This is a genomic window from Rhizobium sp. SL42 (assembly GCF_021729845.1).
GTDB lineage: Bacteria > Pseudomonadota > Alphaproteobacteria > Rhizobiales > Rhizobiaceae > Allorhizobium.
This window is the reverse complement of record NZ_CP063397.1, coordinates 1737740-1795410: the sequence shown is the minus strand read 5'-3', so window position 1 is coordinate 1795410 and position 57671 is coordinate 1737740. Positions and strand designations below refer to the sequence as shown.

48 protein-coding genes, 1 tRNA gene and 2 pseudogenes (1 of these 51 cut by a window edge) are annotated in these 57671 nt (G+C 61.9%); 26 read left to right on the top strand and 25 right to left on the bottom strand.

What is annotated here, in order from left to right; translation table 11 throughout:
- Nucleotides 1–6: 6 nt before the first annotated feature.
- Nucleotides 7–735, bottom strand: a complete 729-nt coding sequence (locus tag IM739_RS08340; protein ID WP_237370708.1) for a DUF899 domain-containing protein — start codon at nt 733–735, stop codon at nt 7–9.
- Between the two features lie 49 nt (nt 736–784).
- Here IM739_RS08340 and IM739_RS08335 point away from each other — a divergent pair, with 49 nt between their 5' ends.
- The gene (locus tag IM739_RS08335; RefSeq protein WP_237370707.1) at nt 785–1231 is read left to right on the top strand and encodes a MarR family winged helix-turn-helix transcriptional regulator; all 447 of its coding nucleotides are present in this window, start codon (nt 785–787) and stop codon (nt 1229–1231) included.
- A 123-nt stretch (nt 1232–1354) separates the two neighbouring features.
- Nucleotides 1355–1654 (top strand): hypothetical protein, encoded by a 300-nt coding sequence (locus IM739_RS08330; protein WP_237370706.1) that lies wholly within the window; start codon nt 1355–1357, stop codon nt 1652–1654.
- A gap of 63 nt (nt 1655–1717) precedes the next feature.
- On the opposite strand, the gene IM739_RS08325 is transcribed toward IM739_RS08330, so the two are convergent.
- From IM739_RS08325 to IM739_RS08315, 3 genes are all read right to left on the bottom strand, one after another.
- The gene (locus tag IM739_RS08325) at nt 1718–2473 is read right to left on the bottom strand and encodes an RES family NAD+ phosphorylase (RefSeq protein WP_237370705.1); all 756 of its coding nucleotides are present in this window, start codon (nt 2471–2473) and stop codon (nt 1718–1720) included.
- Nucleotides 2433–2819: an MbcA/ParS/Xre antitoxin family protein gene (locus IM739_RS08320; RefSeq protein ID WP_007599611.1), complete on the bottom strand. Its 387-nt coding sequence runs from the start codon at nt 2817–2819 to the stop codon at nt 2433–2435. The genes IM739_RS08325 and IM739_RS08320 overlap by 41 nt, the downstream gene beginning before the upstream one ends.
- A 213-nt stretch (nt 2820–3032) precedes the next feature.
- Entirely contained in the window at nt 3033–3455 is a 423-nt protein-coding gene (locus IM739_RS08315; protein WP_007599613.1) for an organic hydroperoxide resistance protein, read from the bottom strand.
- Nucleotides 3456–3600: 145 nt separating this feature from the next.
- Between IM739_RS08315 and IM739_RS08310 the strand changes: the two genes are divergently transcribed.
- Nucleotides 3601–4050, top strand: coding sequence for a MarR family winged helix-turn-helix transcriptional regulator (locus IM739_RS08310; protein WP_237370704.1), 450 nt, complete (start codon nt 3601–3603; stop codon nt 4048–4050).
- Between the two features lie 159 nt (nt 4051–4209).
- On the opposite strand, the gene IM739_RS08305 is transcribed toward IM739_RS08310, so the two are convergent.
- The 3 genes from IM739_RS08305 to IM739_RS08295 all read right to left on the bottom strand — a co-directional run bounded on the left by IM739_RS08305 (nt 4210) and on the right by IM739_RS08295 (nt 7815).
- Nucleotides 4210–4929, bottom strand: a complete 720-nt coding sequence (locus IM739_RS08305) for a L,D-transpeptidase (RefSeq protein ID WP_237370703.1) — start codon at nt 4927–4929, stop codon at nt 4210–4212.
- A gap of 162 nt (nt 4930–5091) precedes the next feature.
- The gene (locus IM739_RS08300; RefSeq protein ID WP_237370702.1) at nt 5092–5919 is read right to left on the bottom strand and encodes a L,D-transpeptidase; all 828 of its coding nucleotides are present in this window, start codon (nt 5917–5919) and stop codon (nt 5092–5094) included.
- A gap of 267 nt (nt 5920–6186) precedes the next feature.
- Nucleotides 6187–7815 carry an MDR family MFS transporter gene (locus IM739_RS08295; protein WP_237370701.1) on the bottom strand — a complete coding sequence of 543 codons (1629 nt, stop codon included), beginning with the start codon at nt 7813–7815 and terminating at the stop codon, nt 6187–6189.
- 115 nt (nt 7816–7930) lie between these two features.
- Here IM739_RS08295 and IM739_RS08290 point away from each other — a divergent pair, with 115 nt between their 5' ends.
- Nucleotides 7931–8476 (top strand): MarR family winged helix-turn-helix transcriptional regulator, encoded by a 546-nt coding sequence (locus tag IM739_RS08290; RefSeq protein ID WP_442981107.1) that lies wholly within the window; start codon nt 7931–7933, stop codon nt 8474–8476.
- Nucleotides 8477–8647: 171 nt separating this feature from the next.
- Here IM739_RS08290 and IM739_RS08285 read toward each other — a convergent pair whose 3' ends face one another.
- Nucleotides 8648–8851: a hypothetical protein gene (locus tag IM739_RS08285; protein WP_237370699.1), complete on the bottom strand. Its 204-nt coding sequence runs from the start codon at nt 8849–8851 to the stop codon at nt 8648–8650.
- 322 nt (nt 8852–9173) lie between these two features.
- On the opposite strand from IM739_RS08285, the gene IM739_RS08280 reads away from it, so the two are divergent.
- The 3 genes from IM739_RS08280 (at nt 9174) to IM739_RS08270 (ending at nt 13473) form a co-directional block, all read left to right on the top strand.
- Nucleotides 9174–10550 carry a TIGR03808 family TAT-translocated repetitive protein gene (locus IM739_RS08280; RefSeq protein WP_237370698.1) on the top strand — a complete coding sequence of 459 codons (1377 nt, stop codon included), beginning with the start codon at nt 9174–9176 and terminating at the stop codon, nt 10548–10550.
- Nucleotides 10551–10759: 209 nt separating this feature from the next.
- Complete coding sequence (locus IM739_RS08275; protein WP_442981126.1) at nt 10760–12586, top strand: bifunctional diguanylate cyclase/phosphodiesterase; 1827 nt, start codon at nt 10760–10762, stop codon at nt 12584–12586.
- Nucleotides 12587–12813: 227 nt separating this feature from the next.
- Complete coding sequence (locus IM739_RS08270) at nt 12814–13473, top strand: glutathione S-transferase family protein (RefSeq protein WP_237370696.1); 660 nt, start codon at nt 12814–12816, stop codon at nt 13471–13473.
- 137 nt (nt 13474–13610) lie between these two features.
- Here IM739_RS08270 and IM739_RS08265 read toward each other — a convergent pair whose 3' ends face one another.
- Entirely contained in the window at nt 13611–13967 is a 357-nt protein-coding gene (locus IM739_RS08265; protein ID WP_237370695.1) for a DUF4406 domain-containing protein, read from the bottom strand.
- A gap of 119 nt (nt 13968–14086) precedes the next feature.
- On the opposite strand from IM739_RS08265, the gene IM739_RS08260 reads away from it, so the two are divergent.
- Nucleotides 14087–14842: a DeoR/GlpR family DNA-binding transcription regulator gene (locus tag IM739_RS08260; RefSeq protein WP_237370694.1), complete on the top strand. Its 756-nt coding sequence runs from the start codon at nt 14087–14089 to the stop codon at nt 14840–14842.
- Nucleotides 14843–15057: 215 nt separating this feature from the next.
- Here the strand turns inward: IM739_RS08260 and IM739_RS08255 are convergent, their stop codons facing one another.
- Nucleotides 15058–16065, bottom strand: a complete 1008-nt coding sequence (locus IM739_RS08255; RefSeq protein WP_237370693.1) for an asparaginase — start codon at nt 16063–16065, stop codon at nt 15058–15060.
- Nucleotides 16066–16137: 72 nt separating this feature from the next.
- On the opposite strand from IM739_RS08255, the pseudogene IM739_RS08250 reads away from it, so the two are divergent.
- Nucleotides 16138–16874: pseudogene (locus tag IM739_RS08250) on the top strand (DUF3750 domain-containing protein).
- Nucleotides 16875–17258: 384 nt separating this feature from the next.
- On the opposite strand, the gene IM739_RS08245 reads toward IM739_RS08250, so the two are convergent.
- Nucleotides 17259–18260, bottom strand: coding sequence for an NAD(P)H-quinone oxidoreductase (locus IM739_RS08245; RefSeq protein ID WP_237370692.1), 1002 nt, complete (start codon nt 18258–18260; stop codon nt 17259–17261).
- 408 nt (nt 18261–18668) lie between these two features.
- On the opposite strand from IM739_RS08245, the gene IM739_RS24040 reads away from it, so the two are divergent.
- The gene (locus IM739_RS24040) at nt 18669–20381 is read left to right on the top strand and encodes a flagellin N-terminal helical domain-containing protein (protein WP_272911336.1); all 1713 of its coding nucleotides are present in this window, start codon (nt 18669–18671) and stop codon (nt 20379–20381) included.
- Nucleotides 20382–20417: 36 nt separating this feature from the next.
- Here the strand turns inward: IM739_RS24040 and IM739_RS08230 are convergent, their stop codons facing one another.
- The gene (locus IM739_RS08230) at nt 20418–22220 is read right to left on the bottom strand and encodes a bifunctional diguanylate cyclase/phosphodiesterase (protein ID WP_237370691.1); all 1803 of its coding nucleotides are present in this window, start codon (nt 22218–22220) and stop codon (nt 20418–20420) included.
- Nucleotides 22221–22609: 389 nt separating this feature from the next.
- Between IM739_RS08230 and betI the strand changes: the two genes are divergently transcribed.
- The 4 genes and pseudogenes from betI to IM739_RS08210 all read left to right on the top strand — a co-directional run bounded on the left by betI (nt 22610) and on the right by IM739_RS08210 (nt 28108).
- Nucleotides 22610–23242: a transcriptional regulator BetI gene (gene betI / locus IM739_RS08225; protein ID WP_237370690.1), complete on the top strand. Its 633-nt coding sequence runs from the start codon at nt 22610–22612 to the stop codon at nt 23240–23242.
- A 112-nt stretch (nt 23243–23354) separates the two neighbouring features.
- On the top strand, nt 23355–24833 hold the full coding sequence (betB, locus tag IM739_RS08220) for a betaine-aldehyde dehydrogenase (RefSeq protein ID WP_237370689.1): 1479 nt from the start codon (nt 23355–23357) through the stop codon (nt 24831–24833).
- A gap of 75 nt (nt 24834–24908) precedes the next feature.
- On the top strand, nt 24909–26561 hold the full coding sequence (gene betA / locus IM739_RS08215; RefSeq protein WP_237370688.1) for a choline dehydrogenase: 1653 nt from the start codon (nt 24909–24911) through the stop codon (nt 26559–26561).
- Between the two features lie 176 nt (nt 26562–26737).
- Nucleotides 26738–28108 (top strand): annotated as a pseudogene (locus tag IM739_RS08210) (chloride channel protein).
- Between the two features lie 4 nt (nt 28109–28112).
- On the opposite strand, the gene IM739_RS08205 reads toward IM739_RS08210, so the two are convergent.
- From IM739_RS08205 to IM739_RS08195, 3 genes are all read right to left on the bottom strand, one after another.
- Nucleotides 28113–29456, bottom strand: a complete 1344-nt coding sequence (locus IM739_RS08205; RefSeq protein ID WP_237370687.1) for a virulence factor family protein — start codon at nt 29454–29456, stop codon at nt 28113–28115.
- A gap of 44 nt (nt 29457–29500) precedes the next feature.
- A complete protein-coding gene (locus IM739_RS08200) occupies nt 29501–30817 on the bottom strand; it encodes a phosphatidylglycerol lysyltransferase domain-containing protein (protein WP_237370686.1) in 1317 nt (438 codons plus the stop codon).
- 299 nt (nt 30818–31116) lie between these two features.
- A complete protein-coding gene (locus IM739_RS08195; protein ID WP_237370685.1) occupies nt 31117–32259 on the bottom strand; it encodes an alpha/beta hydrolase in 1143 nt (380 codons plus the stop codon).
- Between the two features lie 377 nt (nt 32260–32636).
- Here IM739_RS08195 and IM739_RS08190 point away from each other — a divergent pair, with 377 nt between their 5' ends.
- The 3 genes from IM739_RS08190 (at nt 32637) to IM739_RS08180 (ending at nt 35588) form a co-directional block, all read left to right on the top strand.
- Nucleotides 32637–33671 carry a TRAP transporter substrate-binding protein gene (locus IM739_RS08190; protein ID WP_237370684.1) on the top strand — a complete coding sequence of 345 codons (1035 nt, stop codon included), beginning with the start codon at nt 32637–32639 and terminating at the stop codon, nt 33669–33671.
- A gap of 67 nt (nt 33672–33738) precedes the next feature.
- A complete protein-coding gene (locus IM739_RS08185) occupies nt 33739–34278 on the top strand; it encodes a TRAP transporter small permease (protein WP_237370683.1) in 540 nt (179 codons plus the stop codon).
- Entirely contained in the window at nt 34278–35588 is a 1311-nt protein-coding gene (locus tag IM739_RS08180; RefSeq protein ID WP_237370682.1) for a TRAP transporter large permease, read from the top strand. The genes IM739_RS08185 and IM739_RS08180 overlap by 1 nt, the downstream gene beginning before the upstream one ends.
- A gap of 69 nt (nt 35589–35657) precedes the next feature.
- Here IM739_RS08180 and IM739_RS08175 read toward each other — a convergent pair whose 3' ends face one another.
- The 6 genes from IM739_RS08175 to IM739_RS08150 form a co-directional block, all read right to left on the bottom strand.
- Nucleotides 35658–36029 carry a hypothetical protein gene (locus tag IM739_RS08175; RefSeq protein WP_237370681.1) on the bottom strand — a complete coding sequence of 124 codons (372 nt, stop codon included), beginning with the start codon at nt 36027–36029 and terminating at the stop codon, nt 35658–35660.
- 93 nt (nt 36030–36122) lie between these two features.
- On the bottom strand, nt 36123–37166 hold the full coding sequence (locus IM739_RS08170) for a sulfate/molybdate ABC transporter ATP-binding protein (RefSeq protein WP_237370680.1): 1044 nt from the start codon (nt 37164–37166) through the stop codon (nt 36123–36125).
- A gap of 13 nt (nt 37167–37179) precedes the next feature.
- On the bottom strand, nt 37180–38049 hold the full coding sequence (cysW, locus tag IM739_RS08165) for a sulfate ABC transporter permease subunit CysW (protein WP_442981106.1): 870 nt from the start codon (nt 38047–38049) through the stop codon (nt 37180–37182).
- Nucleotides 38039–38890 carry a sulfate ABC transporter permease subunit CysT gene (gene cysT, locus IM739_RS08160; protein ID WP_237370678.1) on the bottom strand — a complete coding sequence of 284 codons (852 nt, stop codon included), beginning with the start codon at nt 38888–38890 and terminating at the stop codon, nt 38039–38041. Before cysT ends, cysW begins: the two co-directional genes overlap by 11 nt.
- 95 nt (nt 38891–38985) lie before the next feature.
- Complete coding sequence (locus IM739_RS08155; RefSeq protein WP_237370677.1) at nt 38986–40011, bottom strand: sulfate ABC transporter substrate-binding protein; 1026 nt, start codon at nt 40009–40011, stop codon at nt 38986–38988.
- 251 nt (nt 40012–40262) lie between these two features.
- Nucleotides 40263–40694 (bottom strand): RrF2 family transcriptional regulator, encoded by a 432-nt coding sequence (locus tag IM739_RS08150; protein WP_237370676.1) that lies wholly within the window; start codon nt 40692–40694, stop codon nt 40263–40265.
- Nucleotides 40695–41011: 317 nt separating this feature from the next.
- Between IM739_RS08150 and IM739_RS08145 the strand changes: the two genes are divergently transcribed.
- From IM739_RS08145 to cysN, 3 genes are all read left to right on the top strand, one after another.
- Nucleotides 41012–41758 carry a phosphoadenylyl-sulfate reductase gene (locus IM739_RS08145; protein WP_237370675.1) on the top strand — a complete coding sequence of 249 codons (747 nt, stop codon included), beginning with the start codon at nt 41012–41014 and terminating at the stop codon, nt 41756–41758.
- Nucleotides 41759–41966: 208 nt separating this feature from the next.
- Nucleotides 41967–42923, top strand: a complete 957-nt coding sequence (gene cysD, locus IM739_RS08140; RefSeq protein ID WP_237370674.1) for a sulfate adenylyltransferase subunit CysD — start codon at nt 41967–41969, stop codon at nt 42921–42923.
- Between the two features lies 1 nt (nt 42924).
- Entirely contained in the window at nt 42925–44403 is a 1479-nt protein-coding gene (gene cysN / locus IM739_RS08135) for a sulfate adenylyltransferase subunit CysN (RefSeq protein WP_237370673.1), read from the top strand.
- A 132-nt stretch (nt 44404–44535) separates the two neighbouring features.
- Here the strand turns inward: cysN and IM739_RS08130 are convergent, their stop codons facing one another.
- The 3 genes from IM739_RS08130 to IM739_RS08120 all read right to left on the bottom strand — a co-directional run bounded on the left by IM739_RS08130 (nt 44536) and on the right by IM739_RS08120 (nt 47649).
- Nucleotides 44536–45585: a LacI family DNA-binding transcriptional regulator gene (locus tag IM739_RS08130; protein ID WP_237370672.1), complete on the bottom strand. Its 1050-nt coding sequence runs from the start codon at nt 45583–45585 to the stop codon at nt 44536–44538.
- Between the two features lie 366 nt (nt 45586–45951).
- A complete protein-coding gene (locus tag IM739_RS08125; protein WP_237370671.1) occupies nt 45952–47013 on the bottom strand; it encodes an acyltransferase family protein in 1062 nt (353 codons plus the stop codon).
- A gap of 132 nt (nt 47014–47145) precedes the next feature.
- Nucleotides 47146–47649, bottom strand: a complete 504-nt coding sequence (locus IM739_RS08120) for an Lrp/AsnC family transcriptional regulator (protein WP_237370670.1) — start codon at nt 47647–47649, stop codon at nt 47146–47148.
- Between the two features lie 325 nt (nt 47650–47974).
- Between IM739_RS08120 and putA the strand changes: the two genes are divergently transcribed.
- Nucleotides 47975–51673 (top strand): trifunctional transcriptional regulator/proline dehydrogenase/L-glutamate gamma-semialdehyde dehydrogenase, encoded by a 3699-nt coding sequence (putA, locus tag IM739_RS08115; RefSeq protein WP_237370669.1) that lies wholly within the window; start codon nt 47975–47977, stop codon nt 51671–51673.
- A 261-nt stretch (nt 51674–51934) separates the two neighbouring features.
- Here putA and IM739_RS08110 read toward each other — a convergent pair.
- Nucleotides 51935–52011, bottom strand: a tRNA-Pro gene (locus IM739_RS08110).
- Between the two features lie 423 nt (nt 52012–52434).
- Here IM739_RS08110 and IM739_RS08105 point away from each other — a divergent pair.
- The 5 genes from IM739_RS08105 to IM739_RS08085 all read left to right on the top strand — a co-directional run.
- Nucleotides 52435–52848 (top strand): hypothetical protein, encoded by a 414-nt coding sequence (locus IM739_RS08105; protein ID WP_237370668.1) that lies wholly within the window; start codon nt 52435–52437, stop codon nt 52846–52848.
- Nucleotides 52849–54169: 1321 nt separating this feature from the next.
- Complete coding sequence (locus IM739_RS08100) at nt 54170–55489, top strand: nucleotide sugar dehydrogenase (RefSeq protein WP_237370667.1); 1320 nt, start codon at nt 54170–54172, stop codon at nt 55487–55489.
- A gap of 2 nt (nt 55490–55491) precedes the next feature.
- Nucleotides 55492–56553 (top strand): Gfo/Idh/MocA family protein, encoded by a 1062-nt coding sequence (locus IM739_RS08095; RefSeq protein ID WP_237370666.1) that lies wholly within the window; start codon nt 55492–55494, stop codon nt 56551–56553.
- Nucleotide 56554: 1 nt separating this feature from the next.
- A complete protein-coding gene (locus IM739_RS08090; protein ID WP_237370665.1) occupies nt 56555–57115 on the top strand; it encodes an acyltransferase in 561 nt (186 codons plus the stop codon).
- On the top strand, nt 57112–57671 hold the 5' portion of the coding sequence (locus tag IM739_RS08085; RefSeq protein ID WP_237370664.1) for a DegT/DnrJ/EryC1/StrS family aminotransferase. It continues 550 nt past the right edge of the window; 560 of the gene's 1110 nt are visible here — the first part of the coding sequence; its start codon is at nt 57112–57114; its stop codon lies beyond the right edge, outside the window. The genes IM739_RS08090 and IM739_RS08085 overlap by 4 nt, the downstream gene beginning before the upstream one ends.

Sequence of the window (57671 nt, the reverse complement as noted above, 5' to 3'; positions counted from 1 at the left end):
CGAGCGTCAGTGGCAGCAGGACGCGGTCGCCGGCTTCTGTTCGTATTCGTCCTTGCGCTTGACGAAACTCAGCGTCGAGGTCTCGTTACGGCCGAGCGGAGCTGCATCGAGCATCATCAGCGCGCCGAGCCCTTCTTCGCCACCCCGGGCATATTGCGAATAGGTGTGGAAGATCTCGCCCTTTTCATTGCGATAGAAGCTCGACAGGCCGGGCAGTTCATCATGGGCATCTTCGCGCGGTGTTTCGCGGAAATTGTAGAAGACGCTGCCGGATTCCAGCTGTTCGGGCGTGAATGAGACGTGGAAGTCGAAATTGAAATCGCTGCCAAAGGACGAGACCCAGGGAAACTGCCAGTTCATCCGGCGCTTGTAGGCCTCGATCTTGTCGAGCGGCGCACGCGAGACACAGACGAATGTGACGTCGTGATTGTTGAGATGCGGCAACATGCCATCGATGTGATCGGCAAAGAACGAGCAGCCGGGGCAGCCGGCATCCCAGTCAGGACCGAACATGAAATGATAGATTTCAAGCTGGCTGCGTCCGTCGAACAGGTCGGCAAGGCTTCTTGGGCCGGCCGGCGTGTCGAAGGCATAGTCCTTGTCGACCCTGACCCAGGGCAGCGCGAGACGCTCGGCATTCACCTTGTCGCGCAGGCGGGTCATCTGCTTTTCACTCGCCAGCAGCGCCTTGCGGGCGTCCAGCCACTCCTCACGCGATACGACAGAATGTTCCATTTCCTCGTCCTCCTCTTGACTTTTACGTTGATATCAACATAAATAGCATATGTCAAATCCCACGCCGATTCCCTATTCGACCACCGTCCATATCCGCGACTCGTGCCTGTGCCTGCATGCGCAACGCGCTGCGCGCGCGCTGGCCCGCCGCTTCGACACGGCGCTGAAGGCCCTTGGCCTGACCAACCAGCAATTTTCCCTGATGATGGCGTTGAACCGGCCGGAACCGCCGCCGATGGGGCCCGTCGCCAGACTGCTGGCCATGGACCGCACGACGCTGACGGCCGCATTGAAGCCGCTCGAGCGGCGTGGCTGGATCGCGGTGGAACCCGACCCGAAGGACAAACGCGGGCGGCGCCTGAGGCTGACGCCGGACGGCACCGCCGTGCTTTCCGCCGCCGTGCCGATCTGGCGTGCGGTGCATGCCGAGATCGAGGCGGAACTGACCGTGGATTCAGATGTGCTGCGCCAGGGCATGCTGGAGGTCAGCGTCTAGGCGGTACTGTTTAAGAAGCCTAGATGGTAGCGGCCCGCAACCTTCCTCGATTCAGAGGCAGGAAGATCGACAGGAGAATCACGCCGATGTATATCGGCCGGATCATTGTCGTGAGAAATATTGATGAACGTATTGGGGACAGTATTTATCGCCGCACTCTCCAGCATAGTCACAGTGCTTGCATTTGAAGCGGCTCAAACGAGGCGCGAAAACATGGTCTCCAGCAGCTGGATGCCAGCAGGAACTCTGCTACTCGTTTCACGCTCGACTTCTTGCCCGACCGGTTGGAATAGTCGAGCATCGGTCTTGGCAAATCTCGACTACGAAACCAGCGACGACTTTTCCCTTCAGGATTTTGACTACGTGGTTAGCACAGAGAACCCACAGATTGTTCGCTTGCGAACCTGCCAGAAAGCCGACTGAGATGCAGCTGTCGGATTTACTCGCGGTGCCTGTGTAGATCGGATCCTTAGCAGGCGGTGGATCTTAGCGCTGATTTCCATCTCGGTCATCGATCAGATCTGACAGTGAAAACCCGAACCTGCGGGCCGGCATGTCGCAAACTGCGGAAACCGTGGTTGCAGAGATGCGAATTCGCCACCGCTGGCGCTCGACCGGTTCGCGCGAGGCAAAGACCTTGGGTGACAGAAGGGCGATACTGCGACCAGTGGCCTTTACTGATGGTGAGCGATAGAGCGGCGACGGATAGACGATCACTTCGACGCCAGCCTCACGAGCGTCATCAGCTAAGGACTGGCAGGCAGCATCAGTCGCAACCTCGCCCTCTTGGAACCTCTCGGCGCCAAGATCTATCGCTCGCATGGTCGAGACCGGAACGGCGAAAGCGATGAAATCGCCGGGCATCGTGGACAAGGCCGTGGCCGGAGCCTCGGCGAAGAGCTTGATACGCTGGATCACCATGTCGGCGAGCGCCGCCTCGACGGTTTCGGCACCGTAGAAGACGCCGAGCGTGCGCCCTGCCCTGCGGAATCGTGAACCGCCGGGATCGGGGGCACCGTAGCGGAATGGCGCCGACAGCAGCGGGTCGAGCCCGGCACATTCGCGCGGCAGGGCCGGTTTCGTCTCTTCCAGCAGGCGTTCGAGCAAAGCCTGCTCCTCGATCGTGTCGACCAGCTTCATCACCGATGCCTGATGCTGGGTCTCGGCCATGCGCCAGATGGTGCCGCTGAACGGCTGCGGTTCAAACGAGAGCACGACGAGCATCGAGATAGGCAAGCACATCGACAAGGCCCGCGACCGTGGACATACGTTCAGCCGGAATGCCGCCCAGCACGCTGTTGCCGTTCTTCAGCCAGGCGCGGGCGACCAGCTCGTCGCCGCCGGTGACGGCATCGAGTGCGCGGAACAGGCGGATGAGAAGAAGCCCGAGCTCGAAGGGTTTTGTGCCACGTTCGAGGCGGAATTCGAGCCGTTTCATCCGTGACAGCGAGGCTTCGGAAAGACCAAGGATGACGGAAAGCTGGCGGGCGGACAGGCCAAGTCGCTCGGCGGCGGCGATGACCGCCCTGGTCACCGTCACGGCTTCCAACATGCCGTCTTCCGGCGCGTCACTGGTCTCGAACAGCATGGGACATCCTTTCCTTGGGAAAGGGTATAGGCGCTTTCTTTCTGGCGGCAAGAGGGTAGCCCGAAAAGCAAAAGGCCGGCTGAGGCCGGCCTTCTGGCATTGAAGTAAGACATTGGTAACAGCCAATGGATCGACGGCGATGAACCGGCCGGAGGTAGCCGGTTCATCGGCCAGCCTGCACGCCCCTGGCGGCAGAGGCGGCAAAGGCCCGTGTCAGCGGACGGAGACCGGCACTTCGGTCGAGGTGCGCATGGCGTGGCTGTAGGGGCAGACGATGTGGGCGGCAGCGACCAGCTTTTCCGCCAGCTCGCGCTCGACACCGGGGATCTCGACCGAGATCTTCACATCGATTTCGAAACCGCCACCATCGGCGCGCGGGCCGATGCCGACATCGGTGTAGACCTTGGTCTCTTCCGAAAGCTTCAGCTTTTCCTTGGAGGCGACGAATTTCAATGCGCCGAGGAAGCAGGCGGAATAGCCGGCGGCAAAGAGCTGTTCGGGATTGGTGCCGGTGGCGCCGTCGCCGCCGAGTTCCTTGGGGGTGGTCAGCGCGACGTCAAGGACGCCATTGTCGCTGACGGCGTGGCCGGTACGGCCACCGGTGGCGGAAGCATGTGCAGTGTAGAGGATAGCCATGGGTTCAAGTCCTTGTCTTGCGTTGCGATAGGGTTTATATATTGCGCAATTATTTTGTGCGCAATTGTTTTTTGCGCATTGCATGAAAATAATCTTTCCGACACAGTCGAATGCAGATCCGTGTCTCTGGAGGTTCGATCAAACCATGGACGATGAAACGCTGGAAAAAGAGCTGACGCTCGACAAGCAGCTGTGCTTTGCGCTCTACGGCGCGGCGCATGCGTTTACCCGCGCCTACAAGCCGCTGCTGACGCCGCTGGGACTGACCTATCCGCAATATCTGGTGATGATGGCGCTATGGGAAAATGACGATGTGCCGGTGAAGGCGCTCGGGGAAAAGGTCGGCCTCGATTCCGGGACGCTGTCGCCGCTGCTGAAGCGGCTGGAACAGGCCGGCCATGTCGCACGCCGCCGCGACGCCACCGACGAGCGGCAGGTGTTCATCACACTCACTGACACCGGCCGGGCGCTGAAGAAACAGGCCGTCGGCGTCTTTCGCGCGATCGGCGAACAGACCGGCTGTTCGCTGGCCGAGGTCGAGACCCTGCGCGACAGCCTCAAGCGGCTGCAGATGCAATTGGGGAACGAGGGGTAAGGGGATGGACAGGAGAGGATCAAGAATTGCCCCATGTGCCATTTTGCACCGGCCTCTCCTGAAACCGGCAGCGGGACGAACCGCTCGCGCTCTATCCACCCTCCCCCCCCTCAAGGCGAGGGTGGAAAGGGGCCTATGCGCCCCTCCCCTCAAATCATTTCACTGCCAGACCTGGATCTTGGCCTTGTTGGGAACGCGCTCGTAGAGGTCGATGATGTCCTGGTTCATCAGGCGCACGCAGCCCGACGAGACGGCCTTGCCGATCGAGTTCCATTCCGGCGAGCCGTGCAGGCGGTAGAGCGTGTCTTCGCCATTCTGGAAGATGTAGAGGGCGCGGGCGCCGAGGGGGTTCTTCAGGCCGGGCGGCATGCCGCCATTGGCGATGGAATATTTGACCAGTTCCGGCTGGCGGGCGACCATTTCGTCCGGCGGGGTCCATTTCGGCCATTTCTGCCGCCACTGGATGACGCCGGTGCCCTGCCAGGCAAAACCCTCGCGGCCGATGCCGACGCCGTAGCGCATGGCTGTGCCGCCCGGCTCGACGAGGTAGAGGAAACGGTTCGGCGTATCGACGACGATGGTGCCGGCGGGCTGGCCGGTCGGGTCGATGACCTGCTGGCGATAGAAGCGCTCGGGGATATTCCAGTACGGCACGGCCGGAATGACATAGCCGCCGTCGAAGATCTCGCCATACATGGCGTCGAGCTCGGGCGAGCGGCCGGTCGGCGGCGCATCGACCACGGGACGCGCGACGGGGCCGTCAAGGCGCAGGCTCGGCGGCATCGGACGGGAAGAGGCGCAGCTGGCGAGTAGGCTTGCCGCGCCAAGACCCGTCAGCGACAGAAGCGTGCGTCGGGTCAGGTTATTCGAAGATGACATGGAGATACTGATTTCCTGTAGCAATGCAGCGAGACACCCTAAGACGTCTCAGCTGGCGCTTTGTTCCGCCCCGATGGCGATGCAAACAGGAAAGCACCGACAAAGGCAACCGCGCAGCCCTTTCAACTTTGCGAGAGGGGCATTCGCGGTCCGCGCCTGTCTCTAAATGACAACAATCGGCGTCTTGTTGGGCACACGGTCGAAGAGATCGATCACGTCCTGGTTGAACATGCGCACGCAGCCGGACGAGGTCGCCTTGCCGACGGACTGCCAGTCGGGCGTGCCGTGGACACGGTACAGCGTGTCCTTGCCGTCCTGATAAATATAGAGGGCGCGGGCGCCGAGCGGGTTCTTCAGGCCGGCGACCATGCCGCCTTCGGAGGCCGAAACTGGCTTCAGGTTGGGCTGGCGGGCGACCATCTCGTCGGATGGCGTCCAGTGCGGCCACTTGGCCTTGCGCTCGATCACGCCCCTGCCCGACCAGGCAAAACCATCGCGACCGAGGCCGACGCCGTAGCGCACGGCCTTGCCGTTTTCCTGGACGAAATAGAGATAATGCGCCTTGGTATCGACGACGATGGTGCCGGGACGCTCGGCGGTCTGGTAGTCGACCTCCTGGCGCAGCATGTCGCGATTGACCCGGTCGAGCGGAATGGCCGGCAGCGTGTGATCATTGTCGCGGATCACGCCATACATCGTGCGGTGCAGCGGATTGGTGACCGGCAGGCCATAGGTCTGGTGGAACTGGGTCTGGTAAAGCTCGCGGCGCTGCGGCACCGGCTGGGTGGCGGCCGGCGGGGTGCGGGCCGGATCATGCCAGACGGGCGCAACCTCGTCCTGGAAGACGTCGATGTTCATGCGGCTGGTATCGGTGACCAGGATGCAGCTCGACAGCAGCGACAGCATCAGACCGGTCGCGGCAAGACCGACGACACGGGTGAGCATGGGCTGGCGCTGGGACATACCGGAGACGAAGACCTTAGATACCATTTTCCACCGATTCAGACTGAGCTCGACGGCGGCACCATGGCAGTCGCGGCTGGCGCGAGGCTGGTGGTTTGGAAAGGTTCGCAGGGGAACCGGTATGGAGGATCGGCCGTCCTCTACTTGGGCCCGCGGCACGGTCACCCCACCCGGACCTTCGGTCCGCCCGCCTCAACAGGAGGGTAGAAGGCCAGTAGCAGCCACCCACCTCCCCCTTGAAGGGAGAGGTCGACGTGCGGCGTTGAGACGAGAGGTGCGGCGGGCGCGATCCGATCAGGCGTCCCTGCCTCCTGCCACCGGCAGGCGGACATTGGGCAGCATCAGGGCGGCGATCAGGCCGAGCGCCATCATGCCGGATGCGGTGAGAAACAGCGGCAGGAAGGCGTCGGAATAGGCGTTGGCGACGGTGGCCTGGACCGCCTGCGGCAGGCCTGACAGCATCTGCGGTGTCAGGTTGCGGAAATCGCCGCCGTCCGGCAGCGCGATCGAGACATGGGCGAGGCCGGCGCTGATGATCGCTCCATAAATCGAGATGGCGATGGCGGCGCCACCCATGCGGGTCAGCGTCACCGTGCCGGTGGCAGCACCGACATCGGCGCCGGAGGCGGCATTCTGCACGCCGATCACCGGAACCTGCTGGCCGATGCCGATACCGATGCCCTGCAGCAGCATGACCAGGCCAAGCAGGATGATCGATGTTCCGGCATGCATCTGGCTGAACACGGCGAGGCTGACGATGCCGGTCGCGGTCGAGGCGATGGCGAAGGGCTTGTAGCGGCCGGTCTTCGAGATGATGCGGCCGGCCGACAGCGAGCCGAGCGCGATGCCGCCGGTTGTGGCGATGAACAGCAGGCCGGCCATCGACGGCGACAGGCCGGTGGTGGTCTGCAGGAAGAGCGCGACATAGTTGACCGAGCCGATGCCGATGGCGCCGGAGACCAGCGAGATGCACAGCAGCAGGTTGACCGTGCGGCTGGAAAACAGCGACAGCGGCACGACCGGCTCGGACACCCGGCGTTCGACGAAGATCCAGCCGATCAGGCACAGCACCCCGAAGGCAACGACGCCAAGGCTTTCAGGCGCGATCAGCGAGCCGAAGATCTGGCCGCTATCGGCCCAGAGCACGACGCTGGCCACCGCGCCAGCAAGCAGCAGCGCACCGGCATAGTCGATCTTCGGGCGACGATGCGGCTTGCGATACGGCAGAAGCCAGACCAGGCCGGCGAGCACCAGGATGCCGATCGGCAGGTTGACCAGGAAGATCGAGCGCCAGCCGAAGAGATCCGACAGCGTGCCGCCAAGCACAGGGCCGAGTGCGCCGGAGGCCATCAGCACGAGGCTGGAATAGCTCTGGTAGCGGGCGCGTTCGCGCGGTTCGAACAGGTCGGCATTGATGGCGAAGATCGACACCATGATGCCGCCGCCGCCGAGCGCCTGCAGCACGCGGGCGGCGATCAACGTGTTCATCGAGACGGCCAGACCGCAGACGAGCGAACCCAGGGTGAAAATCGTGACGGCGGCGATGATAACGTATTTGCGGCCGAACAGATCGCCCAACTTGCCATAGAGCGGCATGACGGCGCTGGTGGTCAACAGATAGGCCGAGCCGACCCAGCCGAAACGCTCCAGTTCACCGAACTCGCCGACGATGGTCGGCAGCGCCGTCGAGACGATCTGGTTGTCGAGCGTGGCCATGAACATGGCGGCGAGCAGGAGCAGGTAGACGACAAGACGCAACCTGGGGTCGGTTACCAGCGGCGGAAGACTTGCCGGCGCGGAGAAAGAGGGCGCCGATGAAGCAGATGGGGACGCGGATGGGGACGCGAGGCCATCGCCTGGCCCTGCAGGCGGGGACGTGACGGAAACGCGCTTTGTCGAGACGGGGGATACGGAATTGTCCATGGATCGGGGGCTCCTGTTGGCTGCAAAATGGGCCAACAGGAATTACATGTCAACAGCATATAAATGCTAAAATCACATATTATGGTTTTACAGCGGCGCAGAACCTGCTATTCAGATGGCCATGACGGACAAGCACAACCCAACAGACACGCGGCCAGAAGCCGGCGACGGTGAAACACAGCCTGGTCCCGATCCCGCCCTTGCGGGAATCGGCCAGGCGATGACGCGCATGCGCCTCCTGATCGGCCGGCGTTTCGTCGGCCGCATGGCGCTGAAGCGGATCGGCACCGGGCTGGAATTGTCCGATATCGATGCGATCGGCGTCATCAAACGGGTGGCGCCGCATCAGGAGGTGACGGTCGGGGCGATTGCCGAACAGATGCGGATCGATCCGTCGCGCGGCAGCCGGATCGTTGCCGACCTGGTGAGACAGGGCCTGCTGGAGCGGGCCGCCTCGCAGGAGGACGGACGACGCAGCATCGTGCGGATGACGGAGGCCGGCAAACAGGTGCTGGAACAGATCGAGGAGATCAAGCGGGAGCTGATCATCGAAGCCACGGCCGGATGGCCGCAGGACGATATCGCGCGATTCGCGACGCTTTACGACCGGTTCACCGTCGGGCTGGAAGCCCAACTCGACCAGTTCGAGCAGGGCGAATAGGGCTGCCGCCAGAACGAGAGCCGGAACCGGAGCATAAGCCGAAAACTACCCGGCCGGCATCCCCTCCCCCGAGAGAATGCCGGCCGGCCGACGCGGGACGCATCCCCAGGTTCGTCACTGCCTCGCCCAAAGCCAAAGACGTCCTGTGCGATCCGCGCGTCGAATGCGAAATCAGATGGCTTTTGGCCCCTGAAGCGCGTTGTAGATCTTGCGCCCGAGCAGGATCGCGACCGGCAGCGCAACAAGGCAACCACTGAGGAAGGCACCGGCGATATGCCAGCCCTGGACCAGATCCAGCGCGAGCACGGTGATCACCGCAGCGCCGCCAAGCGCACTTGCGACGAGGATATAAAGGACTGCAGTCAGACCCAGCATGTTCGACCCCCTGAGCGTCATTTGCCTGATGCAGACATTAGGGTCCGGACAGGCGATGTCCTTGATCTGGCGCAAATCGTTTCCACCATCCGACCAGACCAAAGTCGTAGTCCCGCCCGCCTCGATCCGGCTGATCGCAGCGTGGCGCAAGTAACGGGCAGGATTGCCCCGAATAGGTTGGCGGGATTCACCATGAATCGGGGTGGACCGGGCAGATGACTTGCTGTCGGTCGGTGCTTCAGCCAGATTTGAGCCCATCCGGCAAAGGTGACCGGATGCCGTTCGATCCCACCCCATGCGGCCCCACGCCCCGGAAACGATCATGCCGACCAGACGCAGCCTCCTCTCCGGCATCAGCGGCCTCATTGCAACCGGGAGCCTTTCCGCGGTGTACGGCCCACTGGCCGCCGCGCAGTCGCTCAGTCATGTCGAGCTGCGCGGCGGGTTCGATGCGGCGGATGCCGGGATCATGCCGGGCGCCGACGATGACCAGAGCCGCAAGCTGCAGGCGCTTCTCGATGCCGCAGCCAGGGCCGGGCAGCCGGTCTTCCTGCCGGCGGGGACCTATGAAGTGTCCAATCTCGATCTGCCGGAGGGCACCCGTCTGTCCGGCGTGCCCGGCGCGACGCGGCTTTTCTATCGCGGTGACGGCCATCTGGTGGCTGCCCGAGACGTGCGCCATGTCAGCCTGTCCGGCATCACCTTCGACGGTGCCAACCGCTGGCTCGCCGACTATACCGAAGGGCTCATCGCCTTTCGCGGCGTGGAGGAGGTGCTGATCGACAATTGCGCCATCGCCGGCAGCCGCAAATACGGCGTGCAGCTGGAACGCTGCGGCGGGCGCATCGCGACAAGCCGGATCACCGGGGCGGCAAAGGCGGCGATCTGGTCGGTGGAGGGGCGCGCCATGACCATCCGCGACAACGAGATCAGCGACTGCGGCAATGGCGGCATTCTGGTGCATCGCTGGACCAAGGGCGCCGACAACGCCATCGTCACCGGCAATCGCATCGCGAGGATCGCCGCCACCGACGGAGGAACCGGCCAGCACGGCAATGGCATCAACCTGTTTCGCGCCGATAGCGTGGTGATCGAAGGCAACCATGTCTCCGACTGCGCCTTTTCCGCCATCCGGGCGAATTCGGCGTCCAATGTCATCATCAGCGGCAACCAGGCTTTGCGCTCGGGCGAAACGGCGATCTATGCCGAGTTCTCGTTCGAGGGCGCGCTGGTTGCCGGCAATCTGGTCGATGGCGCCGCCAACGGCATTTCGGTGGTCAATTTTGACCAGGGCGGCCGGCTGGCCACCGTCAGCGGCAATATCGTCCGCAACGTCACCGCTGAGGGTCCGTATGTGCATGACGGCGCGGGGTTCGGTTATGGCATCGCGGTGGAAGCGGAGACAACGGTGACCGGCAATGTCGTCGAGACTGCCGCCAAGGCCGGGCTGATGCTCGGATGGGGACCATATCTGCGCAATGTCATCGTCTCCGACAACATCATCCGCAAGGCACCGGTCGGCATCATGATCAGCGTCGTCGAGGGAACCGGCAGCGTCGTGGTCAGCCACAACCTGGTGGCCGAAACGCCGACGGGCGCGATCCTCGGCTATCGATGGGCCGACAAGGCCACGCAGGAGCTGGTCGAAGGTTCACAGGCGTCTGACACGCTTGTCGTTGAAGGCAACCGGCGCGGCTGAAACCTGCGTCTATCAGGATCGCCGATGAACATGGCCAAGGCAAGCCCTGCGCTGACTGCACGGCTCAATTCCCGGCAATTTCATCAAGTGTTAGCGATAGTGTTTAAATTCCAATCACTAATATTAGCGTCAACGCAAAATCGTAATCCCTGTTTAAGCGTTGCGATGCTTTAGTTGCCGGACACCTCGTTCCAGTGAAGTCGAAGATGCTGCCGCTCCAGCTACAGAATACCATTCTCGAGATGATCGCCACGGGCGTTCCGGTATCGGAGACCGTGGATTTTCTCTGTCGGGAAGCGGAAAAGACGGCGCCCGACATCATCTGCTCGGTGCTGCTGCTGGACGACGACGACCGGGTGCACCATCTCGCCGGACCATCCCTGCCGAAGGCCTATGCCGCCGCGATCGACGGCGTTCAGATCGGACCCGGCATCGGATCGTGCGGCACCGCGGCCTATACCGGCAAGCCGGTGCTGGTCGACGACATCGAGACCCATCCCTACTGGCAGGACTTCAAGCAGCTTGCCCTCGTGCATGGCATGCTGGCCTGCTGGTCGACGCCGATGCAGGTGTCGGGCGAGGTCGTCGGCACCTTCGCTTTCTACTACACGACCCGGCGCGGGCCATCGCCGCTCGAGCGGGAACTGGTCGATGCCTGCGTGCATCTGTGCGCCATCGCCATCGAGCGCGACCGGCGCATTGCCGAACGGCGGCGGCTGGCCGAGACGGACGCGCTGACGCAATTGCCGAACCGGGCGCGGTTCAACGATGTGATCCAGAACCAGGCCGAGAGCGGGCGTCGCTGGGGGCTGCTGCTCACCGATGTCGACAATCTCAAGATGGTCAACGACACATTCGGCCATCAGGCCGGCGACGACCTGATCAGCACCGTGGCCGAACGGCTGGCGAAACGGGCCGAACCGGGCATGACATTCCGGCTGGGCGGGGACGAATTCGCCATCATCATCCCCTGCCTTTCCGAGCAGGATCCGGGCACGCTCGCGGCCGACCTGCTTGCTGCGGCCAAGGAACCCTGCGAGTGCGGCGGGCATATGCTCTATCCGTCGATCACCATCGGCGGCGCGCGGGCGGACGAAGGCGAGAACCCCGCCTCCGTGCGCCAGAATGCCGACTATGCGCTCTATCATGCCAAGGAACGCAGCCGCGGCCGTTACATCGAATATGTACCTGGCCTGGGCACCGCCATAGTCAAGCGTTTCCGCGCCATTCACGACGTCGGCGAAGCGCTGCGCGACGACCGCATCGAGGCCTATTACCAGCCACTGGTCGAGCTTTCGACCGGGCGGCTCAACGGGTTTGAGGCGCTGTGCCGGATGCGCACGGCGAGTGGCGAGGTGATCGCTGCCGGCCATTTCCAGGAAGCGCTCAAGGATGCGCATGTCGCCATCGACCTGACCGACAGGATGCTGGAGAAAATTGCCGTCGATTGCCGTCGCTGGATGGATGCCGGGCTGAGTTTCAACCGCGTCGGCATCAACCTGACGGCCGCCGACTTCTATCGCGGCGGGCTTACCGCACGGATCGGCAAGGTGTTCGAGCGGGTCGACGTGCCGCTGCACAAGATTGTCGCCGAGGTGACGGAATCGGTCTATCTCGGACAGCGCGACCAGATCGTCGCCGACGAGATCCGCGCCATGCGCGCAGCCGGACTGATGGTGGCGCTCGATGACTTCGGCACAGGCTTTGCCTCGCTCACGCATCTGCTGACCGTGCCGGTCGATATCATCAAGATCGACAAATGTTTCGTCCAGAGGATGGTTCTGGATCGGGCCGGCGGCGTGATCATCAAAGGCCTGCTCGACATCGCCCACGGGCTGGACATCCTCGTCGTCGCCGAGGGCATCGAGGACGTGGAACAGGCCGCCAGACTGACCGCCATGGGCTGCAGAAGCGGCCAGGGCTATCTCTATGCCAAGGCGCTCGAGCCGGACGCCACGCTGAGATTGCTGCGCGACGGCCGGGGCTACATCACCGCGGACCACGCGCTGCTGGCCGAGACCGCCGTCGCCTGCTGAGGGCGACTGCTGGGGCCGGCGATTGTCGTCTGACATGCGAATGCAAGTCTGGTGCCGGTCTGCGCAAGCAGCGGATCACCCCTCCCCGGACCTTCGGCCCTCCCCTTCAACGGGAGGGTGGCCAATCTTCTGTGCCATCAGCGAATTTCATCGCTGGATCACTGCAACACGGCTTTTCTCCGCGGCGGCCAGCGGCTAGCGTCGCCATCCGCAACCAGGAGATATCCATGCTGAAGATCTACGGTGTTTACAAATCGCGCGCGACGCGCATCCTCTGGCTGGCCGAGGAGCTGGGGCTTTCCTTCGAGCTTGTTCCAGTGCTGCAGGCCTACAAGCTTGCCGACCCGATGGCGCCGGATGCGCGGCTCAACACCCGTTCGCCGGATTTCCTCAAGGTCAACCCGATGGGCAGCATTCCGACGATCGACGACGACGGCCTGATCCTGAACGAATCACTGGCGCAGACGCTTTATCTGGCCAAGAAGCATGGCGGGCCGCTGGCGCCGAAGGACATCGCCGAAGAGGCGCTGATGCAGCAATGGACGCTGTTTGGCGCGACCTCGATCGAGACGGACGCGCTGAAGATTTCCCAGTGCAACAATGAAGGACGGCTTTCGACGGAGGCCGGCCAGTCCGAGGCCAAGGTCGTGGCGCGCATGCTGGCGCGGCCGTTCGGCGTGCTGGAAAAACACTTCGCCGAACACGACTATGCCGTCGGCGACCGCTTCACCGTGGCCGATATCAACCTCGGCGAAATCGTGCGCTATGCGCAGCCCTACCAGCCCCTGTTCGACGCACATCCGAAGACCGGCGCTTGGCTGAAACGCATCCAGGATCGCCCCGGCTTCAAGGCGATGTGGCAGAAGCGGCTGGCGGAGGTGGAGTGAGGGGAGCTGCCCCAACAAGGGGGCAGTGACGAATCAAGACGGATCGGCCGGCTTCTTCGGCCGTCCACCCTAGGCGCCATCACCCCGCCCCGGACCTCTGGTCCACCCTCCCCCTCAAGGGGAGGGTGGACGTCACGTCATGCCACGCCCGGCACGTCCTCCAAGCGGTACCAGACCGGAATGCCGCGCTCGGTGGCGATGCGGACATCGTTGTCGGCGCCCTTGGATGCGCCGGGCAGGCGCAGGACGCCTTCGCAAAGCTGAAGAAGACGGTGAGCGACGGGGTGAAAAATCTCCTCGTAGAGGTCGTCACCGACCTCCCTGCCGCCGGCGGCATGCCAGACCGGCAGCGCTACCCATTCACCGATCATCGGCACATGGCCCGCCTTGAACAGAGCATGGGACGGCGCCTCGAGCACCTGCAGGTTGGCTGCCATCTTCACCGGATCATCGCCGGTGCCCGAGCGATAGGGGCCAGCTATCAAAATCAACATAAGTCATCTCCTATTTGTCCCGCCTCATGCGGTAATGTGCACATTTCCGCATGATTCTGCTGGATTGTCGAATCATTTTTGCTATTATCGTGCAATATCGTGAACAAGCAGGCGAAATCATGCTCACCGAACAGAGACGGCAGATGATCCTCGACATCCTGAAGCGGGAGGGACGCGCGCTGGCGGGCGAACTCGCGCGCGACTGGAAGGTTTCGGAAGACACGATCCGGCGCGACATGCGCGAGATGGCGGCGGAAGGGCTGTTGAAGCGCGTGCATGGCGGGGCTTTGCCGGCAGCGCCGGCGCTGCCGGATTTCAGCGCCCGGCAGAGCATGGCGACCGAGGAGAAGCAGCGGCTGGCATCGGCCGCCGTCCGGCTGCTGTCACCCGGCCAGATGGTCTTTCTCGACGGGGGCACGACGACAGCGGAGATTGCCCGGCAGATCCCGCAGGCGATGGCGCTGACCATCGTCACCCATGCGCCGACGTTAGCTGCCGAATTCGAGCATCACCCCGCCATCGAGGTGATCCTGATCGGCGGACGGCTGTACAAACATTCGATGGTTGCCGTGGGCGCCGCGGCGATTGCCGCGATCGACCGCTTGCGGCCGGACGTCTTCTTTCTCGGCGTCACCGCCGCCCATCCGGTCGAGGGGCTGACAACCGGTGACTTCGAGGAAGCGGCGATCAAGCGAAGGATCCTCGAGCGCAGCGCCGCCACCTATGTGCCACTGACGGCTGACAAACTGGGCGCGGTGTCGCCGTGCCTGGTGGCGAAAGTGCCTGAGGTCACGGGCCTGATCGTTGCGACGGGGAATGAGCCTGACAGGCTTGCCGACTATCGGGAAGCGGGTGTCGAGATTGTGGTGGCTTAGAGGTTCATGGAAATGCCCCCTCATCTGCGAAATCTGAGGTTTAGCCTGCGGCTAAGCCCTCGATTTCGCTTCTTCTCCCTCAAGGGGAGAAGAAAGATGCGGCTGGCGCGGCGTCCTGCCTGTCCCCGGGAGGGAGAGGATAGAAAATCACGATCTTAGCGTCAGCTAAATCGTGGATTTTCTTGGTGAGGGGGAGGTCTGCGCGCCCTTTCTGCTCAGCCAAACAGCGCATCGGTCACGCGCACCGTGCCGACCTCGATGCCGTTCCAGTTCTTCATCGTGTGATTGGCCATCGCCATCAGTGCCTGCCGCTCGGCGCTGTCCCTGTCGAAGTTCAGGGCGAGAAACGCCGCAATCATGGTTTCGGCGGCGCGGGTGGTGCCATCCTCGCATTTGACCGCAAAAGACAGGCCCTTTTCCGGCAGGATGGCGACGAACACGCCTTCGGCACCGGTCTTGGCAAAGATCCGGCCTGGGGCGACCTGCATCAGGCGGGTGCAGAAGCGTTTGCTGCCAGCGACATAGAAGGGTTCGGCCATGCAGGCATCGATCAGGCGTCGTGCCGCGCGGGCGCGGATCGGCTCCAGGCCCTTACCCGTGGCCATCCTGGCAAACCCATGGGCGAGGCCCTTGAGCGGGATGGCGTAGGCCGGGATCGAACAGCCGTCGGTGCCGCAATTGTCCGCGCCGAGCACCGCGCCAGTCAGGCTTTGCATGATGGCACGGATCTGCTGCTGCAGCGGATGGTCATAGCCGGAATAGCCGGCGGGATCGTCGCCCGCATGGCAGCAGGCGCAGACGAATCCGGCATGTTTGCCGGAGCAGTTGTTGTGCAAGGCGGTCGGCCTGTCGAGGCTGCGGGCCTGGTTGATCAGGGTTGCCTGGTCGAACGACCAGTGGGCGCCGCATTCGAGCGCCTGAAGGTCGCGGCCGGCAGCCTTCAGCATCGCGGCGGCCGTGGCGACATGCTCCGGTTCGCCGGAATGCGACGAACAGGCGAGCGCCAGCTCGCGGTTGCCGAAGCCATAGGCATCAGCAGCGCCCGTCTCGATCAATGGCAAGGCCTGCATCGCCTTGCAGGCGGAACGGGGAAAGGTGGCGGCATCGACATCACCGGCGGAAAAGACGATGCGCCCGTCGCCATCGACAACCACGGCCATGCCGCGATGGCGGCTCTCGACGAGTTGACCGCGCGTGACTTCGACCGTGATCGGATTGTTCATGTCCTGCCTCAAAATTCCCGGATTGTTTCCGGCTCATAGCGCAAACCGAGGATCGATGCACGAGGTCAAGATTTGAAAATCATCATCCGCCTTATGGCTGTGCTTTTGCTGGTCTTCGTGCTGCCGACGCTGGTTTCTGCCGGATTGTGGGCGACGGCGGATAGACCGGGGCGGTGGAACGAGGCGAACTGGGGTTCGGCCGGCATCCTGCCCGGGGCAGACGCTTCGCCCGAAGCCTCGATCCATGTCTTCTCGGCCATGACCGGCGGGTTGAAGGGTGCCGTCGCCAGCCATGCCTGGATCGTGACCAAGGAAAGAGACGGCGCCTATCAGCGTTATGACAAGGTCGGCTGGGGCACGCCGATCCGTCGCAACCACCGTGCGCCGGACGGCTTCTGGTATTCCAATCCGCCAAGGCTGGTTGTCGAGATCAAGGGGGCGGAGGCAGAGCGGCTGATCCCGAAGATCGAGGCGGCGCGATCAGGAGCTATCCGCATGGCGAGCCGGGTGGCTACCGGATCTATCCGGGACCGAATTCGAACACGTTCGTCGCCCATGTGCTGCGCAATGTCCCGGAACTCGGCGCCGTGCTGCCGCCGGATGCAGTGGGACGCGACTATCTGGACAATGGCGGTTTTGTTGCGCTGGACGGGGATGGTCGCGACCTGCATGTAAGTCTTGCCGGACTTGCCGGCGTTTCGCTGGGCGCGCGCAGCGGCATCGAGGTCAATTTCCTCGGGCTGGTGGCGGGCCTGGATTTCAATCGCCCTGCCCTCAAGGTTCCCGGCTTCGGTTATGTCGGCTGGTGAGCGAATTCGGCGAATATCCGGAATCAAAAAGAGCCGCACAAGGCGGCTCTCCATGAGTTTTGGTCATAAAGCTGGACCCGGACGCTGACAGGCAGCGACCAAAGGAAGGTGGTGTCAGGCCGAGGGCTGCCCCGTCAAAACCATCACCTTGCCAAAGCCCCAAACGCAGACCGAAATCTCATTAGACATTGGATCACCTTCCTTTCGTTACGTTGTCGATGACTAAAAGGTAGGTGCAACGCAGCACTTCTGCAAGCCACGTTATATGACAGGCGCCGGAGATTCTTTATTGGACTTTTGTCCTCGAAAGAACGATCATTCGCGCGCTGGAGAACACCGCCCCGCCATGAGGCGCCGCCGTTTCCGCCAGTTCCCACCGCAAAATCAGCCCAGCGTCAGCACGATCTTGCCGATATGGCTGGAGCTTTCCATCAGGCGGTGCGCTTCGACCACCTCCTCGATCGGCAGCACGCGATGGATGACGGGGGCGACGTCGCCGGCTTCGAGCAACTGCCAGACCTCAACCTGCAATTCATCGCGGATGGCGCGCTTTTCCTCCGCCGTGCGCGGACGCATGGTCGATCCGGTCACCGTCAGTCGCTTGACCATGATCGGTGACAGGTTGACCTTGTCGGCCACGGCACCTCCGAGGAAGGCGATGATCGACAGGCAACCATCCTTGGCGAGAACCTGCAGGTTCCTGTCGAAATAGGCGGCCCCGATCATGTCGAGCACAACATCGACACCTTTGCCGGCAGTCTCTTCCTTGACCAGTTCGACGAAATCCTCGGTCTTGTAGTTGATCGCCCGGGCCGCGCCGAGATCCATGCAGGCCGCGCATTTTTCCGCCGATCCCGCCGTCGTGTAGACGGTTGCGCCAAAGGCGCGCGCAAGCTGGATGGCGGTGGTGCCGATGCCCGAAGACCCACCGTGGATCAGCACCGTTTCGCCTTCGGTCAGTCCCGCCATCTGGAAGAGATTGGCCCAGACGGTGAAGAAGGTTTCCGGCAGGGCCGCCGCCTTGATCGCGTCATAACCATCCGGCCAGGACAGGGCCTGGGTTGCCGGCACCGCGCAGAATTCGGCGTAGCCGCCGCCATTGGCCAATGCGCAGACCTTGTCGCCAATGGCAAAGCCGGAAACGCCCTCGCCAAGCTCGACCACCTCGCCGGCAACCTCGAGGCCGAGGATCGGGCTTGCATCCTTCGGGGCCGGATAGGTTCCCTGGCGCTGGGCGACATCGGGCCTGTTGACCCCGGCTGCCGCGACACGGATCAGGATCTCGCCGGCGCGCGGTCGGGGAACGGGCCCGGTCGCCAGCCGCATGACCTCGGCTTGACCGTGGGTGGGCAGATCGACATAGCGCATGGTGGCGGGAAGAGACATCGGTAGGCTCCCTGGATTTGAATGCTCACCGGCATAGAGCAGCGCAATTGCGATGAAAAGGAGGCTCTTTGCCACGCGCGACAAATGGCGCCGGGCAAGCGGTACGACATCTCACCGGCCGACGCCCGCTCTGTTTCGGAAAGGCTCCGCCCTACAACTCGCGATACCCGATCCGCGAAGCGCCACGCATGGCAGAGGGGGGCGCAGATCCGATGGTTAGCATACTCGGATATGCCGATAACAGTGCGATAAATCAAAGGGATGAACACCAATCACAGTTTCGTGAGCGCGACGTCGGCGCCGTTTCTTGGCATGCTTCGTTAACCGATCGATAACCATAAGCAGGTTGTATCAAACAATAAGACTTCGCCCATGACGGGCTCCAAAAATCAATCGCTTGAGATTTTCATGGCCAGTATTCACACGAATTTGGGCGCTATAAACGCGCTCCAGACATTGCGTTCTATTGCCTCCGATCTGGAAACAGCCCAAGGGCAAGCCTCTTCGGGACTGCGCGTCGCCGTCGCCGCCGACAATGCGGCCTATTGGTCGATCGCCACCACGATGCGCTCCGACAATATGGCGATCTCGGCGGTCAGCGATGCACTGGGCCTTGGCGCCGCCACGGTGGATACCGCCTATACGGGCACGGAGGCGATCGTCGATATCCTCGGCGAATACAAGGCCAAGCTGGTCGCCGCGAAGGAACAGGGCGTGGACAGGGCGAAGATCCAGGAGGAGCTTGACCAGTTCAATGCCCAGGCGGAAAGCGTGGTTGCCTCGTCCGGCTTCAGTGGCGAGAACTGGCTGCAGACGACTGCGGTCACGCATATCAGCGAAACCGCTCAGCTCAACACATCGCTGGTCTCCTCGTTCACGCGCGATGCCAACAACAATGTGCAGGTGCAGACGATCAGTGTCGACCTCAAGCAGACCAGCATGCTGAACACCGGTGGCGGCGGCATCCTGCAAAAGCAGTTGCACAGCGTCGGCGACATCGGCGGCTTCCGCGACACCGGCGTCAACTCCGTCGCCCATGAGGGCCATGAGAGCTATGCGTTCACGGGCAGCAGCACGTTTACGGCGACCGACTACATCAATTTCACCCTGACCGTCGATGCAGGCGCCTATTCGGCCGGCAACGACTATGCGCTGACGATCGACAAAACGGTGGTCGACGCGGCACTGGGGACGACCGACGGCAAGATCAACACGGCAGTGCAGTTGCGCGCCGTACTGGAACGCCTGTTCCAGGACAATGGCGTGCCCGCCACGGCCTATGAGAGCATGTTCACCAGCGTATCGTCCACGACCCAGTTCGAGATCGGCTCGCTGGAGACATCCGGCCATGACGGCTCAAGTATCGCGATTTCGGCCGTGACCTCGGATTTCGGCGGCGTCTATCCGGCGAATTTCGCCATGGGACTCGAAAACCCGCCCGCCAACAAGCACGACAACATGTATCCCGAGGCATCGATCTCCTTCACGACGCCTTTTACCGTCTCGGCGCTGGCGGAGGTCTATTTCGACGTCGAGTTCGGCTCAGGGGGACGCCAGACCTATACGATCGACCGCGGCGTGGTCGATACGGCACTCGGCACCAGCGACGGTTATATCGGCTCCGCCGCCGATCTTGCAGCCGTGATCACGCAGGCGTCTGCCGGCAGCGCCCTGAGCGCGACGGCGAGCGGCAACAGCATTACCTTCGCGGCCGATCAGACAGTCTATCCCGAGGCCGGCAATCGCGCAGCCCGAGTCTATGTCGGCAATGTCCAGTCCAACCCGCCCTATGCGCCGGATTTCGACCTCGCAGAGGTGGATATTACCCAGAACCTGCGCACCATCGACCAATATATCAAGGGCGTCGACCACATGGAGAAGCTTGCCATCTCCAGCGCGAGCAAGCTCGGCTCATTCCAGACACGCATCGACATGCAGGCCGAGTTCGCCGAAAAACTCTCCGATTCGATCGACACGGGTGTGGGGCGCTTGGTCGATGCGGACCTGAACGAGGTCTCGACCCGGCTGAAGGCACTTCAGACGCGGGAACAGCTGGGCATCCAGTCCCTGCAGATCGCCAACAGCAGCGCCGAAACCATATTACAGCTGTTCAGGCAGTGATTGGCGGCCATAGGTCGACGCGGATCCGCGCGTCGATCAGCCGGCGCCGAACGTGCCCAGGACCAGACCGGCATCGCTGTCCTTGGCGGATTTCTTCAGGTCGGCGATTTCGGCGCTGATGCGGCTGACGTCGTCGATCACCCGCCCTCTTGGCAATTCCAGCACGCCGATCGAGCAGCGCATCAGCGCGAAATCGCGTTCCTGGCCGTGCCGGTCCACGCCTTTGATACGGCCGGCCGAACGGTCATTTTCGCTGTAGAGCTCGATGACATCGTCATGGAAGTCGGACAGCAGCCGGTCGAGGATTTCGGTCAGTTCCTCGCGGCTCCAATCGCTGACGCCGATGAAGAAATCATCGCCGCCGACATGGCCGAGGAAATCGCCGTCGGAGAAAAAATAGCGGCGCAGCAGTGCCGCAAACAGGCTGATCGCGTGGTCGCCGAGATGAAAGCCGTAGTGATCGTTGAACGGCTTGAAATTGTCGAAATCGCAGTAGCAGAAATAGCGCGTCTCATCGCCGTCGAGCGCGATGTCGCGCATGTAGTCGCGGATGGCGCGGTTGCCCGGCAGGCCGGTCAACGGATTCTGGTCCTGCGCCGTCTTCAGGCGCTTCTCGTTCATCACGCGGATCAGGGATGCGGCCGAGACGACCCCGGCGTAACGCATGTTCTCGGTCAGGATGACGCAGTCGGAGCCTTCCATATTGGCGAAGATGGTCATCAGCCGTTCGGCATCGGCATCCAGCCCGACGATCGGGGCGCGATCGACGAAATGCGAGATCGAGCGTTCATAGACCTTGTTCTTCAGCAGGTCGCGGCCGAAGGGCTGGTAGATATATTCCTTCAGGTGGATCTCGTTGATAATGCCGCGCGGCTCGCCATTGGCGTTGAGCACGGGAAAGAAGCTCTGGCCCGGATTGCGGCGGAAGAGATCGAAGACATGCTCGATGTTCTCGTGCTCGTAGACGGTCGGCATCAGCTCGATCTGCTTGCGGATCAGCACTTCGTCGAGCGACTGGGTGCTGCGGCGGACCTTGCCGACTTCCTGCAGATGCGGGAAGGCGCTTTTTAGTTCGGTGATCATCGTGGTCGGTCGGGCGATGAACCAGCCCTGGACGAGATCGACGCCGAATTCACGGCAGGCGATGAATTCCGCTTCCGTCTCGATGCCCTCGGCGATGACGCGCACGCCGAGAACGTGGCAGAAATTGACGATGTTCTTGACCAGATGGCGCTTGCGCGGATTGCTGTCGAGGCCGGCGATGAAATGACGGTCGATCTTGACGTAGTCGACAGGGAAATCACAGAGCAGTTTCATCTCGCCATGGCCGACACCGAAATCGTCGATGGCCAGCTTGAAGCCGGAGCGACGCAGCCGCGCGATCAGGCCGGCGAATTCCGGCACCTGGGTATTGTCGAAACGCTCGGACAGTTCGAAGCAGACGGAGGATGGCGGGATATTGGCCTTGCGCAACTGGTCGAGCAGCGTATCGACCAGGGCATTGCCGTCGCGGATCAGCCGGACATCGAGATTGAGGAACAGCGTGGCGGCAGAACAATCCGGCAGGGTCGCGAACTTGGCGAGCGCGCGGCTCGACACCATCTGCTCCAGCGCCAGCAGCTCGCCACTCTCATAGGCCTGGTCGAGCAGATCGAGCGGCGACTGGAAACCGATGCGATCATGGCCGCGCATCAGGCTTTCATAGCCGAAGACAGCACCAGTTCCGACTTCGACGATCGGCTGCAGCGCGTTTTCGACCACCAGCTTGGCCAGGGTAAGCAGCTGGTCATTGGCGAAGCGACGCAATACGCCACCATCCTCAACAACGCCCAGAACCATGACTTTCTCCAGTATGCATTTGTTTTTATGGAACGAAACTTGGCCTGCAATTCCTCAAGAAAACCTTTCCCGGATGTGACAGCCATATGAACATTTGATGACGGCCCTACCAGCGCGCGAGACGGGCAAGCACTGCGGCACCTGCGCCGCGAGGTGCTTGCCGTCTTGATAGCCCGGCGCAGAAGCACTTTTGCCATTTCGCCCACATTGCCGGCCCTTGCCCGTGGCGAACCACCGGTTGCGCCCCACCCCGCGCCAGTGTCTGGATTTACCGTAAACAGACCGTCGACAGGCTGGCTAAGTCTGTCGCGATCATCGCGAGGGCACCGAAGTTTTTTATTGATTGATCAGTCAATCAAAAATATATTGACGATTGAAAGGATGTCTCGATGCCGAAAGTCGGAATGGAACCGGTCCGCCGCAAGGCGCTTGTCGATGCCGCGCTGAAGGCGATCGGACATCACGGCTCGCTGTCGGTGACGATGTCGGAGATCGCCCGCGAGGCGGGTGTGTCGCCAGCGCTGGCCCATCACTATTTCGGCTCCAAGGAGCAATTGCTGATCGAGACGATCCGCTCGCTTCTCAGGCAGCTCAGGGCGGATGCGGTCCTGGCGTTGGCCCAGGCGGAGACGCCGCGCGCACGGATTTCGGCGGTCATCCGGATTTCCTTCCAGGCCGACCAGTTCGCGCCTGACGTGGTGGCCGCATGGCTGGCCTTCTATTCGCAGGCCCAGCGTTCGGAAGCGGTGCGCCGGCTGCTTGCCCTCTATGCGCGGCGGCTGCATTCCAACCTGATGTCGGGTCTGAAACCGCTTTGCGGGTTTGAGGACGCGGGTCGGATTGCCGATGGCGCGGCTGCGATGATCGACGGGCTCTATATCCGGCAGTCTCTGAAGGCAGCCCCACTGTCGATCGAGGCCTCGGTCGCCTTGGTCGAGGATTATGTGACGGGGCAGCTTGCCTCCCGCCCTCCCCTTGAGGGGGAGGCGCGGACCATAGGTCCGGGGTGGGGTGATGCATGAGCCGCGCATGCCGAGCGAAGCGAAGCATAGAGATCACCCCCACCCGCCGCTTCGCGGCGACCTCCTCCCTCAAGGGGGAGGTGGAGAGAAACCACCCGTCCGGAGAGACATCATGAAAGCCCAACCGAAAGCCTCCCATTTCATCGACGGCGAGTATGTCGAGGACGAAGCCGGCACCGTCATCGAGAGTATCTATCCGGCGACCGGCGAAGTGATCGCGAAGCTGCATGCGGCAACGCCGGCGATCGTCGAACAGGCGATTGCATCGGCCAAGAGGGCGCAGAAGGAATGGGGCGCGATGAGCCCGACGGCGCGCGGCCGCATCCTGCGGAAGGCTGCCGAGATCATCCGCTTGCGCAATCGCGAGCTGTCGGAACTCGAGACGCTTGATACCGGCAAGCCTATCCAGGAAACGATCGTTGCCGATGCGACCTCGGGCGCCGACAGTTTCGAATTCTTCGGCGGCATCATCGCATCAGCGATGAACGGCAGCCAGATACCGCTCGGCGGCGACTGGGCCTATACCAAGCGCGTGCCGCTCGGCGTGGTCGTCGGCATCGGCGCCTGGAACTATCCGCAGCAGATCGCCTGCTGGAAAGGGGCGCCGGCACTCGCCGCCGGCAATGCGATGGTGTTCAAGCCGTCGGAAGTGACCCCGCTCGGAGCACTGAGGATCGCCGAGATCCTGATCGAGGCTGGCGTTCCGAAGGGCGTCTACAACGTCATCCAGGGCGACCGCGACACCGGTCCGCTGCTGGTCAATCATCCTGACGTCGCCAAGGTATCGCTGACCGGCTCGGTGCCGACCGGCCGCAAGGTGGCGGGGGCAGCGGCTGCCCAACTCAAACATGTGACCATGGAACTCGGCGGCAAGTCGCCGATGATCGTGTTCGACGATGCGGATATCGAAAGCGCCATTTCCGGCGCCATGCTCGGCAATTTCTATTCAACCGGCCAGGTCTGCTCGAACGGCACACGTGTCTTCGTGCACAAGGCGATGAAGGATAGCTTCCTCGCCCGGTTGAAGGAACGCACCGAGGCGATCATCATCGGTGACCCGCAGGACGAGGCGACGCAGCTGGGGCCGATGGTTTCCTGGGCGCAACGCGAAAAGGTGCTGTCCTATATCGAGAAGGGCAAGGCCGAGGGCGCCACGCTTGTGACCGGCGGCGGCATTCCCAACGACGTCGCGCCGAGCAAGGGGGCCGGCGAAGGCTATTACATCCAGCCGACGGTGTTTGCCGATGTCACCGACGAGATGACGATCGCCCGCGAGGAAATCTTCGGCCCGGTGATGTGCGTGCTCGATTTCGACGACGAGGCCGAGGTCATCGCGCGTGCCAATGCCACCGAATTCGGCCTGGCGGCCGGCGTGTTCACCGCGGACTTTACCCGCGCGCACCGGGTTGTCGACCAGCTCGAGGCCGGGACGCTGTGGATCAATACCTACAATCTCTGCCCGGTCGAGATCCCGTTCGGCGGCTCGAAGCAGTCCGGTTTCGGCCGCGAGAATTCCGCGGCAGCGCTGGAGCATTATTCCGAACTGAAGACGGTTTATGTCGGCATGGGCAAATGCGAGGCGCCGTATTGATTTGACCCACCCGAGCTCTCACTGGGAGAGCTCGGGCACCATCATCACACTTCCGAGGCTGGGATTTTTACCGCAATGAACCAGGCAGACTTCATCATCATCGGTTCCGGCTCGGCCGGCTCGGCACTGGCTTACCGGCTGTCGGAAGATGGCAAGCATACCGTCATGGTGCTGGAATATGGCGGCTCGGATATCGGGCCGTTCATCCAGATGCCGGCAGCACTTGCCTGGCCGATGAGCATGAAGCGCTACAATTGGGGTTATCTCTCCGAGCCCGAGCCGAACCTTAACAACCGGCGGATCACCGCGCCGCGCGGCAAGGTGATCGGCGGCTCGTCCTCGATCAACGGCATGGTCTATGTGCGTGGTTCGGCTGACGATTTCGACAGCTGGGAGGATCTTGGCGCCAGCGGATGGGCCTATGCCGACGTGCTGCCTTACTTCAAGCGCATGGAAAATTCACATGGCGGCCAGGAGGGCTGGCGCGGCACGGACGGGCCGCTGCATGTGCAGCGCGGGCCGGCGAAAAATCCGTTGGTGCGCGCCTTTGTCGAGGCGGGCCGGGAAGCCGGTTTCGAGACGACCGAAGATTATAACGGCGAGAAGCAGGAAGGTTTTGGCCTGATGGAGCAGACCATCTGGCGCTCGCGCCGCTGGTCTGCCGCCAATGCCTATCTGAAGCCCGCCATGAAGCGACCGAATGTCGAATTGGTGCGCTGCTTTGCCCGGAAGATCGTCATCGAGAACGGCCGGGCCGTCGGCGTCGAGATCGAGCGCGGCGGGAAGATTGAAGTTGTGAGGGCCAATCGCGAGGTGATCGTCTCGGCATCGACCTTCAACACGCCGAAGCTGCTGATGCTGTCCGGCATCGGGCCGGCGGCGCATCTGAGGGAGATGGGCATCGAGGTGAAGGTCGACCGGCCGGGCGTCGGCGCCAACCTGATGGACCATATGGAATTCTATTTCCAGCAGGTCTCGACGAAGCCTGTCTCGCTCTATTCCTGGCTGCCCTGGTTCTGGCAGGGGGTGGCGGGTGCGCAGTGGCTGTTTTCCGGCACGGGGCTCGGCGGTTCGAACCAGTTCGAGTCTTGCGCCTTCGTGCGCTCGGCGGCGGGCGTCAAGCAGCCCGATATCCAGTTCCACTTCCTGCCGGTCGCCATATCCTATGACGGCAAGGCGGCGGCGAAAAGCCATGGCTTCCAGGTACATGTCGGCTACAACCATTCGAAGTCGCGCGGCGCGGTCACGCTTGCCTCGCCCGACCCGATGGCCGATCCGCTGATCAAGTTCAACTATATGAGCCATGAGGAAGACTGGGTGAAGTTCCGCCACTGTGTGCGCCTCACCCGCGAGATCTTTGGCCAGAAGGCTTTCGATGCGTTTCGCGGACCGGAAATCCAGCCGGGCGAAGGCGTGCAGAGCGATGATCAGATCGATGCCTTCCTGCGCGAACATCTGGAAAGCGCCTATCACCCGAGCGGCACGGCCAAGATGGGAGCGAAGGATGATCCGATGGCGGTTGTCGATCCGGAATGCCGGGTGATCGGGGTGGGGGGGCTTCGCGTCGCGGACTCGTCCATCTTCCCGCGCCTGACCTATGGCAACCTGAACGGCCCCTCGATCATGACCGGCGAAAAGGCCGCCGATCATATTCTCGGCAAGCAGCCTCTGCCCCGCAGCAATCAGGAGCCGTGGATCAATCCGCGCTGGGAGACGAGCGACCGGTGAGACGGTGTGAAGCTGTGGCAAGGGCCGCAACCATGGGCCAGAATCCGAGACCCGCACTTGGCCGGAAACAGGCAATTTGCCGCCGGAGCCTGGGCCGCGGTGGTTCATTTCGGGGTTGCAAAAGCGGACCCAGGGGCAAATAACGAGCCGATATTTTTCATATCGGTACCTTCGTCATGCCTCTGTCCTATCACAAATCGAAACTCCGCCGCCGCTCCCGCGTCATCGGATGGTCGTGGCGATTGTGGAAGCCGCGGATTGTCTTCTGGCTGGGTGCAATCGCCATCGGCGTCGTCAGCGTCGGTTTTGCTGCCGCTGCCGACGAGGCCTAGACGCTGTTTCGGGCATTACATGCAAGCAGCCGTTTCGGCTATCTCATTCCTTTGGCGCTGACGCCGGCAGGCTTCCTGCTCTGCGCCCTGCTGAGCATGAAACTTTTTCCCAATGCGCAAGGCTCGGGCATTCCGCAGGCGATTGCCGCCCGTCACCTTGAGGATGCGGATTCGCGCAACGGACTGCTGTCGCTGAAGCTTGCGGCCGGCAAGATCCTGCTGACAGTGATCGGCCTGTTTTGCGGCGCATCGATCGGCCGCGAGGGGCCGACGGTGCAGGTCGGGGCGTCGATCATGCTGGCCAGCGGTCGTATTGGCGGCATGGCGCAGGCGCGCGGACTGATCCTCGCCGGATCGGCCGCCGGCATTGCTGCCGCGTTCAACACGCCGCTGGCCGGCATCGTCTTTGCCATCGAGGAGATGAGCCGCACCTTCCAGTCGCGCGCCAACGGGCTGGTGCTGACCGCCGTCATCCTGTCGGGTCTTGCCGCCATGGGTCTGGTCGGCTCCTATACCTATTTCGGCGAAAGCATCGTTTCGGCGACGACACCGCGTGACTGGGTGGCCGTGGTGCTGTGTGGCGTCATCGGCGGCGCGCTCGGTGCTGCGTTCAGCCGCTCAGCGCTTGCGGCCTCGCGGCGGATCCGGCTCTGGGCACATCCCGATCCGTTCCGGCGTATGCTGGCACTGGCTGCTGTCTGCGGCCTTGCCGTCGCAGTCATCGGCATTGCGGCGGGCGGCCAGACCTTCGGCACCGGCTACGAGGAATCGCAACGGGTTCTGGCCGGCGAGCCACTGTCTCCGATGTTCTTCATCGCCAAGCTCGCCTCGACTTTCCTGTCGATGGCGTCCGGCATTCCAGGCGGCATCTTTGCCCCCTCGCTTTCTGTCGGCGTCGGCCTCGGCGGCACCATCGGCTCGATGCTCGGCGCAAGCATTGCCCTGTCTGCGATCCTCGGCATGGCAGGCTATTTTGCCGGCGTGGTGCAGGCGCCGATGACCGCCTTCGTCATCATCATCGAGATGACCGGCAATCACGAAGCCGTCTTGCCGATCATGGCGGCATCGATGATCGGCTATATCACCTCGCGTCTCGTTTCGCCGGAACCGCTCTATCACGGGCTGTCGCGCGCCTTCATCGCCCAGGCCATCCGCCAGCGGCGCAATGTGGTGCGGGCCGACGAACATCTGCCCACGCCGAGACAGCACGGCTAAGGGGCTAGAGACCTGCCCGGAGACGGGCAAGGACCAGATCGCTGAGCAGCTTGTAATTGCCGTCGAAATGATGGCCGCCTGGGCGGGCGATGACCTCGGCGCCGCTGACAGCAACAAGGGCAGGACAGGCGCTCGCCGTTTCGGCAACGCCGTAGATGCATTGGATCTTGGCCGCATCAACCATTTTCAGGTGCTCGACCGGATCGCCGTGCTTACCGTTGCCTGCCATGCCGAGCCAGCCGGTAACGGCGATCTCGAAATCGGCTTTGTGCGACAGCGCCAGCAGGGAGAGTTGGCTGACCACGGCCTTGTCGGCCGGCGGCAGGCGGTTGTAGGTGGCGGGCAGGATATCGGCGCCAAAGGAATAGCCGACCAGCACGACCTTGGTGACGGCGAAGCGAGTGCGATAGGTCGAGATAATGCGCGACAGATCATCGGCCGTTTGCTGCGGACTGCGCTCCTGCCAGAAATAGCGTAGCGCGTCGACGCCGATGACCGGTACGCCGTCGGCCTGGAGGAAGCCGCCGAGCTTCTGATCGATGTCGCGCCATCCGCCGTCGCCGGAATAGATGATGGCAAGCGTATCGAAACGCGGCTCGACCGGCAGTTCAACGATCGGCAGATCGAGCGGTGCGCGGCTTGCTCTCATTCGATCGACCGCCGCCAGGGTTTCGCGTTCGAACAGAAGGGAGGCCGCACCTTCGGCCTCTTCGGTTTCCGGACTTTCGACCAGCCGGATCTCCGGTTTTGCGGCTTTTAGCGCCAGCGCATGGCTGCGGCCGCGCTCGCTTGTCGCTGGTGACAGAATGAGGCTGAGCGGATCCGGTAGCGGTGCCGGTTTCAGGCCATAGACGATGCCGGCGCCCTCTTGCGTCTTCTCGGCTGGCGTGCACAGCGGCTTTGCAAGCGGCAGCACGGCTTCCGGGTCGACTGCGACCGTCTCAGCCACGGTCGAATTGGGCGTCTGGGCGAGGATCGCCAGTGCCAGCGTTGCACCTTCGCCCCAGCCGGCGACGATCGGCGGATGGAATGTCTCGATCTCCTGGGCGCGGTGGATCTGGCGTCCGAGCTTTTCGATGTCGGAGACGAGGTAGAGGCAATCGCGCGTCTCCCGGCTGAGCGCCGCAAGATAGGTCGGCAGGTCGACGCCGACGACGATCGCGCCATTGTCGGCCAGGCTTTGCTGGATGTGTTGCTCCTCCCCAGTCCAGCCATCGGCATCAGACAGCAGGATAACGAGACCCGAAGCTTCGCTCTTCGGGATCAGGATACGGTCGGTCGGCAGGCTCACCGTGGTGAATTGCTCGGCCGGCGCCATCTCGGCGCTTGTCGGCCCCGGCAGTGTCACGCCCGAAACTGCGAGCCCGATGCATAACAAAGCAATCCGGCCGTTCATCGGCGCAGCACGCCCTTCAGGCCGCCGCCGATCAACATGGTGACATCCAGCAGCGAGGCGATCGGGAAGCCGGCGCCGGCAACGGCCAGGTAACGCGGCTGCCAGTCGGGGTCGAACTTAGACTTGAAAGCATGCACGCCGCGGAAATTGTAGAAGCGTTCGCCATTTTCATACAGCTGGCGGCCGACATGGTTCCAGATCGGCGCGCGTTTATGGGTCGAGAGACCGGCAAGCGGCGCCATGCCGAGATTGAGGCTGCGAAAGCCCTCCGCCTTGAGATGCTCCATGATCCGGACAAACAGCAGATCCATCATGCCGCGATGCACGCCCGGCAGATGGCGCATCAGGTCGATGAAGGCGTCGCCGCCCGAAGCCGTGGTCAGGATGTTGGCGAAGGCGACGATGCGGCCTTCGAGGCGTATCACTGCGACGGGTTCGGACATCACATAATGCGGCTTGAACGTACCGAGCGAAAAGCCCTTTTCGCCGGCCTTGTGGGCGGCCAGCCAGGCATCGGAGACGGCGGACAGTTCGTCGAACACCGACGGCACGTCGGCCGGCGCGAGCAACTGGAACTGAAGGCCGTCGCGTTCGGCACGATTGATCGAACGACGCAGCTTCAGCCAATCGCCACCGGCCAGGCTGAAGCTCGACAGATCGACCACCGCCTGCTCGCCGAGTTTCAGCGCATTCAGCCGCGCTTCCACTGTGACCGGGAGAAAGTCGGCGGAGACCTGGTAGAAGACCGGACGGCAACGGCGGCTTTTCGCCTCGGTGATGAATTTCAACGCCAGCGGCGCCCAGAGCGCCTTCGGCCCGACCGGATCGAACAGCGCCACCATCGAGCGGCCGCGGCGGGCATACATGATGAAAGCCTTGCCGCATTCGGAAAACAGCAGCTTCTTGTCGCCGAGACGGACGAGACCGGCGCTGGCATTGGGTTGGCTGGACAGGATCTCCACGGCGCGGGCGACATCGTCATCGGACGGCGGCTCTATTCGGCGACGCGGCAGGCGGACCAGCCCGCGCGAGGCGATGGCGCCGATCATCATGGTGACGCCAAGGGTGCTCTCCGCCGGATCGGCGATGTGGCGCGACAACCAGAAGCGCCAGGCAACCTGCAACAGGCTTTCCTCGAAGAAGAGCGGCACGGCCATGGCAAGCGAGATGAGCGCCACAAGCATTGCGCCGACGCGGCCGGAACGTGCCAATCCGCGCAGAGATGCGCCCAATAGGGAGACAAAGACAGAGGTTGCGCGAGCGACCGGGACGGCGGGCGCTGATATCTCGGTTTCAACGGCGAATTGCGCCATGCAGGTAACCACTAATTCATTGAGATAGAACGCCCATTAGCGCCCATGCATGGAGTGGAGCTTGCGTCGCGAAGCGATCGCGAGTCGACGCTCCCCAGCATCCCTCGCCAAGACACCGGATCCTGCGACCGGTCAACCGCAAACGACCGTGGAGAACGCTGTGCAACTGACTATCCCCAGGCTGCGCTGATCGCCCGATGGCTCCGCCGGACGCCTTGCCAAGCTTGCTGTAGATCGGTCAAGCTTTCGGCCGGCTCATCATCCGATCGGCTTGTCTTGCGGTTGGCGAGGCCCGGCAATCAGTTGCCGCGCAGCACGGTGGCCGCCAGCGAGAAGGGGCTGGAAATGGTTTGTGCCGCGGCATCGAAGATGAACGCGCCGGCATCCCCGAGGCCGGCATTGGCCGTCGGTTTGCCCAATGTCTTTGCCAGGGCCACCGCCTCGACATAACGATTGTGATTGGTGGCATCGAGCGATTCCAGCGAGGAGATATCGATGACGTTGACGCCGGCCGTCTTTGCCGCATCGGCGACCTTGGGATCGTTGACATCGACCGCGCCGACACGCTGCGAGCCAGCGCCGAGAATGCTCGACACCTTGAGTGCGCGATCGTCCGGCGAGACGAGAATGGTGATCGGACGGCGCATCGGGCCAATGACATCCAGCTGGGAGACAAACACATCCGCATCGATATCGGGGGCGGCCAGAATGACCCGCAGGCGGTTCAAGACGTCACTACGGCCCTGCAGCTTCAACTGGCGCAGAGCCTCGACGGTCAGCCAGCCGCCCATGGAATGGGCAAAGACCTCGACATCCGTTCCCTTGGTCCGGGCGGTCAGATCGACAAGCAACTGGGCCAGCGCATCACGGGAATAGGTGGCCGATTCCTTGTCGGCCACATAGGCGGGGATGGCGGCATGCGAGGGCCACGAGAACACGATCGGCGAACCGTCGATGTCGCTGTCGGTCTTCAACTGCGCCAGGCGGTATAGCGCTTCCTGGAAATTGTAGTTGTAGCCATGCACGAAGACGGTCGGAATGGAACTCTTGCCGGTTCGCCGCGCCACCGCATCGAGCAATTGCTCGCGCTGCATGACGGACTGATCGATTACGGCAAAATCCGTGGACGGATCGACCTTGGAGCCCTTTGGCCATTCGATATTGGACGGCTTGTGACTGGCCGGGATCGACACGTCGAAGCTGGCGTAATTGACAGTGCGCGCCTTTCCGGCCGTGAAGACATTCTTGCCCGGCTCGGCCCGGTCTCGCGTGGTGACGGCATAGAGCGTTTCGACCTTGACCGGCTTGAACTTCGCATCGCTGATCGGAGCCAGTGTTTCCGGTCCGGGTCGACCGGCGCAGGCCGACAATCCGATGGCCATACAGACGGCAAGAACCATGCCTGGCCGCAGATTGCGGCTCGTCACGCGGGAAACACTCATGCCAGACCTGTCCTTGACCTTCGCCGCCCTGTTCGAACCATCATGGTCGGGCCGGCGGAACCTATACTGTGCGGCTTGTCATTCGCCAAGTCGCACACAGGCCACACGGCCGAAAGAATGCAATGCAGGTGCCTGTCATCTTCGTATCATTTGCCTCACACATATCCGTATCGTTATGGATTATGCCGAGATTATTATTTGCGGGCGTCCGGCACTTCTGCAAACATAACCATATTGGGGGAGGAGCTGCGATCACGGAGGATCGTCACTCCGGAGGCGAAATGGCCGGGATTGCACCTGTCCTTTCATCCGGCGTTGCGGCATGGCTGAGCAACAGACCTCCCCGATATACGTCACGCGCACGTCTGGAGGAGATCATGTTGCGTAAATTCCTTTTTGCCGGATTGTCCGGAGCCGCATTGGCGGCAATATCCACGTCGGCCTTCGCGGCCGAGGTGACGCTGAAGCTGCACCAGTTCCTGCCGCCGCAAGCGACGATCCCCGCCAAGGTGCTCGCGCCGTGGGCCGAGAAGATCAAGGCCGATTCCGGCGGACGCATCGAGGTCGAGCTTTATCCGGCCATGCAGCTCGGCGGAAAGCCGGCCGATCTGGTCGACCAGGTCAAGGACGGCGTCGTCGATATCACCTGGACGCTTTTCGGTTATACGCCGGGGCGCTTCCCGAAGTCGGAAGCCTTCGAACTGCCCTTCGTGATGACCACCGGCGCAGCGACGTCGCAGGCATTCTACGACTATTATGAAAAGCACCTGACCGATGAGCTGAAGGACTTCCACGTTCTGGCGGTGCATACCCATGGTCCGGGGCTGATCCACACGATCGCGGCCAAGCCGGTGAAATCGCTGGAAGACATGAACGGGCTGAAACTGCGCGGCACGTCGAAAGTGGTCAACCAGATGCTGGAAGCCATGGGCGCTGCCCCGGTCGGCATGCCGGTGACGGCAGTGCCGGAAAGCCTGTCGAAGAGCGTCATCGACGGAACCGTGGTTCCCTGGGAAGTGACGCCGGCGATCAAGATCGCCGAGCTTGCGCCGAACCACACCGCATTTTCCGGCAAGAACGGCCTTTACACCGGCACCTTCCTGTTTGCGATGAACAAGGACAGCTATGACGCCCTGCCCGACGACCTGAAGAAGGTCATCGACGCCAATTCCGGCAAGGCGCTGGCACAGCAGTTCGGCGTGGCGATGGACGAAGGCGACGTGCGCGGCAAGGACATTGCCGACAAGGCCGGCAATACGACGATCACGCTCGACGAGACGGAAACCGCCCGCTGGAAAGCCGCCGGAGAAGCCGTGACCAAGGCCTGGATCGCCGACATGGACGGCAAAGGTCTCGACGGAACGACGCTGCACACGGATGCCGTTGCGCTGATCGAGCAATACAGCAAATAATCCCACAACCCTGTCTCCGGGCGCCGCCTGCGGCGCCCGGATTTTCACATTAAGTCGAGGATGCCTGATGGCCACCTTCTCCCAAACCAGCTTTGAACGCCTGAAACATGCCTGCGAGCGGCTTGCCAGCGTCCTGGTTGCCTTCGGCGGCTTCTGCCTCGTCGCAGCCTGCATTCTCACCGGACTTTCGATCTTCGGCGGCCTGCTGTTCAAGCCGCTGCCGGGCGAGATCGAACTGGTCGAGGCGCTTTGCGGCCTCGCCGTCTTTGCCTTCCTGCCGTTCTGCCAGCTGAAGCGCGGCCATGTCGGCGTCGATATCCTGATTTCCGCCTTCGGCTCGAAGGCGATGAACTGGACCCAGCTGATCGGCGACATTATCATCGCAGCCCTGATCGGCCTGTTGACCTGGCGTCACGCGATCGGAACATTCGACAAGTTCGAGAACGGCGAAACGACGGCGCTGCTGCTGCTGCCCGTCTGGTGGGGCTTTGCCATTGCGCTTGTCCTGATGATCGCCAACCTGATCATCTGCCTCTTCATCATCCTGTCCGATATCCGCGAGATCAAGAGCGGCCGGACCATCGTCGCATCGCTTGGAGCCCATTGATGAGCAGTGTTGAAATCGGGCTCTGGTCCTTTCCCGTCCTCATTCTTCTGATTTTCCTGCGCGTCCCGATTGCCGCTGCCATGCTCGGAACCGGCGTGATCGGCACCTATCTGGTGCTCGGCAAGTGGACGCCGATCCTGTCGCAGCTGAAGGCGCTGCCATGGTCGACCAACGCGAACTATTCGCTGTCGATCATTCCGCTCTTCCTGCTGATGGGACAGTTTGCGGCGCGCGGCGGCATGAGCCAGGCGCTCTTCAATGCGGCAGCGGCCTTTCTCGGCCATCGCAAGGGCGGTGTCGCCATGGCTGCCGTCGGCGCCTGCGCCGGATTCGGCTCGATCTGCGGCTCTTCGCTGGCAACGGCTGCCACCATGGCGCAGGTCGCCCTGCCCGAGCTCAAGCGCAACGGCTATGCTGGCGGACTGGCAACGGCGACGCTGGCTGCCGGCGGCACGCTCGGCATCCTGATCCCGCCTTCGGTGGTGCTGGTCATCTATGCGATCCTTGCCGAGCAGAACATCGCCAAGCTTTTCCTTGCCGCCTTCGTGCCGGGCCTGATTGCGGCGATCTCCTATCTGGTGGTGATCGCCATCTATGTACGACTGAAGCCGGAAAGCGCCGGCCAGGCGAAACGTATTCCCTGGGCGGAACGCGTGCCGGCGCTGATTGCGGTCTGGCCGGTCGTTGCGATCTTCTTCCTCGTCGTCGGCGGGATCTATCTCGGCTGGTTCACGCCGACGCAGGCCGCGGCGATCGGGGCGACCGGCGCCGGCCTCGTTGCCTGGCAGGCGGGCGGGCTGAAAAAGGAGGCCTTGTTCGAGTGCTTCAAGGAAACCGCCGTCTCGACCGGCATGATCTTCTTCATCGTCCTCGGCGCCTCGGTGTTCAACTCCTTCCTCGCCTTCTCGCGCCTGCCGCAGCTCGGCGCGGAATGGGTGACGGCACAGGGCTATGCGCCAATGACCGTGCTGATCATCATTCTCGCCCTCTACGTGGTGTTCGGCTGCATCATGGATTCGCTTTCGATGATCATCCTGACCATCCCGATCTTCTTCCCGATCGTCACGGCAATGGACTTCGGCCTCAGCCCGGAGCATTTCGCCATCTGGTTCGGCATCCTGGTGCTGATGGTGGCGGAGATCGGCATGATCACGCCGCCCGTCGGGCTCAACCTGTTCATCATATCGGCAATGTCGAGAGATGTACCGATGCGCGAGACTTACAAGGGCATCGTACCCTTCGTCACCGCCGACCTGCTGCGCATCATCCTGCTGACGGCGTTTCCGATCATCTCGATCTTCCTGGTCTGAACATAGTTCGGCCGGCGCCTGAGCAAAGGCGCCAGCCGATTTTCTACGTGGCCCAAACCTGTCCGAGGGTCAGGCTTTGCGGGTAAACAGGATGAAGGCGAAGAGCAGCACACCGGCGAAAGTGACCAGTGACGAAATCGCCACCAGCGGCTCCATGGCCGGATTTCCGCTCAACATCAGAAACAGCGACGGCGCCATGACCAGAATGCCGAGCGTGTAGATGAAATACTGCAGGCGGGCGATGCGGCTTGCCGCCTGAACGGGATTGAGCGCGTAGTAGATCCCGAAGAGCGCCATGGTCACCCATCCGAGCAGATTGATGTGCGCATGTGCGCCCGTCGCCTCGAATTGATGGGTGATCGACATATAGAGACCGAGACAGATCCCGGCGATCAGAAACAGGATTGCGGTCCGGAAAAACCAGATGGAAAGCATCGGCATTGTTGTGTTCCCCCTTTTGAACGGGGGAACTATACCATCGCGTGTATTTCCTGAAAAGGAACTGACGATCGTCAGTAGTTCTCCGCAGGATGCTTACTGTGCGTCGCGAAAGATCTTCCATGTCTCAGGGCGGAAGCTGAGTTCGCCGCCGACCGCGACATTGGCTTCAAGCGGCACCTCGATCTCGATGTGATGCGCCTCGCCACTGCCGGAGATATCGATCTCGACGATCCGGGTGCCGGCCAGGCGGCGGCTGGCGGTGACCTTGCCCGACAGCGCCTCGGGATGATCGGTGAGCACGACATCCTGCGGGCGGAAGAACAGCATGCCGTCGCAGTCGCCCGCTTGTTCCGAAATGCCGATCTGCTGTCCCTGGAACAGGACATTTCCCTGTTTCAGCGAAATCGGCAGATGCGAGCTTTCGCCGATGAAGGAGAAGACGAAGGGCGAATTGGGACGATCATAGACGTCATCGGCGGTACCGACCTGCTCGACCTTGCCCTGGCTCATGACCACGACGCGGTCAGCCAGTTCCAGCGCTTCGTCCTGGTCGTGGGTGACGAAGAATGTGGTGTGGCCGGTGCGATCATGAAATTCGCGCAGCCAGCGGCGCAGGTCCTTGCGGACCTTGGCATCGAGTGCGCCGAAGGGTTCGTCAAGCAGCAGCACGGATGGTTCGATCGCCATGGCCCGGGCAAGCGCGACGCGCTGGCGCTGGCCACCGGAGAGCTGGGCCGGATAGCGATTTGCGAGGCCGGTCAGCTGGACCATTTCGAGCAGGTCGGCGACACGTCGCTTGATTTCATGCGCCGGCGGACGGGTGGCGCGCGGGCGGACCTTGAGGCCGAAAGCAATATTGTCGGCGACCGTCATATGGCGAAACAGCGCATAGTGCTGGAAGACGAAGCCGACATGGCGCTCCTGCACGCTTTTGTGCGAGGCATCCTCACCGCCGAAAAAGATGCGGCCTTCGGTCGGCTGATCAAGGCCGGCGATCAGACGCAGCAGCGTCGTCTTGCCGGAGCCGGACGGGCCGAGCAGCGCAATCAGCTCGCCGGTGCCGACCGAGAGCGAGACATCGTGCAGCGCCGGAAACTGGCCGAAATCCTTGCGGATATTGTTGATCGTGACATCCATCGGGACTGACCTTTCAGTGTTTGCGGCTTGCCGACAGCTCTTCGCCGTAACGGATCTCGAGGATCGTCTTCAGCGCGAGCGTGACCAGAGCAAGGAGGGCGAGCAGCGTCGAGACCGCGAAGGCCGCGACGAAATTGTATTCGTTGTAGAGGACCTCGACATGCAGCGGCATGGTTTCGGTCAGGCCGCGGATGTGGCCGGAGACGACGGACACCGCGCCGAACTCGCCCATGGCGCGGGCATTGCAGAGCAGGACGCCGTAGAGCAGACCCCATTTGATGTTGGGCAGGGTGACGTACCAGAAGGTCTGCCAGCCATTGGCACCGAGAGACAGGGCCGCCTCCTCGTCGCCGGTACCCTGTTCCTGCATCAGCGGGATCAGTTCGCGGGCAACAAAGGGGAAGGTGACAAAAACCGTGGCAAGCACGATGCCGGGCACGGCAAACAGGATCTCGATGCCCCAGCCTTTCAGGATCGGGCCGAGATAGCTGTTGGCGCCGAAGAGCAGGACATAGACCAGACCGGAAATGACCGGCGAGATCGAGAACGGCAGGTCGATCAGGGTGGTGAGGAAGGTCTTGCCCTTGAATTCGAACTTGGCGATCGCCCAGGCGGCCGAGACGCCGAACACCAGGTTGAGCGGCACGGCAATGGCGGCGACCAACAGCGTCAAACGGATCGCCGCCAGCGCATCGACATCACCAAGCGCCTCGATGAAGGCCGGAATGCCTTCGCGGAAAGCCTCGATGAAGACCAGCAGCAGCGGCAGCAGCAGGATCAGCGCAAGGAAGCCGATGGCGATGGTGATCAGGATGAAACGGGCGAGCGGCGTTTCGGTCGCAGCATCGCGAAAGCGGAAGGGGGCGCGCGTATCAGCGGACATTGGCATATCTCCGGCGGCTCCACATCTGCAGCAGGTTGATGAACAACAGCATGGCGAACGAGATGATCAGCATGATCGAGGCGATGGCGGTCGCGCCGGCATAGTTGAACTCCTCCAGCCGGATGACGATCAGCAACGGCGCGATTTCAGACACATAGGGAATGTTGCCGGCGATGAAGATGACCGAGCCGTATTCGCCGACGGCGCGGGCAAAGGCAAGCGCGAAGCCGGTGAGGATGGCGGGCGTCAGGCTTGGCAGAACGACGCGGTGGATGGTCTGGAAACGACTGGCGCCAAGCGTGGCCGCCGCCTCCTCGACCTCGCGGTCCAGTTCTTCCATGACCGGCTGCACGGTGCGCACGACGAATGGCAGGCCGATAAAGATCAGCGCGAAGACGATGCCGAGCGGGGTAAAAGCAACCTTGATGCCGAGCGGATCGAGCAGGCCGCCGATCCAGCCGTTCTTCGCATAAAGCGCGGCAAGCGCGATACCGGCAACGGCCGTCGGCAGGGCAAACGGCAGATCGACAATCGCATCGAGCAGGCGACGGCCGGGGAAATCATAGCGCACCAGAACCCAGGCGACGACGACGCCGAAGACGACGTTGACGGCAGCGGCAATCAGCGCCGCGCCGAAGGAAGTGCGCAGTGCCAGCTGGGTGCGCTCGTCCATCACGACGGCGAAAAAATCAGCCCAGCCGAGCGATGCCGTTCGCACCACGAGCGCGGCGAGCGGGATCAGGATGATCAAGGTGAGATAGGTAATCGTATAGCCAAGCGTCAGGCCAAATCCTGGCAGTATGCTTGGCTGGCGCCAGTTCTTCATGAGCCGTCCCGTCATTCCATATCCCGAAGTGATGATGCCTGATCTCTCCGCACTCGCAAGCCCCGGCCTCAAATCTCGAGGTCGGGGCCCGGTCCGGGGAGGAATTGCTGTCAGCGTGCCGGCTGGTAGATCTGGTCGAATACACCGCCATCGCCGAAATGGGTCGGTTGCGCCTTGGCCCATCCGCCGAAGATCGGATCATCGATCGTCACCAGGTCGATCTTCGGAAGCGCGGCCAGAGCATCCGCCGGGACAAGCTCGGGCTTGGACGGGCGATAGAAATGCTTGGCGGCGAGGCGCTGGCCCTCTTCCGAATAGAGATAGGCAAGATAGGCCTCGGCCTGCTTGCGCGTGCCCTTGGCATCGACATTGCCATCCACCACGGCGACCGGCGGCTCGGCGAGGATCGACTGCGACGGCGTGACGATCTCGAATGCATCTGCGCCGAATTCCTGACCGGCAAGATGCGCCTCGTTTTCCCACGAGAGCAGGACGTCACCGATCTCGCGCTGGGCAAAGGTGGTCAGCGATCCGCGGGCGCCGGTATCGAGCACCGGCGCGCGGCGGAAGATTTCTGTGATGTATTCGCGGATCTTCATCTCGTCACCGCCGAATTCCTTGTGGGCCCAGGCCCAGGCGGCGAGATAGTTCCAGCGCGCACCGCCGGAGGTCTTCGGGTTCGGCGTGACGATCTGCACGTCGCCCTTTACCAGATCGCCCCAGTCCTTGATGCCCTTGGGGTTGCCCTTGCGGACCAGGAAGACAATGGTCGAGGTATAGGGAGCGGAGTTGTTTTCGAAACGGTTGCGCCAGTCCTTGGCGATCTTGCCGGTGTTTTCGACGATGGCATCGATGTCACCCTGCAGGGCGAGCGTCACCACATCGGCGTCGAGGCCGTCGATCACGGCACGGGCCTGCTTGCCGGAGCCGCCATGCGACTGGCGGATCGTTACCGCCTCGCCAGCCGTTTCCTGCCAATGCTTGGCGAAGGCCTCGTTGTATTCCTTGTAGAATTCCCGCGTCGGATCATAGGAGACATTGAGAAGCTGGGCATCAGCGAATGCCGGAGCGATCGAACCCGCTGTCAGCCCTAGGCCGATCAGCAAAGCACTCAGCCGTTTCAGGATGCTTTTCATGCGTCTTCCTCCTCATCTCGGTTTTCGATGAATTAAGACTACCGGACGAGTAGTGTTAGTCAACGCAAGGCGAAAAATAACAAAACCGTACCCCGGTCGATGGGCCGGGGCAGAACAGGCTTGCGCCGGGAGCCGCCGATCCGGGTGGAAAATACTGCGAAAAAGCGTCGCTGCAAAATGCTGCCAGGCGGGAGGAAGAGAAAAGGCCACCTCTGCTACCGCTGCAAGACGGTCGGAAGCCGGTGCTGGGATCAGACCAGTTCCGTGTGGCGCGTGGACACCGCATCAGCGAGGCTGGTGGAAAAGAGGATGGCACGCGTCTCGTCGGCAACACGGGAAAAGACGTGGCGGACTTCGCAATCCTGCTCGCCGGCACAGTCCTCACAGCGGCGATAGGCCGAGAGCGACAGACAGGGCAAGGGCGCCACTGGACCGTCAATCAGGCGCAGGATCTCGCCATAGGTAATGTCGGAGGCGGCGCGCAGCAGAAGATAACCGCCCTGCTTGCCGCGCTTGCTTTCGACGATGCCGCCGCGCTTGAGCTCCAGGAGGATCTGCTCGAGGAATTTCTTCGGGATACGCTGCTGTTCGGCAATGTCTGGAATCTGCACCGGTTCGCCTGGCATGGCGCGTGCCAAGACATTCAGCGCCCGCAGCGCATATTTGGCTCGTTGGGAAATCATCACAGAACACCGGCTTATGCGGACCGGCGTCCGCACGATGTCGCAATAGCCGAAATCCGCCATGGGTTCAAATGTCCTTTTCCGCCCCTTCGGCGATTCACGGTCCAATGCTGGTCCTGAAGCGCGGCCAAGCCTGACAGGTGGCTGGAAATTGCAGGCGCCGCCTGAAACAGCGGGCGCGACGGAGCGGGACGAAATCCCGTGTTTGCATCGCTGGGGAGAGATATTTGCTCTTTCTGTGCATGTGCTTGAAAGGCAATTCCTGTTCGCGCCTGCCCGTTTACGGGATAATGCCCGCCTATAGCAGGAACAAACAAATGAACCTTCCAAGCAATGCCGAGCTCGCCAGCATTCTCAACATCACGCTGGAAAATGCCGACCTGACCGAACGTCTTCGCATTGTCGCCGCCCATGAAGGCCGCGCCGTGTTCACCACCAGCCTCGGCATCGAGGATCAGGTGATCACGGCTGCTATCGGTTTGGCACGCCTGCCGATCGATGTGTCGACACTTGAGACAGGGCGGTTGTTCAAGGAAACGGTGGACCTGATCGCCGAGACCGAGGAACGCTTCGGCATCGCCATCCAGCGCTTCACCCCGAGGCAGGACGATGTCGACGCCTATACGGCGAAATTCGGCCTGAACGGCTTTTACGAGAGCGTCGAAGCGCGCCATGCCTGCTGTCATGTGCGCAAGCTGGTTCCCCTGGCCGAGGCGCTTGTCGACGCCCGCTTCTGGGTGACGGGCTTGCGCCGCGGACAGTCCGGCAACCGCGCCACCACGCCATTTGCCGAATATGATGCCGAGCGCGACCTGATCAAGATCAATCCGCTGGCCGACTGGTCGATCGAGGCCATCAACGCTTACGTCGATGCGGAAAGCGTTCCGACCAACCCGCTACATGCCCGCGGCTATCCGTCGATCGGCTGCGAGCCATGTACCCGCGCCATCAAGCCGGGTGAACCGGAACGGGCCGGCCGCTGGTGGTGGGAAAACGACGAAAAGCGCGAATGCGGCCTGCATGTGCCCGAGGCGACAGCTTCGGCGATACCGACGCCAGCTTAGCAGAGCCAGAATTTACCCCCCTCTGTCGCTTCGCGACATCTCCCCTACAAGGGGAGAGATCGAAGTGCCAGACTGACGCCGCCTTACCAAGTCTCAAGGTCAAGACGGTGGCGGGACGTGATCTCCCTCCTTGTGGGGGAGATGCCCGGCAGGACAGAGAGAGGTCCACGAAATGCCATCACTGATGGCCATCAAGGCAGATAGACAGATGCACGTACACACATCCGAATTCGATCCGCATTCCAAGGATGCCGCGAGCAAGCCGCCGCTTGATCCGCATCTGAAGGCGCTGGAAAACGAAGCGATCCACATCTTCCGCGAAGTGGCGGCCGAATTCGAGCGTCCGGTGATGCTCTATTCGATCGGCAAGGATTCGTCCGTGCTGCTGCATCTGGCGCGCAAGGCCTTCTTCCCCGGCCGCGTGCCCTTCCCGCTCCTGCATGTCGACACCGGCTGGAAATTTCCGGAGATGATCGCGTTTCGCGACGAGATGGCCGAAAAGTTCGACCTCGACCTTCTCGTCCATATCAACCCGCGCGGTGCGGCCGAGAACATCTCGCCGTTTACCCACGGCTCGTCCTACCACACCGACGTGATGAAGACGGAATCGCTGCGCCAGGCGCTCGATGCCGGCAAGTATGACGCGGCCTTCGGTGGCGCACGGCGCGACGAGGAAGCCAGCCGTGCCAAGGAACGCATCTATTCGTTCCGCACGCCCGACCACAAATGGGATCCGCGCAACCAGCGGCCGGAACTTTGGAACATCTACAACGGCATGGTCCGGCGCGGCGAAAGCGTGCGCGCCTTCCCGCTTTCGAACTGGACCGAAGTCGACATCTGGCGCTACATCCAGGCGGAAAACATCCCGCTGCCACCACTCTACTATGCCAAGAACCGCAAGTTCGTCGAACGCGACGGCATGCTGCTCTGGGCCGAGGATCCGCGCTTCGAACCGCTGCCCGGCGAGAAAGTGCAGGAAGGCATGATCCGCTTCCGCACGCTCGGCTGCTGGCCGCTGACCGGCGCGATCAAGTCCGACGCCACCACGCTCGACGACGTGATCGCCGAGCTCGAGATTGCCACAGTGTCCGAGCGCCAGGGCCGGGCCATCGACCGCGACCAGGCCGGGTCGATGGAAAAGAAGAAACGCGAAGGATATTTCTGAGATGACCGCTCAAGCCAACACCGCCCTCGCCTCCGCCGCACCGCAGGCAGAACCGGCCGTCATCACCCGCGATTCGCGCCCGCTGCGCCTGATCACCTGCGGCTCCGTCGATGACGGCAAGTCGACGCTGATCGGCCGCCTGCTGTGGGACACCAAGGCGGTCAAGGAAGACCAGGCCGCAGCCCTCAACCGCGACAGCGGCAAGCAGAACGATCTCGGCCTGCCCGACTTCGCGCTGCTGCTCGACGGCCTGCAGGCGGAACGCGAACAGGGCATCACCATCGATGTCGCCTATCGCTATTTCGCCACCGATCGCCGCTCGTTCATCGTCGCCGACACGCCCGGCCACGAGCAGTATACCCGCAACATGGCAACCGGCGCCTCGACCGCCGACCTCGCCGTGCTGCTCGTCGATGCGCGCACCGGCCTGCTTGAGCAGACCCGCCGCCACGCGAACATCGCCTCGCTGATGGGCATCAAGCAGTTCGTGCTTGCGGTCAACAAGTTCGATCTGGTCGGCTACGACAAGGCGGTGTTCGAGCAAATCAACCATGATTTCAAGGCTCTGGCGCTGTCACTCGGCGTACGTCAGGTGACCGCGATCCCGATGTCGGCACTGAAGGGCGAGAATGTCGTCTATGCGGCCGACGCCGTGATGCCCTGGTATGAAGGCCCGACGCTGGTCGAAACGCTGGAGTTGGCCACGCTGCGCTCCGGCCAGTCGACCGGTTTCCGCCTGCCGGTACAGCGCGTCTCGCGTCCGGGTGAAAGCTTCCGCGGCTACCAGGGCACGGTTGCCGGCGGCGCTGTGAAGCCCGGCGACAGCGTCGCCATTCTGCCATCGGGCCAGCTGGCCAATGTCAAGCAGATCGTCACCTTCGACCTGGTCCGCAACGCGGCCGTTGCCGGTGACGCGATCACGCTGGTGCTTGACCGCCAGGTGGACGTGGCGCGCGGCGACATGATCGTCTCGCTCGACGCCCAGCCGCAGACCGGCCTTGCCTTCGACGCGCAGATGGTGGCACTGCAGCCGGACGGTATCGTGCCCGGCAAGCGCTACTGGCTGAAGGCCGGCTCGCGCCGGCAGCGCGTGCAGGTCGAACCGGTTTCGCAGCTCGACCTGAAGAGCGGCAAGTGGATCTCGACGGAAATGTTGCAGATGAACGCCATCGGCAAGGTTCACCTGTCCTTCGACGAAACGGCGATCTTCGACCCGTATGAACAGAACCGCGGAACCGGCGCCTTCATCCTGATCGATCCGGACACCAACAACACGGTGGCCGGTGGCATGATTACCGCCAAGCGCACCGAGCTGGGCGGGCTGCACGCCCATGAAGGCCGCGTGATCCTGTCGCTGCCGGCGGACCTCGCCGAACAGCTGCTTGCGACCGAGCTTCTGTCCAATCGCCGCGACGAGGTGGAAACCCGCCGCTTGACGACCGCCGAAGCGCGCGACCTTTTCGACGACATCGACGGATAAGTTGGCAGACAGGCCACTCAGGTCAGTCTGAACCGCCGCAACGACAACAGCCGCAAACATGCCCCCTGCCGGGTCATGTTTGCGGCTGTTGTCATTTCAGACGGATTTGGCCAGACACGCCTGGACTACGGGTCAAACCGCAAGCAATCGTCGCGACGTCGACTGGCGCTCGATCAGGTTGAAGCCGAGATCGACCAGGCTCGGCGGCGGGGCACCCTCGCCCGTGGCGCGCAGCAGCATGTCGACGGCGCGGTAGCCGATCTCGTAGCGCGGGATGCGCACCGAGGTGATCGACGGACAGGCTACGCCGGCATAATCCAGATCGTTGAAGCCACAAAGGCCAAACGCATCGGGTACGGCGATGCCGCGCCGCTGGCATTCGAACAGGACGCCGAGCGCCACGTCGTCATTGTGGCACAGCGCGGCATCGACATCGGCATGCTCGTTCATCAGACGCTCCAGCAGATGCGCCCCGAGGGCGACGCTGGTGTGACCGTCGACAGACAGGATCAGCCCGGCATCGTAGATCCCGGCCTCTTCCAGAACGGCGCGGTAGCCGTCAAGGCGTCGCCGCGACCGGACATCCCATCGGCCGCCGAGCAGGGCGATGCGACGATAACCGTTGTGCACCAGATGGCGGGTGGCGACCTCGGCTGCGGCGCGGTGGTCGATGCCGATCGCCATTTCGAGCGGATCGCCGCTGACATCCATGATCTCGACGACGGGGCAAGGTGCTGCGCGCAGCATGCTGTTCAGCTCGTCGTTTTCCGACAGGCCGGCATATATGATACCGGCCGGGTTCTGGGTCAGGAACAGCCGCAGCTGGTGGACTTCATCCTGCTTGTCGTAGTCGGGATTGGCGTACTGGATGCGCAGATCGGTGGCGCGGACCCTGTCCTCGATGCCGCGCATGACGGCGATGAAGGAATAGTTGGTCAGCGAGGGCGACATCACCCCGATGATGCCGCTGTTCTTGCTGGCGAGCGCCCGGGCCGCGAGATCGGGCACATAACCCATCTCCTCTACGGTCTTCAGGATCAGGTCGCGCAGGGTCGGCGACACCTTGTCGGGATCACGCAGGGCCCGCGATACGGTGATGGCGCTGACCCCTGCGGCCTGCGCCACATCGGACAGGGTTACCTTGTCGCGGCGCTGGCGCCGTCTTCTCGTCCCAAATCCCATCGGCTTCGCACCCGGCCCAATCTGCAGCCTGACATTGCATCCGCCTTTTCAAGGCCGAATGCAGGAACGCATAATGTGTATCCAAGATTGCCCGAAAATATCAGCCGTCGCAATTGGTTAGCGCGATATACACATGAATCGACCGGTATTGGCGATCTGCAACCCGCGCTGCCGCACGCGTCAGCTGCAACCGGGACCTTGCAAAACGGAGCCTGGCGGGTGCTGCCATGCCGTTCACGACACGGTCATTCGTGGCCGAAAGGGCGGGGTTTACGACCGGGCCGGCGCCTGCCGATGCAGGTGGATGAGGCACCCCGCGTCACGCAGGGACCACGACACCAACGTCGTTGAAACCGGGATACGTCCCTACCTGGCCGCGACGGGCTGCGCGGCAAGGCGGCCCTCTTTGGCGTTGGCGCCCGAGCGAAAATACTTCTGCAGCGGCTCATCGATGAGGCGGTAGACCACGACCCCGCCCAGCACACTTGCCAGCAGAGCGAGGACACCGAAGGCAACAAGGGAAAACCCGCCATTGCCAAATGGCAGCCGCAGCCAAAGCTGTCCCATGGCCGAAAGCACGATGCCATGGGTGAGATAGAGCGAATAGGACGAATCGCCCAGCAGTCTCGGCAGTCGCCATGCCGGCAGCGCGACGGCCTTTTCCACAAGCAGGGCACCGGCAACGATCATGCCGGCCGGAATGCCGAGCAGCACGAAACGTTGCAGCGGAATGTACTGCGCGATCACCGGGGCGGCGACAAACAGCGGCACACCCAGAAGAAGAAGCCAGGCACCTCCTGTCCGCGAGCCCGTCCGGTTGCTCAGCAACCAGGCAATCATGACGCCAAACAGGAATTCGAGAAGAATTGTCGACGTCGCGAAGATCAGGCCCGGCGACGCCGGTCGAAAGACCAATCCGAGCAGTGGCAAGGCCATCAGCATGCCGCTGATCGCCATGATGCGCCAACGCCGCGGAGACAACAGGCTGAGACCGAAGGCCGCATAAAACAGCATCTCGTAGTTCAGCGTCCAGCCGGGCACCAGAATGGGATAGAGCAATCCGTCGGCCGGCGACGGATAAGGCAGGAAGGCATAGGACGCCGCGATATGCAGGGTATCGAACCGCACGCTCTTGAGGAACTGCGGCGCGAAAACGGCCACGAGCACCAGGAAGGTGGTGACCATCCAGTAAAGCGGGACAATTCTCAGGATGCGGCGCTTGTAGAATTCGAAGAGACTGACCGATTTCGACTGGATCGAGAGGAAGATGACGAAACCGCTGATGACAAAGAAGATATCGACGCCACCTTCGAGAAAACCGGGCAAGCTCCCCTGATAGCCGAGGCGCGCCAGCGGAATTTCTATGTGGCAGAAAACCACCATCAGTGCCGCAACGGCACGCAGATAGTGTATGGACCTGTAGTTCATCGCCCGTCTCGCTCTCGATCCTCCGAGAGCAGTTAATTATACCTTAATGCAATCATATCCAGCAAAAGCCGGGAAGATGCTTAACGCGCTTGGGCCGATGCGGGTGCCTTATTGCGGCGCCTCTCAAAACGCCTAGCCCGGAGCCAGAGTGGCGACGATGCCCGTGCTTGCGCTTTCCTTGATCGTTTCCATCGCCACGTTCGTCGACGTACTGGCGACGTAAGGAAGATTGGAGATGCGCTCTCCCAGCACCTCGCGGTAGCGGCGGATATCGCGGGTTCTGATCTTCAGCAGATAGTCGAACCTGCCAGCGATCATGTGGCACTCTTCGACTTCCTTGATTTTCCTCACGGCAGCGTTGAACTTGAGGAGCGCATCTTCCTGCGTGTTCGACAATTTCACTTCGGCGAATGCGATATGCTCAAGCTGCAGCATCGACAGGTTGATGATGGCGGTGAAGCCTTCGATATACCCGTCGGCGATCAGACGGTTCATGCGGATCTGGCACGGCGTGCGCGACAGCCCTACTCTTTCCGCCAGTTCCGTGACGGAGATCCTGCCATCCTTCGACAGCACCTCGAGGATATTGCGATCAAAATGATCAATTTCGCTAACCATACCAGCATCAGCAGCCATTTCGCCTATCCACTCAGTTAAAATAAGTGATCTTGATAGACAGGATACTCTAACATAGTCGGAAAGCCTATAGGGCTTCTGCTAGTGTGCGCCGAAAGGGCTTGGAGGAGCGAACGCGGCATTGCAGCCAGACATGGCACCGATGGCCAGCCCAACCTGCATTCCCAGACAGCGTCGAGTGCAATGCAAGTGAAACCCGGTTCGCGCCGTTTTGACAAAACGCGGAGCATAAGGGTTTCCGAGCGGCAGCCGACCACAGTGCATTGAACCGTATCGCCGAAGCCTGCACAGTCATCGGCAACCGAACCGTCGAAAGGGTCTACCCATGTCGTCCTTGCCCGCAAAACATCCTGAAATCGAGACCGCCCGACCGTTCGCCTCGTTCGCTCCACCGATCCGCCCCCAGTCGCCGCTGCGGCAGGCGATCACCGCGGCCTACCGCACGCCGGAACCGGAATGCCTGCCGAGACTGGTCGATGCGGCGCGGCTTTCCGACGCGACGAAATCCGACATCGCCCAAACCGCGCGCAAGCTGATCCAGGCGCTGCGTGCCAAGCACAAGGGAACAGGCGTCGAAGGGCTCGTGCACGAATATTCCCTGTCGAGCCAGGAAGGCGTGGCGCTGATGTGCCTTGCCGAAGCCTTGCTGCGCATTCCCGACACGGACACGCGCGACGCCCTGATCCGGGACAAGATTTCCGAAGGCGACTGGAAGTCGCATCTCGGCGGCACGAAATCGATGTTCGTCAATGCGGCCACCTGGGGCCTGGTCGTCACCGGAAAGCTGACGTCGACCGTCAACGATCGCAATCTGGCCGCCGCGTTGACCCGCCTGATCGCTAGAGCAGGCGAACCCGTTATCCGCCGCGGCGTCGACATGGCGATGCGCATGATGGGCGAGCAGTTCGTGACGGGCGAGACCATCGACGAAGCGATCAAGCGATCGAAGGCACTCGAGGCCCGCGGCTTCCGTTATTCCTACGACATGCTCGGCGAAGCGGCGACCACAGCGGCCGACGCCGAACGATATTTCGGCGACTATGAAAACGCCATCCATGCGATCGGCAAAGCGTCCGCAGGGCGCGGCGTCTACGAAGGTCCGGGCATCTCCATCAAGCTGTCCGCCCTTCATCCGCGCTACAGCCGCAGCCAGACGCAACGCGTCATGGGCGAATTGCTGCCGCTGGTGAAACGTTTGGCGCTGCTGTCTAAGTCCTACGATATCGGACTGAACATCGACGCCGAGGAAGCCGACAGGCTCGAGCTTTCGCTGGACCTGCTTGAAGAACTGAGCCTGGACACGGAGCTTGCAGACTGGAACGGCCTCGGATTCGTGGTGCAGGCCTATGGCAAGCGCTGCCCGTTCGTGCTCGACTACATCATCGACCTGGCGAAACGCTCGAACCGGCGGATCATGGTTCGGCTGGTCAAGGGCGCCTACTGGGACGCCGAGATCAAGCGCGCGCAACTCGACGGGCTGGAGGGTTTCCCGGTCTATACCCGCAAGATTCACACAGATGTCGCTTACATCGCCTGCGCGCGCAAGCTGCTGGCCGAGCCGGACGCCGTCTTCCCACAGTTCGCCACCCACAACGCCCAGTCTCTGGCGACGATCTATCACCTGGCGGGGCCGGATTTCAAAGTCGGCACCTATGAGTTCCAGTGCCTTCACGGAATGGGAGAACCCCTTTACGACGAGGTGGTCGGCAAGGCCAAGCTCGACCGCCCCTGCCGCATCTATGCACCTGTCGGCACACATGAGACGTTGCTCGCCTACCTCGTGCGCAGGCTTTTGGAGAACGGCGCGAACTCTTCGTTCGTCAACCGCATTTCGGATGAAAACGTCTCTGTCGAGGAGCTGATCGCCGATCCGGTGGATATCGTCCAGGCCATGCCCGTGGTCGGCATGCCGCACGACCAGATCGCCCTGCCGTCGTCTCTCTATGGCCGCGAGCGCCTGAATTCCAAGGGTCTCGACCTCTCCAACGAGGCGACGCTGTCGTCCCTTGCAAGCAAGCTCGAGGGAACGGTGGCTGAGGGCTGGCACGCGACCCCGCTGCTGGCCGACGGGTCGCTGGAAGGCGACACGCGGCCCATCCTCAATCCGGCGGATCATGACGATGTCGTCGGCATGGTGACCGAGCTCAAGGTTGAGGACGCGGGCCGGATCGCCAGAATGGTGGCCGAGGGTGTTGCCGAGTGGGCTGCGACCGCGCCCACGGACCGCGCCCGGTGCCTCGAACGCGCCGCGGACCTCATGCAGGAACGGCTGGAAGTCCTGATGGCCATCGCCATGCGTGAAGCTGGAAAATCCGCCGCCAACGCCGTGGGCGAAGTCCGTGAAGCGATCGACTTCCTGCGCTACTACGCCGTCGAGGCGCGCAAGACACTCGGCCCGTCCCACGCGCCGCTGGGCGCCGTGCTTTGCATCAGCCCGTGGAATTTCCCGCTGGCGATCTTCACCGGCCAGGTCGCGGCAGCGCTGGTGGCCGGCAATTCGGTCATGGCGAAACCGGCAGGCGTTACGCCGATCATCGCCTTCGAGAGCGTGAAGATCCTGCACGAAGCGGGGGTTCCTCGCGCAGCGTTGCAGTTCGTGCCCGGCAGCGGCCGGCTTGGCGCGGCCCTGGTCGCGGCGCCCGAAACCGCAGGCGTCATGTTCACCGGCTCGACCGAAGTGGCGCGGCAGATCCAGGCGCAGCTATCCGAACGGCTGTCGGCGACCGGAAAGCCGGTGCCGCTGATCGCGGAAACCGGTGGCCAGAACGGAATGATCGTCGATTCGTCAGCGCTCGCCGAGCAGGTCGTGTTCGACGTGATCGCGTCCGCCTTCGACAGTGCCGGCCAGCGCTGCTCGGCGCTTCGCGTTCTCTGCCTGCAAGAGGATATCGCCGACCGCACGCTGAACATGCTCAAGGGCGCGCTCAAGGAACTCAGCATCGGCCGCACGGACAGGCTCAACATCGATATCGGCCCGGTCATCAACGAGCCGGCCAAATCCGAGATCGAGAAACACATCGAGCGGATGCGATCGCTGGGCTGCAAGGTGGAACAGCTGCCGCTCCCCGAGGCCGCGAAAGCCGGCACCTTCGTTCCGCCGACAATCATCGAGCTTCAAAAAATGTCGGACCTGACACGTGAGGTGTTTGGCCCGGTGCTGCACGTGATCCGGTATCGGCGCGACGATCTCGACCGCCTGATCGACGAGGTGAACGAATCCGGCTACGGCCTGACCTTCGGCCTGCATACGCGGCTGGACGAGACCATCGAGCACGTCACCAGCAGGATCAAGGCGGGCAATCTCTACGTCAACCGCAACATCATCGGCGCGGTCGTCGGCGTTCAGCCGTTTGGCGGTCGCGGCCTTTCCGGGACAGGACCGAAGGCGGGCGGACCGCTGTATATCGGGCGCCTCGTGCAGCGGGCTCCCGTGCCGCCGCGGCACAGCTCGGTTCATACCGATCCGGCCCTTCGCGACTTCGCCTCGTGGCTCGGCCGCCGCGGGCACAATGCCGATGCGGAGGCCGCCCGAGAATTGGCCGAGGTTTCGGCGCTCGGCCTGAAGCAGGAACTGGCCGGCCCTGTCGGGGAACTCAATCTCTACGCACTGCATCCGCGCGGGCGCATTCTTCTCGTGCCGACCACGCTGAAAGGGCTGTTCCGGCAGCTCGCAGCGGCGTTGGCAACCGGCAATGACGTGGTCATCGACCCGGGGGCAAATCTCGACACGGCGCTCAGCGCCCTGCCCTCATCGGTGGCTGCGCGTCTTTCATGGCGGTCCGACTGGGATGCGGCAGGACCGTTTGCCGGTGCGCTGGTCGAAGGTGACGCCGTCCGGGTGAAGGACATCAATGGCCGGATCGCGCAGCTGAAGGGCCCGCTGGTCCTCGTCCAGGCCGCAACGACCGAGGAACTTTCTCGCGACCCGGGCGCCTATTGCCTCAATTGGCTGCTGGAAGAGGTCTCCACCTCGATCAACACTGCCGCCGCCGGCGGCAATGCAAGCCTGATGACAATCGGCTGACCGACATGGCCGCGATCCTCACAGGTCGCGGCCAATCTCGTCGCGGGAGAGGCCGACAACATGTATCAAATGCCGTTGCAATTCTGCTGGACTGGGTTTCCGAACATCATCAGCTGGGATTGACGTGGTCCGCTTTCGCAGAGGCCTATTCAAGCGGGCGCAACAGCAGACGACAATACGGCCATCAGTTTATCTTCGCATGGAAAAATTCGGGAAAGATCTGAACCCTGTCTTTCGGTCGCAATGGCCGAGGGTTACGACTGGTCGGAGTGGCAAGATTCGAACTTGCGACCCCCACGTCCCGAACGTGGTGCGCTACCAGACTGCGCTACACTCCGTGACCAGCGGCGCCTCTATAGACCAGCGAATTTTGTTGCACAAGCCGGCAAAACAAAAAACCCGAAAGAAAGATGGAGATATCGCGGCGAGGCAGGGCCAAACTTCTGAAAGGCATGGATTTTCCGGATGTTCGGTTTCGATGCCAGTGTCCGGCAATGCACGGAGAGAGCGAAAAAGGAGCGTTCGCAGCGACGACCTGACGCCGTTTCAGGGCAATTGCCTGCCTGGCGCGGCTGTTTGTCCCAGCCGTCGTTGCAGGCTCGCATCAGCGCGGCAAAAATAGCATGTTCAGCGCGCAAAGACCGATTTCCCAAGCCTCGATTTGAGGATAAAGCCTTGAGCGGGACTTGGTGCCTTTTGAGGAGCCAGCAGGGGCTGGATGCCGGGCGCTTTCGGGATAGATGGGCTTGAGGGACAGGACAATGAACTTCCGCGGTATGATCAAGGCAGGCGCGACACTCGGCCTGGCTGTCGCTTTGGCGGGCTGCACGACGACGGGTGTGGCCAAGAATGATGTCGAGGCCCGCTGGAACGGCCAGCAGGCGGGCGTCTTTTTTGCCAAGTTCGGCCCGCCGGTGGGTGACACCGCGGCCGGCAGCTCGACGATCTACACCTGGCGCGGCGGCCACAAGACCCGTGTGGTGCCGGCCGTCTATGAGCAGGTCGATGGCAAGAAGGGCAAGATCATCAGCAAGGCGCGCACCGAATACCTGCGCTGCGAAGTGCAACTGACGGTGTCGCCGGACTATATCATCCGCAGCGTGCGGACCGTCGTGGATCGCCCCGGCGTCAACGGCGGCCAGAGCTATTGCGAGGAATTCCTCGGCGGCGCCTGACGGCCTGTGTGAAGGCACGCAAAAATCCGCCTCCGGCCGCTTGCGCGCCGGGGGTGTTTTTTTTTCAGACAGGGGCGGAAAAATCGGTATTTGCCGCACACTACGGCTGACCACCGGTGATCGGCACCCGACAAACGGCGGCGGGAGGGCACCGTGGATGACGCCCTCCCCAACGCAGAACAAAAACCGAAAACTTCGCAACGCATGACCTTATGGAAGCGCCTTTTTTATAGGCGAAACAGGGTTAACGATTGCCTTACGGACAATCGGTTTATGATTAATTTTCAATTACCTAGAATGGATGTTGTTTACGGTACCTCAACGGTCCAAAAGTGAGACAGGCCCTATTCGCCGCCCATCCCTCCCTGGATTGCCGCATTCAGGATTGTCGCTGCAGCCGCATTCCTTCCACGAGATACAGCGGCGATCTTGGCGTCTGGTGTCACCGAACTGGGATGGCGCGATCGAGGCCCCGTTCACGCCGAGACTTGCAACGTGTCGGCGATTTGCATCGTCTTGGCGCTGGAGCCGACATAACCATTTGTCCGTGGCTGGGACGCCAGGAGCATAATCCAACTTCCCCCAACGTCTTGTTTTCTATCAACCTACTGCAATGTAAAGGAAATCTCGGCTAGAGGTGTTCCGGCAGACTGTTCCCGCCGCCTGTGCCGAAAGCTTTTCGATGACCCGAAGCCCCAACTTCTAAACGTTGCAACAGCAGCACTTCCTGTGCCCGAATTTATGCGCCCCCTTGAGCGGAAGGGGGTATTCACACTTGGATTCGCAGCTTGCTGCTGAAGCCGCCACAAAAGTAGTCTGTGTGGACAGATTGCCCGCAAGTTGGACAGGATCATTAGAAACCTGGAAATTGGCCTATCGGCAACAGAACTTGAGTGCGCCTCATCAAAGCGCGATTTTCACGAACGCCTCTTCGCAAAGTGCCAGGTCTTCCATCAAGGAGAGATTGGTCGACAAACTATAGGACGAAGTCATATGGCGTCGCCAGAGAATCGCAATCTTTGGTTGAAAGTCACCACTTCGGGCACCGGCAAGAGCCGAAAACGCCAGGCCTCCCCGAAAATAGCAAGGGGATATGTACCGGCTATCTGGCGTTTCCACGATGCGCCGGACAGGGCACGGGCCTTAAACGCGCCATTCTTCGAATATAGATGTGGAAAATGCTGTTTGTCTTAAATTCTGGGTGCTTTGGCGTGGGCCAATCGGTGATTGTGGATTTTCCTTTGCATTTGTTCTTGATATAGCAGCCGACAAATGATGTTCGGTGGAAAGGCCAAACGCGGCTTGATCCGCAAAAGTTGGCTTGGAAGGAAACTCTGTGAAAGCGCGTTTGATTGAAAGCCTCAAGACCAAGCAGGCGGTTATAGGGATCGTAGGGCTGGGTTATGTGGGGCTCCCGCTGCTCTTGCGTTACTGCGAGGTCGGTTACAAGGTCGTGGGCTTCGATATCGATCGCGAAAAGGTCGACAAATTGCTCGCCGGCAAGAGCTACATCGAGCATATTCCCGACAATGCCGTGGCCCGGGCCATTGAACATGGCTTCGACGCAACGACTGATTTTTCTCGCGCCTCCGAGGTCGATGCGCTCATTCTATGCGTTCCGACGCCACTGAACAAATATCGCGAACCCGATCTGAGTTTCGTGATGAATACTGTGGAAGCGTTGGCTCCGCACATGCGCAAGGGCCAGATTGTATCACTTGAGAGCACGACCTATCCCGGCACCACCGATGAGGAATTGCGACCGCGGATCGAACGTTTCGGCCACGCGATTGGTGAAGACATCTTCCTTGTCTTTTCCCCAGAACGGGAAGATCCGGGCAATGCAAATTTTACAACGAATACCATTCCCAAGGTTTGCGGAGGCTGCACACCCGACTGTCTCGAGGCGGGCATGGCGCTCTATGGGCAAGTGATCGATCAGGTGGTGCCTGTTAGCTCGACGCGCGCCGCGGAACTGACCAAGCTGCTGGAAAACATTCACAGGGCTGTGAATATCGGTCTGGTCAACGAGATGAAAATCGTGGCTGACAAGATGGGTATCGACATCCACGAAGTTATCCGGGCTGCGGCCACGAAACCTTTTGGATTCGTCGCCTATTATCCTGGTCCCGGTCTTGGCGGACACTGCATACCTATCGATCCGTTCTACTTGACCTGGAAGGCACGCGAGTACGGCGTCCACACGCGCTTCATCGAACTCGCAGGCGAAATCAACTCCTCCATGCCGGACTATGTCGTATCGAAAATTACTTCGGCACTGAATGCCGTTCGCAAATCGATTGCAGGAAGCCGAATCCTTGTCCTTGGCATCGCATACAAGAAGAATGTCGACGACATGCGCGAGTCACCGTCTGTCGCCCTCATGGAGCGCCTACGCGATCTAGGGGCGGAAATTGCCTATAGCGACCCGCACATCCCGGCGTTCCCCAAGATGCGCGACCACAGTTTCGATCTGAAAAGCGTCTCGCTGACAGCAGAGGCGCTTGCAAGTTATGATTGCGTCCTGTTGGCAACGGATCATGATCGTTTCGACTACGAGATGATCAGCAAGCATTCGCAATTGATCGTTGATTCCCGTGGCCGTTATCTCGAGCCCTCCAGTCATATTGTGAAGGCCTGATCATGCGCAGTTTCGCCTCCCCCGTCACGGATCGCAAAATCAAGTTTGCATTGGTTGGCTGTGGCCGTATCGCGCAAAACCATTTCAGTGCCATGAAACAGCACGGCAATCGTGCGGAGATAGTCGATGTCTGCGATATCGATCCGGTCGCCTTGGCTAAAGCTACCGAACTGACGGGCGCCAGAGGTCATTCGAGACTGTCTGATCTGCTTGCCTCAACCGAGGCCGATATTGTCGTGTTGACTACGCCGAGCGGCCTGCACGCGGAGCAAACCACCGAAATCGCGGCCAGCGGACGTCACGTGATGACCGAAAAGCCGATGGCAACACGTTGGCAAGACGGACTTCGGATGGTCAAGGCCTGCGACGAGGCCAATGTTCGGCTGTTTGTCGTCAAGCAAAACCGTCGCAATGCCACTTTGCAACTTCTCAAGCGCGCGGTCGAGCAAAAGCGTTTTGGCCGTATCTACATGGTCAACCTGAACGTCTTCTGGACGCGACCACAAGAGTACTATGACAGCGCGTCCTGGCGGGGGACCTGGGAGTTCGATGGCGGCGCGCTGATGAACCAGGCCAGCCACTATGTGGATTTGCTCGACTGGTTGATTGGACCGATCGAGAGCCTTCAGGCCTATACGGCCACGCTTGCCCGCAATATCGAAACCGAGGACACGGCGGTACTAGGTGTACGCTGGCGTTCCGGTGCGCTGGGCTCCATGAACGTCACAATGCTGACCTATCCGAAGAATCTTGAAGGCAGTATTACCATCATCGGAGAAAAAGGCACGGTCCGCGTGGGCGGCGTTGCTGTGAACGAGATCTCCCACTGGGAGTTTGAAGACGCGCATCCCGATGATGCCGAGGTCGCGGGCGCGTCCTATGCGACCACTTCCGTCTATGGATTTGGTCATCCCCTCTACTACGACAATGTCATCAATGTGATGCGCGGTGAAGCCGAACCGGAAACCGATGGCAGAGAGGGATTGAAGTCACTGGAAGTTCTGATTGCCGCCTATCTCTCGGCCCGCGATGGCAAACGCATAGCCCTGCCGTTGGACTACTGATATGGCGGTTACCATTCATCCAACAGCGATCGTCGATGAAGGCGCTGAGATCGGTGACGGCAGCCGGGTCTGGCACTGGACCCATATATGCGCTGGTGCAAAGATCGGCACAGGGTGCTCCTTCGGCCAGAATGTCTTTGTCGGCAATGATGTGATCATCGGCAACAATGTGAAGGTCCAGAACAATGTATCGGTTTACGATGCCGTTCGTCTCGGCGACGATGTCTTCTGTGGCCCGAGCGTGGTGTTCACCAACGTCTACAATCCGCGCTCGGCAATTGCACGCAAATCCGAATATCGGGAAACGGTGGTGGGTCGCGGGGTGTCGCTCGGCGCCAATTGCACCATCGTGTGCGGCAACTCAATCGGGGAGAATGCCTTTATCGGCGCCGGGGCCGTCGTGAACACGCATGTCCCTCCCCACGCCCTTATGCTCGGTGTGCCGGCGCGCCGCAAAGGCTGGATGTGCCGATGCGGAACCCAGCTAAAAGGCACCGGCAGCGTGCGCTGCGAATGCGGCAATCGATATGAAATTTCGGCAGAAGAGTGCAAACCTTTATGACCAGACAATTCCAGTTCATTGACCTGAAGAGCCAATATACGGAACTCAAGCCGTCGATCGATGCGCGCATTCAAACAGTACTCGACCACGGCCAATACATCATGGGTCCCGAAGTTCGAGAGCTTGAAGAGAAGCTTGAATCTTATACGGGATCAGCGCATTGCATCACCGTTGCCTCCGGTACGGAGGCCCTTCTGATTTCGCTGATGGCACTCGGCATCAAGCCGGGTGACGAAGTGATTACAACGGCATTCACATTCATTGCCACTGCAGAAGTCATCGCCCTTCTAGGCGCCGTCCCGGTCTTTGTCGATGTGGAAAGCGATACCGGCAATATCGACGCCGCGCTGATCGACGCGGCGATCACCGAACGTACCCGAGCGATTATTCCGGTATCGCTCTATGGACAGACCGCGGACATGGACGCGATCAACGCAATTGCCGCGCGACACGACAATATCACGGTGATCGAGGACGCAGCACAAAGCTTCGGCGCCAACTACCGCGGACAGAAATCCTGCAATGTTTCCCATATCGGCTGCACAAGCTTCTTCCC

Bases quoted from the DNA above. Each gene is read 5' to 3' on its own strand.
- IM739_RS08270 (WP_237370696.1), top strand. From the start codon at position 12,814: ATGCTGAAGATCTACGGTGTTTACAAATCGCGCGCGACGCGCATCCTC.
- IM739_RS08310 (WP_237370704.1), top strand. From the start codon at position 3,601: ATGGACGATGAAACGCTGGAAAAAGAGCTGACGCTCGACAAGCAGCTG.
- IM739_RS08330 (WP_237370706.1), top strand. From the start codon at position 1,355: ATGAACGTATTGGGGACAGTATTTATCGCCGCACTCTCCAGCATAGTC.
- IM739_RS08265 (WP_237370695.1), bottom strand. From the start codon at position 13,967: ATGTTGATTTTGATAGCTGGCCCCTATCGCTCGGGCACCGGCGATGAT.
- IM739_RS08170 (WP_237370680.1), bottom strand. From the start codon at position 37,166: ATGGATGTCACGATCAACAATATCCGCAAGGATTTCGGCCAGTTTCCG.
- IM739_RS24040 (WP_272911336.1), top strand. From the start codon at position 18,669: ATGGCCAGTATTCACACGAATTTGGGCGCTATAAACGCGCTCCAGACA.
- IM739_RS08320 (WP_007599611.1), bottom strand. From the start codon at position 2,819: ATGCTGTTCGAGACCAGTGACGCGCCGGAAGACGGCATGTTGGAAGCC.
- cysD (WP_237370674.1), top strand. From the start codon at position 41,967: ATGCACGTACACACATCCGAATTCGATCCGCATTCCAAGGATGCCGCG.
- IM739_RS08175 (WP_237370681.1), bottom strand. From the start codon at position 36,029: ATGCCGATGCTTTCCATCTGGTTTTTCCGGACCGCAATCCTGTTTCTG.
- IM739_RS08305 (WP_237370703.1), bottom strand. From the start codon at position 4,929: ATGTCATCTTCGAATAACCTGACCCGACGCACGCTTCTGTCGCTGACG.
- betA (WP_237370688.1), top strand. From the start codon at position 24,909: ATGAACCAGGCAGACTTCATCATCATCGGTTCCGGCTCGGCCGGCTCG.
- IM739_RS08255 (WP_237370693.1), bottom strand. From the start codon at position 16,065: ATGAACAATCCGATCACGGTCGAAGTCACGCGCGGTCAACTCGTCGAG.
- IM739_RS08315 (WP_007599613.1), bottom strand. From the start codon at position 3,455: ATGGCTATCCTCTACACTGCACATGCTTCCGCCACCGGTGGCCGTACC.
- IM739_RS08280 (WP_237370698.1), top strand. From the start codon at position 9,174: ATGCCGACCAGACGCAGCCTCCTCTCCGGCATCAGCGGCCTCATTGCA.
- IM739_RS08195 (WP_237370685.1), bottom strand. From the start codon at position 32,259: ATGAGTGTTTCCCGCGTGACGAGCCGCAATCTGCGGCCAGGCATGGTT.
- IM739_RS08300 (WP_237370702.1), bottom strand. From the start codon at position 5,919: ATGGTATCTAAGGTCTTCGTCTCCGGTATGTCCCAGCGCCAGCCCATG.
- betB (WP_237370689.1), top strand. From the start codon at position 23,355: ATGAAAGCCCAACCGAAAGCCTCCCATTTCATCGACGGCGAGTATGTC.
- IM739_RS08190 (WP_237370684.1), top strand. From the start codon at position 32,637: ATGTTGCGTAAATTCCTTTTTGCCGGATTGTCCGGAGCCGCATTGGCG.
- cysT (WP_237370678.1), bottom strand. From the start codon at position 38,890: ATGACGGGACGGCTCATGAAGAACTGGCGCCAGCCAAGCATACTGCCA.
- IM739_RS08095 (WP_237370666.1), top strand. From the start codon at position 55,492: ATGCGCAGTTTCGCCTCCCCCGTCACGGATCGCAAAATCAAGTTTGCA.
- IM739_RS08185 (WP_237370683.1), top strand. From the start codon at position 33,739: ATGGCCACCTTCTCCCAAACCAGCTTTGAACGCCTGAAACATGCCTGC.
- IM739_RS08090 (WP_237370665.1), top strand. From the start codon at position 56,555: ATGGCGGTTACCATTCATCCAACAGCGATCGTCGATGAAGGCGCTGAG.
- IM739_RS08230 (WP_237370691.1), bottom strand. From the start codon at position 22,220: ATGGTTCTGGGCGTTGTTGAGGATGGTGGCGTATTGCGTCGCTTCGCC.
- IM739_RS08325 (WP_237370705.1), bottom strand. From the start codon at position 2,473: ATGTGCTTGCCTATCTCGATGCTCGTCGTGCTCTCGTTTGAACCGCAG.
- IM739_RS08295 (WP_237370701.1), bottom strand. From the start codon at position 7,815: ATGGACAATTCCGTATCCCCCGTCTCGACAAAGCGCGTTTCCGTCACG.
- IM739_RS08180 (WP_237370682.1), top strand. From the start codon at position 34,278: ATGAGCAGTGTTGAAATCGGGCTCTGGTCCTTTCCCGTCCTCATTCTT.
- IM739_RS08200 (WP_237370686.1), bottom strand. From the start codon at position 30,817: ATGGCGCAATTCGCCGTTGAAACCGAGATATCAGCGCCCGCCGTCCCG.
- IM739_RS08285 (WP_237370699.1), bottom strand. From the start codon at position 8,851: ATGCTGGGTCTGACTGCAGTCCTTTATATCCTCGTCGCAAGTGCGCTT.
- IM739_RS08130 (WP_237370672.1), bottom strand. From the start codon at position 45,585: ATGGGATTTGGGACGAGAAGACGGCGCCAGCGCCGCGACAAGGTAACC.
- IM739_RS08335 (WP_237370707.1), top strand. From the start codon at position 785: ATGTCAAATCCCACGCCGATTCCCTATTCGACCACCGTCCATATCCGC.
- putA (WP_237370669.1), top strand. From the start codon at position 47,975: ATGTCGTCCTTGCCCGCAAAACATCCTGAAATCGAGACCGCCCGACCG.
- IM739_RS08290 (WP_442981107.1), top strand. From the start codon at position 7,931: ATGGCCATGACGGACAAGCACAACCCAACAGACACGCGGCCAGAAGCC.
- IM739_RS08340 (WP_237370708.1), bottom strand. From the start codon at position 735: ATGGAACATTCTGTCGTATCGCGTGAGGAGTGGCTGGACGCCCGCAAG.
- IM739_RS08245 (WP_237370692.1), bottom strand. From the start codon at position 18,260: ATGTCTCTTCCCGCCACCATGCGCTATGTCGATCTGCCCACCCACGGT.
- cysN (WP_237370673.1), top strand. From the start codon at position 42,925: ATGACCGCTCAAGCCAACACCGCCCTCGCCTCCGCCGCACCGCAGGCA.
- cysW (WP_442981106.1), bottom strand. From the start codon at position 38,049: ATGTCCGCTGATACGCGCGCCCCCTTCCGCTTTCGCGATGCTGCGACC.
- IM739_RS08150 (WP_237370676.1), bottom strand. From the start codon at position 40,694: ATGATTTCCCAACGAGCCAAATATGCGCTGCGGGCGCTGAATGTCTTG.
- IM739_RS08120 (WP_237370670.1), bottom strand. From the start codon at position 47,649: ATGGCTGCTGATGCTGGTATGGTTAGCGAAATTGATCATTTTGATCGC.
- IM739_RS08145 (WP_237370675.1), top strand. From the start codon at position 41,012: ATGAACCTTCCAAGCAATGCCGAGCTCGCCAGCATTCTCAACATCACG.
- IM739_RS08105 (WP_237370668.1), top strand. From the start codon at position 52,435: ATGAACTTCCGCGGTATGATCAAGGCAGGCGCGACACTCGGCCTGGCT.
- IM739_RS08155 (WP_237370677.1), bottom strand. From the start codon at position 40,011: ATGAAAAGCATCCTGAAACGGCTGAGTGCTTTGCTGATCGGCCTAGGG.
- betI (WP_237370690.1), top strand. From the start codon at position 22,610: ATGCCGAAAGTCGGAATGGAACCGGTCCGCCGCAAGGCGCTTGTCGAT.
- IM739_RS08260 (WP_237370694.1), top strand. From the start codon at position 14,087: ATGCTCACCGAACAGAGACGGCAGATGATCCTCGACATCCTGAAGCGG.
- IM739_RS08125 (WP_237370671.1), bottom strand. From the start codon at position 47,013: ATGAACTACAGGTCCATACACTATCTGCGTGCCGTTGCGGCACTGATG.